The organism is Nocardia sp. JMUB6875 (assembly GCF_041154655.1).
In the GTDB taxonomy this organism is placed as follows: domain Bacteria; phylum Actinomycetota; class Actinomycetes; order Mycobacteriales; family Mycobacteriaceae; genus Nocardia.
This window is the reverse complement of sequence record NZ_BAAFGR010000041.1, coordinates 1-51,424: the sequence shown is the minus strand read 5'-3', so window position 1 is coordinate 51,424 and position 51,424 is coordinate 1. Positions and strand designations below refer to the sequence as shown.

The window sequence follows — 51,424 nt, the reverse complement described above, 5'->3', positions numbered from 1 at the left end:
ACCCCGACGGCCCCGGCCCCCAAGTGCGCGACCACACCCAACTGACCCAGCTCATCGCCCTGGGCCGAGCCTGCGCCATCATGCCCGAATCCCTCCAGGCCCACCTACGTGACGACCACGCCATCATCCCGGTCCCGGACGCTCCCCCCGTAACCACCGTCATAGCCTGGCCACCCCACAGCACCTCCAAACCCGTTGCCGCCCTGACCCGCACGGCAACCCGCCTCTAACCGCCGGCGAACCAAGGTCCTGTGCGTGAACGAGGGCTAGCGGACGCCGTCGGCCCAGTTGTCGCCGTGTTCGTGGCGGAGGTGTTCGGCGAGGATGGCGGCTTGGGAGCGGCGGGCGAGGCCCAGTTTGGACAGGAGGGCCGAGACGTAGTTGCGGACTGTCTTTTCCGACAGGTAGATCTTGCCCGCGATCTCCTTGTTGGAGAGGCCCTGGCCGATGTGGGTGAGGATCTGCTTTTCGCGTTCGGTGAGGTCGACATCGGCCAGCGGGTTCGCGGGGGCGCGCTGTTGGAGGCGTTCGGTGACCTCGGCGGCGGTGCTGGGGTCGATCAGGGATTCGCCGGCGGCTACCCGGCGGATGGCGTTGATGAGTTGAGGGCCCCGGAGTTGTTTGAGGACATAGCCTTTGGCACCGGCGAGGACGGCGCCCAGGAGGGCCTCGTCGTCGGAGAAGGACGTCAGCATGAGGACGTTGAGGTCGGGCATCTCGGACATGAGGTCGCGGCAGACGGTGACGCCGTCGCCGTCTTCGAGGCGGACGTCGAGGACGGCCACGTCGGGGCGGACGGCGGGGACGCGGCGCAGGGCTTCGGCGGCGGAGCCGGCCTCACCGGCGACCTCGATGTCGCCCTCGGCTTCCAGCAGGTCCTGCAGGCCGCGGCGCACGATCTCGTGGTCGTCCAGGAGGAAGACTCGGATCTTCTGGTCTGAGTTGTCCACGGTGATCATCCTCGCAGGTGGTCGGTTCGGATCCGGGTAACAGGGCGCGGGTGGCGGTCCGAAACCTCCGCCACCCGCCGCGTTCATTCCCCTGTTCCTTGTCCCCGACAAGGTCTTTTAGTAGGCGGTCAGGCCCGCGTCTCGGAACACGTTGCGCGCCTCTTCGACCTGCTCGGCGGTCGGTGTCGGGGTGTCGGCGAGCACGAAGCGACGGTTGAGGGCCTCCCACTTGGACTGGCCCAGCGTGTGGAACGGAAGCACATCCACCCGCTCGATATTGCCCAGGCCGCCGGCGAATCCGGCCACCGCGCCGATCTCCTCGATCGGGTCGGTGATGCCGGGGACCAGCACGTAGCGCAGCCACACCCGCTTGCCGCGCTTGGCGAGCCGCTGCGCGAAGTCGAGGGTCGGCTGCAGCTCGCGGGCGGTCAGGCGGCGGTAGGTCTCGGGCTGTCCGGCCTTGATGTCCAGCAGCACCAGGTCCGTGGCTGCCAAGAGCTCATCGGAGGCCAGGCGCCCCAGGTATCCGGACGTATCGAGGGCGGTGGACAGACCGAGACCTTGGAACCCCTGCAGCAGAGAGGTCGCGAACTGCGGTTGCTGCAACGGTTCCCCGCCGCTGATGGTTGCGCCGCCGCCGGAAGCCTTGATGAACGGCACGTATTTGGCCGCCTCCATGAGCACATCGTCGACACTCATGATGGTTCCGTTGCTGCGCAACCACGTATCGGGGTTCTGGCAGTAGTGGCAGCGGAGGGGGCAGCCGCTGAGGAAGGTGACGAACCGGGTGCCCGGCCCGTCCACTCCGGTGGAGATGTCCCACGAGTGGACGGATCCGGTGGCGGGTGCGCCGACACCGATATTCGGCTGGGGCAGAAGCGCTGTAGACATTTCCTTCAACCTTTCTCGGTGTCGGCGATACCGGTCAGAGGCTCGCGTGGAAGGTGCGGTTGATGACGTCGAGCTGCTGCTCACGGGTCAGGCGAACGAAGTTCACCGCGTAACCCGAGACGCGAATCGTCAACTGCGGGTAGTTCTCCGGGTGCTCCATGGCGTCGAGCAGAGTGTCCTGGTTGAGGACGTTGACGTTCATGTGGAACCCGTTGGTGGCGATGTAGCCGTCCAGCACGCCCACCAGGTTGGTGATGCGCTCGTCGGCGCTGCGGCCCAGACCCTGCGGCGTCACCGTGGTGGTGAGCGAAATGCCGTCCGTCGCATGCTCGTAGGGCAGCTTGGCGACCGACATGGCCGAGGCCACGATGCCGTGGGTGTCGCGGCCGTTCATCGGGTTGGCGCCCGGCGAGAACGGTTCGCCGTCGCGACGGCCGTCGGGGGTGTTGCCGGTCTTCTTGCCGTACACCACATTCGAGGTGATGGTCAGCACCGACTGGGTGTGCTCGGCATTGCGGTAGGTCGGGTACATGCGGACCTTCTGCATGAACCGCTCCACCAGCTCGGCGGCAATCGAGTCGACGCGGTCGTCATTGTTGCCGTACTTGGGGAAGTCGCCCTCGATCTTGAAGTCGATGGCCAGGCCGGTCTCGTCGCGCACCGGGGACACCTTGGCGTACTTGATGGCCGACAGCGAGTCGGCGGCCACGGCCAGACCGGCGATACCGCAGGCCATGGTGCGGCGAACGTCCAGGTCGTGCAACGCCATCTCGATGCGCTCGTAGGCGTACTTGTCGTGCATGTAGTGAATCACGTTGAGCGCGTGCACATACGTCTTGGCCAGCCAGTCCATCAGCTTGTCCATGGCGGCGTCGACCTCGGCGTAGTCGAGCACCTCGGCGGTGATGGGCTCGAAGCCCTTCGCGACGACCTTGCCCTTCTTCTCGTCGCGGCCGCCGTTGATGGCGTACAGCAGCGTCTTGGCGAGATTGACTCGCGCGCCGAAGAACTGCATCTGCTTGCCGACCTCCATGGCCGAGACACAGCAGGCGATGGCGGTGTCGTCGCCGAAGCGCGGCCGCATCAGCTCATCCGACTCGTACTGGATGGAGCTGGTGTCGATCGACACCTTGGCGCAGAAGCGCTTGAAGCCCTCGGGCAGCGCGGGCGACCAGAACACGGTCAGGTTCGGCTCGGGGGCCGGGCCCAGGTTGTAGAGGGTCTGCAGGTAGCGGAAGCTGGTGCGGGTCACCAGCGGACGGCCGTCGGAGCCGATGCCGCCGATGGACTCGGTCACCCAGGTCGGGTCGCCGGAGAACAGCTCGTCGTACTCGGGGGTGCGCAGGAAGCGCACGATGCGCAGCTTGATGACGAAGTCGTCGACCAGTTCCTGGGCGCGCTCCTCGGTGATCAGGCCCTCGGCCAGGTCACGCTCGAGGTAGATGTCCACGAAGTTGGCGGTCCGGCCCAGCGACATGGCCGCGCCGTTCTGCTCCTTCACCGCGGCCAGGTAGGCGAAGTACAGCCACTGGATGGCCTCCTGTGCATTGGATGCGGGCTTGGAGATGTCGTAGCCGTAAGAGGCGGCCATCTCCTTGAGCTCGTTCAGCGCGCGGATCTGCTCGCTGACTTCCTCACGGCGACGGATGGTTTCGTCATCGGCCCACAGATCCTCGAGCGCGAGGTGATCGGCCTTCTTGCCCTCGATGAGCTTGTCCACGCCGTAGAGCGCGACACGGCGGTAGTCGCCGATGATGCGGCCGCGGCCGTAGGCATCCGGCAGGCCGGTCACGATGCCGGCGCTGCGGGCGGCGCGAATGTCGGCGGTGTAGGCGTCGAAAACGCCGTCATTGTGGGTCTTGCGGTACTTGGTGAAGATCTCGGCGACCTTCGGATCCTCCTCCACGCCGTACGCGGCGAGGCTGGACTGCACCATGCGGTAGCCGCCGTAGGGCATGATGGCCCGCTTCAGCGGGGCATCGGTCTGCAGGCCGACGATGAGCTCGGAATCCTGATCGATGTAGCCCGGCTTGTGGGCGGTGATGGTGGAGGGGGTGTGCTGGTCCACGTCGTAGATGCCGCGCTCGCGCTCGGCCGGGAACATGGCGCTCAGCTTGTCCCAGATGCCCAGGGTGCGGGTGGTGGGGCCGGCCAGGAAGCTGCCGTCGCCCTCGTAGGGCGTGTAGTTCTGCTGAATGAAATCGCGCACGTTGATGGCGTCCCGCCACAGGCCGCCTTTGAATCCGGTCCAGGCTTCGGTGCGCGGTTCGGTTCCGATCATCGTCATTTTGTGACTCCTAAATCAGCCGAAAGGTCTGAAATCAGACTGCTCTGTCGCGACACCCCACCCCAGAGACAAATGTCCTCAGGTTGCCGCTCGGTAGCCTGTGGTTCATGTCCGAGGAGTCGTGGGGTGGCGTACCGGATGAGCTACGCGCGCTGACCGCCCCGGAGGAGCGGCTGCACGACCTGGTCGAGGCCGTGTACGCGGTGGTCTCCGACCTGGACGTGGATCTGGTGCTGCGGCAGCTGGTGACCGCGGCCTGCCGGCTGGTCGACGCCGAATACGGTGCGCTCGGATTGCTGGAACCCGGTGACGACGGCAGCGGGGAACGGCGGCTCGCGCAATTCGTGCCGGTCGGCATGGACGAGGAGACGATCCGCAGGATCGGGAACTGGCCGTGCGGGCGGGGCGTGCTCGGCGTGGTGCTCTCCGGCGAGGACCCGGTGCGGCTGGACGATCTCATGACCCATCCCGCCTTCCAGGGCTGGCCCGCCGGGCATCCGCTGATGCACAGCTTCCTCGGCGTGCCGGTGCGCTATCGCGGGCGGCTGCTGGGTGATCTCTATCTCGCCAACAAGCGCTCGGGCAGCTTCACCGACGAGGACGAGCGGATCATCGAGGCGCTCGCGGTCATCGCCGCGACGAAGATCACCAATGTCCGGATGTACGAGCAGGTCCAGCGCGACACCGTGCGGCGTCAGCAGGACTCCGCCAAGATCGCCGTGATGGAGGACCGCGACCGCATCGCCCGCGACCTCCACGATTCGGTCATCCAGCGCATCTACGCCTCCGGGCTGGCGTTGCAGGGCGCGCTGCGCATGCAGCCCGCACCGGATATCGCCGACCGCCTCGAACGCGTGGTCGCCGATCTCGACGACACCATTCAGGACATTCGCGGCACCATCTTCTCGCTGCAATCCGCGACCGGCGGACAGGGCGGATTGCGCAGCGAGATCAGCGATCTGGTCACCACCGCCGCCCGCCACCTGGGCTTCACCCCGAACCTGCGGCAGAACGGGCCCATCGACACCCTGGTCCCGCCCGACACCGCCCGCCAGGCCATCGCGGTGCTGCGGGAATCGCTGTCCAACACCGTCCGCCACGCCGACGCCACCCGCATCGACGTGGCGGTGACCGCCGCCCGCGGTGAACTCCGGATCTCGGTGGCGGACAACGGCATCGGCGTCGGCGACGCACCCCGGCGCGGCGGCCTGCGCAATATCGCCGAACGCGCCACCGAACTCGACGGCGTGGTGGAGATCGGGCTGGGCCTGGACGGCCGCGGCACCACGGTCGTCTGGCGCGTGCCGATCTCGGAGGCGTGAGCGCGGTTCGGCAGACTGCATGCCATGAGCCTCAGATTCAGCGCCGGAGTCCTGCTGTTCCGCCGCACCAATGGCCTCGAGGTGCTGCTCGGGCACATGGGCGGCCCGCTGTGGGCGAAGAAGGACGCCTCGGCGTGGTCGATCCCCAAGGGTGAATACGAGCCCACCGAGGAACATCCGGAGGTCGCCGCCCGCCGCGAATTCACCGAGGAGCTCGGCCTTCCCGTCCCCGACGGCGACTGGATTCCCCTGGGCGAGGTCCAATACGGCAGCGGCAGCAGCAAGAAGCAGGTCACCGTCTGGGCGGTCGAAGGCGACCTGGACCCGACCCAGATCGTGCCCGGCACCTTCGAAATGGAATGGCCCCCGCGCTCCGGCCGCATGGCCGAGTTCCCCGAAATCGACCGTGCCGCCTGGTTCGACCTGGACACCGCCGAGGAGAAGCTCGGAAAAGGCCAGCGCCCCTACCTCTCCCGCCTCCGCGACCACCTAGCCGCGCCCTCCAGCACCACTCCCGCCGACTAAGTCAGCAGCCCCAGTCGACATATCCGCTGAGTGGCACACCAGCGCGGTGGATTCGGACAAATCCCCTCACTGGTGTGCCACTCGGTGAAGCGGCGGGTGGCGGCAGAGCGGCCGCGCCCCTTCGCACCTACAGCCGCGGGTCGACGGGCTCCGTCTCCAGGGCGAGGACCGCGAAGACGGCTTCGTGGACGCGCCACAAGGGTTCGCGGGCCACGAAGCGGTCCAGGGCTTCCAGGCCCAGGGCGTATTCGCGGAGCGCCATGGAGCGCTTGCCGCCCAGGCCTCGGGAGCGGAGGCGGTCGAGCTGGTCGGGGCGGAGGTATTCCGGGCCGTAGATGATCCGGAGGTATTCCGGGCCACGGCATTTCACGCCCGGCTGGACCGGGCGGCCGCTGCGGTTGGTGCCGGGGACCAGGGAGCCCAGGGGCTTGACCACCATGCCCTCGCCGCCGGCTGCGGTGAGGGACGTCCACCAGGCGGTGGCATCGGCCTCGGCCTCGGGGGAGGCGAGGTCGACTACGCGGCGACCCGTCGCGGTGAAGAACTCCGGGTCGGCGGCGACCAGGCGGTCGAGGCGTTCCAGGTGCCAGTTGTGGTCGCGGACGGCGTAATTCGCGCCGGACGCGGCCAGCAGCTGGAAGGGGGCCAGGCGGACGCCCTCCAGTCCTTCGGTGGGCCAGCAGTAGCGGCCGTAGGCCGTGGTGAAGGCCTCGGCGTCGGCTCGGCGCGCGGTGGTGCGCGCGGCGAGATCGGCTACGTCCAAACCCCGTTCGGCCGCGGCCGCCAGCACGTCGGAGGCCTCGGCAAGCGACGCTCGCGCCGCCGCGCCGACCGCCGCGTACTGGTGACGCAGCAGCCCGAGCGCCTTGGCCGACCACGGCAGCAGCTCGGTGTCGAGCAGCAGCCAGTCGGTGCCCAATTCCTCGAACAGCCCGGCGGTTTCGGCCGCCGCCCGCACCCGGGACAGCAGTGTCTCGGTGGCGGCCGGGTCGTCGAAGAAGGGACGGCCGGTGCGGGTGTACACCGCGCCGGTCGAACCGTCCTCGACGCCGAACCGGTCCCGCGCCGCCTGCGCCGACCGCGAAACCACCACCACCGCACGCGAACCCATGTGCTTCTCCTCGCACACCACGGTCTCCACGCCCTCGGAGCGGTAGTACTCGAAGGCCTGGGCCGGATGCTCGAGGTAGCCGTCCAGGGTGGAGGTGGCGCACGGCGACATGGTCGGCGGCAGGTACACCAGCCAGCGCGGGTCCACGGCGAAGCGGCTCATCACCTCGAGCGCGGCGCTCGCGGCGTCCTCCCGCACGCTGACCCGGCCCAGGTGGCGGGTCTCCACCACGCGGCGGCCCAGCACGTCGTCCAGGTCGAGCACGCCCGGATCCCGCTGCACCACCGCCTCGCCGGTGGCGAAGACCCCGGCCTGCAGCGGGCGCACCGGCTCGAACCAGACCTGTTTGGCCGCAACCGAAACCGGCTCTCGTTCCGGATAGCGCAGGGCGGTCAGGCGGCCGCCGAACACCACGCCGGTGTCCAGGCACAGCGTGTTGTTGACCCACACCAGTTCGGTCATCGGGGTGTGCCCGTACAGCACCAGCGCCTTGCCGCGGTAGTCGTTGGCCCACGGGTAGCGCACCGGCAGCCCGTATTCGTCGGTCTCGCCGGTGGATTCGCCGTACATGGCGAATTCGCGCACCCGGCCCGAGGTGCGGCCCTGGTATTCCTCCTTCAGCCCCGCGTGCGCGACCACCAGCTTGCCGCCGTCGAGCACATAGTGGCTGACCAGTCCGCGCATGAATTCGTGTGCGGCCTTGCGGAATTCGGCGTCCTCGGCCTCGAACTGGGCCAGCGATTCGGCCAGCCCGTGCGCCACCGTGACCCGGCGGCCGTCGAGCGCGCGGACCAGCTTGAACTCGTGGTTTCCGGTGACGCACAGGGCGTTTCCGGAACCCACCATGCCCATGACCAGCCGCACCACACCCGGGGTGTCGGGCCCGCGGTCGACCAGGTCGCCGACGAACACGGCCGTGCGCCCCTCCGGATGCCGCGCGTCCACCGCACGACCGGCCTCGTCGCGGGCGATGACATAGCCGAGCTCACCGAGCAGCGTCTCGAGCTCGCTACGGCAGCCGTGCACGTCGCCGATCACGTCGAACGGTCCGGTGAGATCGCTCTTGTCGTTCCACAGCCGCTCGTCGCGGATCGTGGCTGCGTCGATCTCCTCGATGCCGCGCAGCACGTGCACCTTGCGGAAACCCTCGCGCTCCAGGAACTTCAGCGAGCGCCGCAGATCACGCTGGTGCCGGTTGACCACGTGCGGGCCCAGATCCGCGCGATCCACGCGCAGCGCGTTGCGCCGCACGCACTCGGCCTCGGGGACATCGAGCACGATCGCCACCGGCAGCACATCGTGGGCGCGCGCCAGCTCGACCAGCGCCTGCCGCGCCTTCGGCTGCACATTGGTGGCGTCGATGACGGTGCGCAGCCCGCGCCGCAGGCGCACGCCCGCCACGTGGTGCAGCAGCTCGAACGCCTCGTTCGTGACCGACTGGTCGGACTCGTCATCGCTGACCAGCCCGCGATAGGCATCCGAGGACAGCACCGCCGTCGACCGGAAGTGCTTGTGCGCGAACGTGGACTTGCCGGACCCGCTGCTGCCGATCAAGACGACCAGCGACAGCACCGGAACGGACAGCTCGGCCATTACGCGGCTCCTTTCTCGTCGCTGTCGTCGCTCTTGCCCTGTTTCGTGAACACAGCCATCTGTGTCGACGCCCCCACTTCCGCATCCTCGGGCCCGATCGGCGCGAATCGCACGGCGTACCCGTACGTTTCCCCGACCCGTTGTGCCCAGTCCGCGAATTCTGCCCGGCTCCATTCGAATCGGTGATCCGAATGCCGGAAAGCACCCGCCGCGAGCCCGTCGTAGCGCACGTTGAACTCGCTGTTGGGCGTGGTCACCACGACCGCGCCCGGCGCCGCCGCCCCGAACACCGACTGCTCCAAGGCCTTCAGGCGCGGTGCGTCCACATGCTCGATGACCTCCATGAGCACCGCCGCGTCGTAGCCGGTCAGCGAGGCGTCGGTATACGTGAGCGCACCCTGCCGCGCAGTCACCCGCTTCGACTGCCATTCCGGCAACCGCCGCATCCGCCGCGCCGCGATCTTCAACTCCCGCATGGACACATCGATCCCCACGATCTCGGTGAACGCCCGATCCGCCACCAGCTCCCGCAGCAGCGACCCCTGCCCGCAACCCAGATCGAGCACCCGGCTCGCCCCGACCTCGAGCAGCGCCCGGTGCACGGCGGCACGCCGCAGCACCGCCAGCGACGGTCCACGCTCGTCCTCGGTCTCGGACCCCTCGGCGGCCGCACCCGCCGTGGAATCACCCTCGGCCACCGTGTCTTCGGTGATCTCCTCGATCGCGTCGAGTTCCTCCGGCTCGGCATCGTCCAGTTCGGCCAGACGGGCCAGTGCCGTCCGGACGAGCGTGTATCGGCGCGTCAGGTAGCGCCGGGTGATCCATTCCCGTTCCGGGTGGTCGACCAGCCAGCCCTCGCCGAAGCGCAGCAGCTTGTCGATCTCGCCGCTGTCGAGCCAGTAGTGCTTGCTGCCGTCGAGGACGGGCAGCAGCACGTACAGGTGGGACAGCGCGTCGGAAAGCCGCATGGTGCCGGTGAGTTCGAGGCGCAGGTAATGCGAATCGCCCCAATCCGGGAACGCGGGATCCAGCGGCAGGGGAGTGGCCACGACCGTCCAGCCCAGCGGCGCGAACACCCGCTCGGCGTACTCCGCCCCGCCCTTGCACGGCACGGCCGGAAGTTCGATGCGCAACGGCAGCGCGGTCTCGGCCAGCTCCGGGCGCTGCTTGCACCGCCCGTGCAGCGCGGTCCCGAACACCGTCGAGATGGCGACGGACAGCAGCGACGACGCGGCGTAGGGCCGGTCGTTCACGTACTGGCCGAGGCTGAAGTCGGGCGTCCCCTTGGGCTTCCCGCGCACCAGCCGCACGGGATCGATCTCCAGCAGGAGCGCGGCCGTGCAGCGCTCCTCGCCCGCCTCGGGGTAGAAGACGTGCGCCTCGCCGTAGGACTGCTCGAAGGTCTGTATGCGCGACGGATTCTTGTGCAGCAGATAGCCGAGATCGCTGGCCGTCCATGCGGCACCGTCCGGTCGCGTACAAGAGATCGTCAACAGCATCCTGAGATGCTCCCGTAGGTGTTGGGCGGCCGCAAATACATTTCCGTCTCGAGCTGCGCCGATTCCCGGCCCGCTCGCCGCGGACTCCACCTCGATTGTTACGGACCGGTCGCGATCTCTTCGTAAACTCTTCCCGCACAGCACGATTGCGATCACACTCGAAAGGTGCGTCCGGGGGAGGATCTCGGCGGTTTCGGCGCGGTGCGGCGCGAAACCTCGGTCGGCTCACGGTAATTGGGTGATCAGGCTCCGGACCCGAGCGTTACGGGGGTGCGGGATGCGTCGATTCGATCCGGCAAGGTCACACGGTTCCGGTATCCGGCGGGGTTACGCCGAATGGCTGCCGGTCTTCTCGATCGCGGTGCTGGTGACCGCGTGCACGATCGCGGGTGCGCCGCGGCCGGTGACGGCGGCCGTGGGCAGGGTCGATCTCGGGGGCTACAGCGGGCGACCCCTGGCCGCGCCGCGCGATGCCGGGGAAACCTATGGCGGCCTGATGGAATCGGTGCGGATGGCCGACGCCGTCGTATCGCCGCGCTCGTTCGATCCGGCGCTGTCGCAGATTTCCGCGATCCCGGTGCCCACCCCGCTGGATGCCGTCGGCATCCTCGCCGACGCCACCCGCGAGACCCTCGCCGACCACGGGATGCTGGCCGGATTCAGCATCGGCGGCACCGACGATCCGAGCGGCGTACCGCGGATCGGGGTGTCGCGTTCGGTGCGGCTCACGGTCCTGCGCATGCGCGACAATATGACGGCCATCGACGCGGCCCGCCAGATCGACGCCCGCGACTTCGCCGTCAATCGCGACAACGTCCCCGTCCCCTTCGTCGATTACTTTGCGACCCACGGTCATTGGCGCACCTACGAGCCGACGCTCGCCGCCACCCTCGCCCACGGCCCGTTCGTGGTGACCGTCTACGTCACCAACCCGACCACCGATCGCGCCGCCCTGCAGTCCCTGGCCGAAACCGCCTTCGACGCGGAACTGCCGGTCCTGGACGCCTTCACGCCCACCCCGGCCGAGCAGCTGGCGACGCTGCCGCTCGACCCGGAGGGCATGCTCGGCCGCCTGCTGCCAGCGACACCCGGCCAATGGCCCTACCCCGAACTGTTCGAGGACGAGCAGGGCGTCATCGCCGGCTGGCGTGGACACCGGCGCGCTACCGGCATCGCGTACGGCCCCCTCGTCGCCGACATCTGGCTCAACCGCCCCGGCGACACCGTGCGAATCCCGGTCCAGGCCATGGCCGTAGCGGACAACGCCCGGCTGCTCCGCTTCCCCGACGCCGTCGCCGCCCGCCACGCCCTGCTCCGCCTGTCCGCGCCGACGGGGAACCAGAAGGTCGCCACCGCCCCGGGCCGCATTCCCGACGCCGCCTGCCTGCGCGACCCCGATGCGCAAACGCCCGACCAGCAATTCACCTGCCTCGTCCTGGAAGGCCGCTACCTGGCGCTGGTTTCCGGCGCGACCGAGGAATCGGTGCACCGGATGGCGGTCGCGCAGTACGCGATGCTCACCGATTCGGCCGGGCACTGAGGATCTCCCGATCGTGTAGGTTCGGCGCGGCGTCGCAAAACTCTGCGGCAATCCGGATCGGACAGGAGCGGGAATGCGCTTGGTGGGCAAGGTCGGTGCGATCGGTGCGGTCGCGGCCGCCGCGGTGCTGATGGCGGGTTGCTCGAGCAGCGGCGACGACAAGGCGGCGGCGACCTCGACGACCACCGCCGCGGCCGCCACCACCGCCGCGAGCAAGGGGCGCGAGTGCACCGCCGACGACATCAAGGTCGACGGCGGCTTCGGCCAGACCCCCAAGATCACCATTCCCGACGACTGCGATCCGCCCAAGCAGCTGATCGTCAAGGACCTGGTCGCCGGCAGCGGGCCGGGCGCGCAGGCCGGGCAGCAGCTGACCATGAACTACAGCCTGGTCACCTGGTCGAACAAGAAGGTGCTCGACAGCTCCTTCACCCGCGGCCAGACCTTCCCGCTGAATCTGGGCGCGGGCGAGGTCATCAAGGGCTGGGATCAGGGCCTGGTCGGCGTCCAGCAGGGCGCCCGCCGCCTGCTGATCATCCCGCCGGACCTGGGCTACGGCGCGGGCGGCCGCGGCATGAAGCCGTACGAGACGCTCGTCTTCGTCACCGACGCCGTCAAGGTCGGTAACTAGAAGCTCAGCCCTCCCACCAGCGCGACCGGTCGGCCGACCGGCCGTCGGCAGGTCCTGCCCGTGACCGGTTACACGGCCCGTGGGGCCGTCAACTAACCTGGTCGGGATGCGTTCGGGGGGAACCTAGACGTCAACCATGAACTACGAACAAGGAGCATGTCCGTGAAGAGCACCGTCGAGCAGCTGAGCCCGACTCGGGTCCGCATCAATGTCGAGGTGCCCTTCGAGGAGCTCAAGCCGGACTTCGACCGCGCGTACAAGGCGCTGGCGCAGCAGATCCGGATCCCCGGCTTCCGCCCGGGCAAGGCCCCGGCCAAGCTTCTCGAGGCCCGTGTCGGCCGTGGCGCGGTGCTGGAGCAGGTCGTCAACGACGTGCTGCCCAAGCGCTACAGCGAGGCCGTGATCGAGACCCAGGCCAAGGTCATCGGCCAGCCGGAGATCGAGATCACCAAGATCGAGGACGGCGAGGAGCTGGCCTTCACCGCCGAGGTCGACGTCCGCCCGGAGGTCACCCTGCCCGACTTCTCGACCATCAAGGTCGAGGTCGACCCGATCGAGATCACCGATGCCGACATCGACGAGCAGCTGCAGTCGCTGCGTGCCCGCTTCGGCACCCTGACCGCGGTCGAGCGCGCCATCGAGAACGGCGACTTCGTCTCCATCGACCTGTCCGCCACCGTCGACGGCGAGGCCGTCGAGGAGGCCTCCACCACCGGCCTGTCCCACGAGGTCGGCTCCGGCCAGCTCATCGAGGGCCTGGACGAGGCCCTGGTCGGCCTGAAGCAGGGCGAGTCCAAGGACTTCACCTCCAAGCTGGTCGCCGGCGAGCACGCGGGCAAGGAAGCCGTCATCACCGTGACCGTGCAGTCGGTCAAGGAGCGCGAGCTGCCCGAGGCCGATGACGAGTTCGCCCAGCTGGCAAGCGAATTCGACACCATCGACGAGCTGAAGGAAGACCTCAAGACCCGCGTCGAGCGCGTCAAGAAGGTCACCCAGGCCGGCGAGATCCGCGACAAGGTGCTCGAGGCCCTGCTCGAGACCGTCGAGATCCCGCTGCCCGAGGGCGTCGTCAAGGCCGAGGTCGACGCCGTCGAGCACGACGCCGTCCACGGCTTCGACCACGACGAGGCCAAGCTGGCCGAGGCCCTCGAGGCCCAGGGCTCCTCGCTGGACGAGTTCAAGAAGGACACCAAGGAAGCCGCCGAGAAGTCGGTCAAGACCCAGCTGCTGCTCGACGCCGTCGCCGAGCAGGAGAACACCCAGGTCGGCCAGGACGAGCTGTACGAGCGGATCATCTTCCAGGCCCAGCGCTACGGCATGAGCCCGGATCAGTTCATCCAGCAGATCCAGCAGGCCGGCCAGCTGGGCGCGGTCTTCGCCGACGTCCGCCGCGGCAAGGCGCTGGCCGGTGTCGTGGTCGCGGCCACCGTCACCGACACCGCCGGCAACACCGTGGACACCGCCGAGATGTTCGGCAACCCGGCCGAAGAGGCCGAAGAGGTCTCCGCCGAAGAGCTCGCGACCGTGGCCGATGCCACCGAAGCGGCCGAGGGTGACGCCAAGTAAGAGCAATGACCGCAGCGCGGTATAAGTTTGCGCTGTGAGCGAAGCAGGGCGGTACCGGGAGTTCGGTGCCGCCCTGCTTCGTTAGGGTTTGTGTCAGCGAATCAGTAGGGGCTTGTTTACGAGCCGTTGAGAGAGGGCAGGTATCCGTGACAATTCATCAGGCAGGGGTGCGCATGACATCCGCGACTGCTGGTCTGAACCTCAGTGATTCGGTGTACGAGCGCCTGCTGCGCGAGCGCATCATCTTCCTGGGCACTCAGGTCGACGACGACATCGCCAACAAGCTGTGCGCGCAGATCATCCTGCTCTCGGCCGAGGATCCGACCAAGGACATCCACCTCTACATCAACTCCCCGGGTGGTTCGGTGACCGCCGGTATGGCGATCTACGACACCATGGAATTCGCCCAGTGCGATATCGCCACCTACGGCATGGGCCTGGCCGCCTCGATGGGCCAGTTCCTGCTGGCCGCCGGCACCAAGGGCAAGCGTTTCGCCCTGCCGCACGCGCGGATCATGATGCACCAGCCGTCGGCGGGCATCGGTGGTTCGGCCGCGGACATCGCCATTCAGGCCGAGCAGTTCGCGTACACCAAGCGTGAGATGAACGAGCTGCAGTCGCAGTTCACCGGCAAGTCCGTCGAGCAGGTGACCGCCGACGCCGACCGCGACCGCTGGTTCACCGCGCAGGAAGCCCTCGAGTACGGCTTCATCGATCACGTGATCACGCACGCGAGCCAGGCGAACGGCAGCAACTAGTTCCGCAGCCTCACCCACCCAGACTTTGGAGACGTCTATGTCCAACATGATCGACCCCCGGGCCGCGGGCATCACCTTCAGCGCCGCCGGTTCCTCGCTCAACCAGATGCAGATGCCGCAGGGCCGCTACATCCTGCCGTCCTTCGTCGAGCACTCGAGCTTCGGTGTCAAGGAGTCGAACCCTTACAACAAGCTCTTCGAGGAGCGCATCATCTTCCTCGGCGCGCAGGTGGACGACACCTCCGCGAACGACATCATGGCGCAGCTGCTGGTGCTGGAGTCCCTTGATCCGGACCGCGACATCACCATGTACATCAACTCGCCCGGTGGCTCGTTCACCGCGCTGATGGCCATCTACGACACCATGCAGTACGTGCGCGCCGATGTCGCCACCGTCTGCCTGGGCCAGGCCGCCTCGGCCGCGGCCGTGCTGCTCGCCGCCGGCGCCCCCGGCAAGCGCGCCGCGCTGCCCAACGCCCGCATCCTGATCCACCAGCCCTCCACCTCGGGCGGCATCCAGGGCCAGGTCTCCGACCTGGAGATCCAGGCCGCCGAGATCGAGCGCATGCGCCGCCTCATGGAGACCACGCTGGCCCGCCACACCGGCAAGGACGCGGACGTCATCCGCAAGGACACCGACCGCGACAAGATCCTGACCGCCGAAGAGGCCAAGGATTACGGCATCGTCGACACGGTGTTCGAGTACCGCAAGCTCAGCGCCCAGAAGTGAGTTGGGCGGGTGGCGGGGTTCCGGCTGGTCCCGGGCGTCCCCGCCACCCGGGCAGGGGTGAGTCCACGCACATGTCCGGTGAGAAACGTGCCCAAGTTGTCGACCTCGGTCACGAGAAGCGGGTACGGTCACTCTAGGGACCTTTGCTCGTGGTTGTCGGCTCTGCTTTTGCATCCAACACATTTGGATACACCGCCGAAAGGCCGGATCCGCAAACTCAGGGGTCGCGGCTTACGCTCGAAGAAGGCAGCTCGCCGGCAACCGGGGACAGACGGTTGCACGCGGACAAGGAAGTAGGGACCCAGGAGATGGCGCGCATCGGTGATGGCGGCGATCTGTTGAAGTGCTCGTTCTGCGGAAAGAGCCAGAAGCAGGTCAAGAAGCTCATTGCGGGACCGGGGGTGTACATCTGCGACGAGTGCATCGACCTGTGCAACGAGATCATCGAGGAAGAGCTCGCCGAATCCAGCGAGGTCAAGCTCGACGAGTTGCCCAAGCCCGCGGAGATCAGGGATTTTCTCGAGCAGTATGTGATCGGGCAGGACGCCGCCAAGAGAACGCTAGCCGTGGCTGTGTACAACCACTACAAGCGGATTCAGGCGGGCGACAAGGGCCGTGACTCCCGGGGTGAACCGGTCGAGCTGGCCAAGTCCAATATTCTGATGCTCGGCCCGACGGGCTGTGGCAAGACCTATCTGGCGCAGACCCTCGCGAAGATGCTGAACGTCCCGTTCGCCATCGCGGACGCGACCGCGCTCACCGAGGCCGGATACGTCGGCGAGGATGTCGAGAACATCCTGCTGAAGCTCATCCAGGCCGCCGACTACGACGTCAAGCGCGCCGAGACCGGCATCATCTACATCGACGAGGTCGACAAGATCGCCCGCAAGTCGGAGAACCCGTCCATCACCCGGGACGTCTCCGGTGAGGGCGTGCAGCAGGCGCTGCTGAAGATCCTCGAGGGCACCCAGGCCTCGGTGCCGCCGCAGGGCGGCCGCAAGCATCCGCATCAGGAATTCATCCAGATCGACACCACGAACGTGCTGTTCATCGTGGCGGGCGCGTTCGCGGGCCTGGAGAAGATCGTTCAGGATCGAGTCGGCAAGCGCGGCATCGGTTTCGGCGCGGAGGTCCGCTCCAAGGCCGAGATCGACACCGCCGATCACTTCGCCGATGTGATGCCCGAGGATCTGATCAAGTTCGGTCTGATTCCCGAGTTCATCGGCCGCCTCCCCGTCGTCGCCTCGGTCACCAACCTGGACAAGGACTCCCTGGTCCGGATCCTGGCCGAGCCGAAGAACGCGTTGGTGAAGCAGTACGTGCGGCTGTTCGAAATGGACGGCGTGGACCTGGAATTCACCCAGGACGCGCTGGAAGCCGTTGCGGATCAGGCGATTCTGCGCGGCACCGGTGCGCGTGGCCTGCGCGCGATCATGGAGGAAGTGCTCCTCCCGGTCATGTACGACATCCCCAGCCGGGATGACGTCGCCAAGGTGGTCGTCAACGCCGACACCGTGAACGACAACGTGCTGCCGACGATCGTGCCGCGGAAGCGTCAGACCCCGGAGCGCCGGGAGAAGTCGGCGTAAGCCCGAAACGAGCGAAACCGGCTCTGCGAGAATCTTTCTCGCGGAGCCGGTTTTCTTGTGTCCGGCTCAGTCCTCGGCGAAGTCGCCGTAGGTCGGGGCACCCTGCTTGCGGTAGGTCGCGATGACCACGCCCTTCGGGGTGACCCGGGTTTCCGCCACCGTGAACGCGGTGGGGACGGCATTCTCCGGGAACAGTCGCTTGCCCGTGCCGAGAATGACCGGGAAGGTCAGGATGTTCAGGGTGTCGACGAGGTCGGCGGCCAGTAGCGAGCGGATGAGCGCACCCGCTGCCGTGGACCTGGAGTTCGCGGCCCGGGCGGGCCTTCAGCTCGGCGATCTCCTTGAGCGGGTCGCCGTGCAGGAGTTCGGTGCCGGACCAGTCGGCGTGGTCGAGGGTGCTGGTCGGGACGTACTTGGGGAGGTCGTTGAGCTTGTTCGCGATGGGGTGGCCCGGCAGATTGTGGTTGGGCCAGTAGCTCGCGAAGATCTCGTAGGTCTTGCGGCCGAGGAGGAAAGCGTCGACGCGGTCGAAGACCGAGACCATGAATTCGCCGAAGGCATCGTCACCGAAGGGCGCGGACCAGCCGCCGTGCGCGAACCCCCCGCTCGGATCTTCCGACGGTCCACCCGGCGCCTGATAGACACCGTCGATGGTGACGAACTGGGTGACCGACAGTTCCATGATGTTCTCCTGTGGGCTCCCGTTCCGGAAGCCTGGAGTCGGTGACGGTCGGTGGAACCGATCGCGCCCGTCGCGAGGATCGCCTTTGATCCCCCCTGGTTCGCCGTTGAACCTTTACTCCGTTACCCCGGAAATCGGTGTGGTTGGGTTACCTGTTACGACGGTGCGGGAGCGGAGAATTCATCGGCGCGGGGGCGGTTGCCGGCGAGGAAATTTCACGGTGAAGGGCGCGGGCTCCGGGACCGGGAAGCGCTCACGCGGGGAGACCAGCAGAATGGCCAGGCCCAGGGCCGGAATGGCCACGGCCGAGAGTAGTTCGAGGGTGAACGCGCCCGCGCCGAGGTCGCCGCGGTGGAAGGCGTGATAGATCAGATGCGGGACGCCGAAGACCAGCCAGCCGAAGCCGGAGACCCGGGCGATCACGCTGTCGCGGTAGTAGAGGGCGGCGCCGGAGATGGCCGCCAGGGCGAGGAAGAACGCCCCGACATCGGTGACCAGGTGATGGTTGTAGGGACCGTCCCCGCCCACCCAGTGCAGTCCGAATCCGGGGAAGCTGTCGTAGAACGAACTCGGCGCGAACAGCGCCCACAGCCCGGTGATCAGTCCGATCGCGACGAGCACCCCCAGCAGCGCGAACAGCGCGATCCAGCGCCTCCGGTTCACCTTGAGCCGGAAATTGACCCGCACCCCGTCGCCGGTGCCGCGTAACGAGATCCGCACAGGCCCTCCCGCCCTCGCCGAATCACTGTGCTGCCACCGTAATTCGGGGAGCGGGAGGGGACAAGCCCGTGGGTCAGATCTGCTCCATCTTCAGCTCCTCGGGTCCCCAGTAGGCCCGCATGCTGACGATCTTGCCCTCGTCGTTCAGCTCCATCACGTCGATGGGCGAGAGGGTCATCTTGTGGCCGTTGGAGACGGTGACCAGGGTGAAGTGCGCGGCCACCTGGTTGCCCGCCACCTTGACGGTGTGCAGCTCGGTCTCGCGGTCGAGGTTCTCGAGCGCCTTGTACAGCTCGCCGATGGCCTCGTGGCCGCGGCGTTCGGGGGTCCCGATCGGATCCTCGACCACCGCGTCCTCGGCGTAGAGGTCCACGATCGCGGAGGTGGGGCCGGTGGCGACCAGCTTCACGTACTGCTCGACGACATCCCGGGGCTGCGCTGCCATGGAAGACTCCCATCAAAATTGAAACGTGTTCTACTGCGGAGCCTAACAGCCGGGGAGCGCAAAAGGACCCCGCTGCCTCACCCGGTGGGACGATCCGCGCTCACAGCGCCAGGCGGTCCTCACCGGTGTAGACGTTCATGGTCTCGCCGCGCAGGAAACCGACCAGGGTGAGGCCGGATTCGGCGGCCAGATCCACCGCCAGCGAGCTCGGGGCCGACACCGCGCCCAGTACCGGGATGCCCGCCATGACGGCCTTCTGGACCAGCTCGAACGAGGCCCGGCCGCTCACCATGAGGATGAGATCGTGTGCGGGGAGCCGGTTTTCGCGCAGCGCCCAGCCGATCAGCTTGTCCACGGCATTGTGGCGGCCGATGTCCTCGCGCACCGCCAGCGCGACGCCGTCGGCGGTGAACAGGCCCGCGCCGTGCAGGCCGCCGGTGGCGTCGAAAACCTGCTGGCGGGACCGCAGTTCGGCGGGCAGCTTGGTCAGGGTGTGGACATCGAGACGCGGGGTGCCCGTCGGGATGGTGTGGCGGATGCGGGTGGTGACCTCGTCGAGCGCGGTCTTGCCGCAGAGTCCGCAGGAACTGTTGGTGAGGAACGGGCGCGGCGTGATCGGGACCGGGTTGCGCAGTTGCACATCCAGCACGTTGTAGGTGTTCTGCCCGTTCTCGTCGGTGCCCGCGCAGTAGCGGGCGCTGACGATGTCCTCGGCCGCGTCGATGATGCCCTCGGCGTAGAGGAACCCGTGCACCAGGTCGATGTCCGCGCCCGGCGTGCGCATGGTGACCGTCAACGACTGTCCGGCCGTGCGGATTTCGAGCGGCTCCTCCACCGCCAGGGTATCGGGCCGGGTGATGACGCCGGTGGGGGAGATACGCAGGGTACGACGGCGGGCGGTGACTCTACTCATGCGGTGTGGACGTGGCGTTCGAGGCGGATCGTGACCGCCTTGGAGACGGGCGTATTGGAGCGTTTGGCGACGTGGTCGAGGGGGATGAGCGGATTGGTCTCCGGGTAGTAGGCGGCGGCATTGCCGCGCGGGGTGGAGTAGGCGACCAGGCGGAAGGCGATGACCTTGCGTTCGGTGCCGTCCTCGAACTCCGAGATCACGTCCACGAGTTCGTCTTCGGCGAAACCGAGCGCGGCGATGTCCTCCGGATTGACCAGCACCACGCGCCGCCCGTTGTGGATGCCGCGGTAGCGGTCGTCGAGCCCGTAGATGGTGGTGTTGTACTGGTCGTGGCTGCGCAGGGTCTGCAGGATGAGCCGGCCCTCGGGGACCGGCAGCCAGTGCAGGTCGTTGACGGCGAAGTTGGCCTTGCCGGTGGCGGTGCGGAATTCGCGGGCGTCGCGCGGCGGGTGCGGGAGCTGGAAGCCGTTGCGGCCCCGGACCTTCGCGTTGTAATCCGTGCAGCCGGGCACCACTTTGGCGATGGCGTCGCGGATCTTGTCGTAGTCGCGCTGGAACTCCGCCCACGGCACGGAGTGGTCCGGGCCGAACAGCCGCTGGGCGAGCTCGCACACGATGGCGACCTCACTGTGCAGCTGATCGCTGACCGGGGTCAGGCGGCCGGTGGACAGGTGCACCATCGACATCGAGTCCTCGACCGAAACCTGTTGGCGCACACCGTTCTGCATGTCCTCATCGGTGCGGCCCAGGGTCGGCAGGATGAGCGCGGTCCGCCCGTGCACGACGTGGCTGCGGTTGAGTTTGGTCGAAACCTGCACGGTGAGTTCGCAATTGCGCAGCGCCGCCTCGGTGACCGCGGTGTCGGGGGTCGCGGAGACGAAGTTGCCGCCCATGCCGAAGAACACCTTGCCCTTGCCGTCGCGCATGGCGCGAATGGCGTTCACGGTGTCGAAGCCGTGCTCGCGCGGGCTGGTGATGCCGAATTCGCGGTCCAGGGCGGCCAGGAAGGTCTCGGGCATCTTCTCCCAGATGCCCATGGTGCGATCGCCCTGCACATTCGAATGCCCGCGCACCGGGCACACGCCCGCGCCGGGCTTGCCGATCATGCCGCGCAGCAACAGCAGATTGGTGGCCTCCTCGATGGTGGCCACGCCGTGCACCTGCTGGGTCAGGCCCATGGCCCAGCAGATGATGGTGGACTTCGATTCGGCCAGCAGCTTCGCGGTGCGGTCGAGATCCGCGCGGGTCAGGCCGGTGGCCTGCTCGACGATCCCGAGATCGACCGCGCGCATCTGCTTCTCGTATTCGGCGAAGCCCGCGGTGTGCGCGTCCACGAAGGCGCGGTCCACCACGGTGCCGGGCGCGCGGTCCTCGGCCTCGAACAGCAGCTTGGCCAGGCCCTGGAACAGCGCCATATCGCCGCCGAGGCGGATCTGCAGGAAGTCGTCGGCAATGGTGACGCCGCCGGTGAGGCCCTTCACCGTCTGCGGGTCCTTGAAACCGATGAGCCCGGTCTCGGGCAGCGGGTTGACGGCAATGACCTTGGCGCCGTGCGTCTTCGCCTCACCCAGCGCCGAGAGCATGCGCGGATGGTTGGTGCCCGGGTTCTGCCCGGCCACGATGATCAGATCGGCCTTCGAGAAGTCGTCGATGGTGACCGAGCCCTTGCCGATGCCGATCGAGCTGGTCAGCGCGGTGCCCGAGGACTCGTGGCACATGTTCGAGCAGTCGGGCAGGTTATTGGTGCCGAAGCTGCGGACCAGCAACTGGTACAGGAACGCCGTCTCGTTGGCGGTGCGGCCGGAGGTGTAGAAGACGGCCTCGTCGGGGGAGTCCAGGCCGTTGAGCTGATCGGCGATCAGGCGGTAGGCGTCGTCCCAGGCGATGGGGGAGTATTGGGTGTCGCCCTCGCGCAGCACCATCGGATGGGTGAGGCGGCCCTGCTGGCCGAGCCAGTAACCGGACTTCTCGGCGAGGTCGTCGATGGAGTGCTCGGCGAAGAATTCGGGGGTGACGGTGCGCAGGGTCGCCTCCTCGGCGACGGCCTTGGCGCCGTTCTCGCAGAACTCCGCCGGACGACGGCGACCGGTCGGTTCGGGCCAGGCGCAGCCGGGGCAGTCGAAGCCGTGGCGCTGATTCACCCGGGCCAGCGTGCGCGCGGTGCGCACCACGCCCATCTCCTCGACCGCGCGCTCGAGCGCGACCGTGACCGCCTTGACACCCGCGGCCTCGGTCTTCGGCGCGGTGACGGTCAGGGCGGACTCGTCGATGTCACTCTTCGGCGCGGCACGGTGCATGGTCCCGATTGTCCTCTCGTCGTCTGCCGACGCGAACGCGCGTCCCAGTCGGTCACCGCATCGTAGGACGCGAAACATCAGGTTCGCCGTACTGGTCGGTCTTCTGTGTGAACGGGCGTGATCATCACCGCGATAGACAAGGCGGCGGGGGCGTTGATGGCCTTACCATCTAACAAGCGAGGTCACGCCGATGAAGAAAACTGCCCACTCTGGTCGGCGTGCCGGTGGGGACCGGCATGCGAAACTGGCCCGCGCGGTGAGACTTTCACCCCGGACCTTACATCTGTTCCTGATGCTCGCGGCAGTAGCCGCGCTCATCGTGCCCGCAGCTACCGGGTGGGCGAATCCGGGTGTCACCCAACCCGTTCCGATCACCACCGTATCCATTCCCGCGGCAGCGCTGCCCGTACCGGCGAAAGTGCCGACCACGACGGCGAATCCGCCGCAGAACAAGAGCTGCGGCGCCGACTGCACCGGCACCCACGACGGCGTGCCCGGTCAGAGCAACCACTGCGACGATCCGACCAAGTGCGACGGCTCCGGCACCAGCGACGGCAAATGCACCGGTGAAGGCTGCCTGAAACCCCAGTACTGCCCGGATGGTTCGGTCAAGCCGTCGAGCGGAACGTGCCCGACGACGCCGAAGACCGAGTACTGCCCCGACGGATCGGTCAAGCCCTCCGGCGGGACCTGCCCCACGCCGAAGGTGGAGTACTGCCCGGACGGATCCGTGAAACCGTCGAGCGGGACCTGTCCGACGCCGAAGGTCGAGTATTGCCCGGATGGTTCGGTGAAGCCGTCCAGTGGGGTCTGTCCGACGACGCCGAAGGTCGAGTATTGCCCGGATGGTTCGGTGAAGCCGTCGAGCGGGGTGTGCCCGACGACGCCGAAGACCGAGTACTGCCCGGACGGGTCGGTGAAACCATCGAGTGGCATCTGCCCCACCAAGGATCAGGGTGGCGTCAAACCGCCGACTCCGAATCAGCCACAGCCGCAGCCCAATCCGGTGATACCCACTACGCCGGTGGTGACCACGCCGCCGCCGACCACCGATGTCGTGCCGCCCAGCGCGGAACCCAAGCCCCCGGTCACGACCACGCCGGTTCCGGCGCAGACCTCCGGCCTGTCGCTGAACCCGCCCGCGGTGCCGCCCGGCGCGCAGGTGACGGCCACCGGCAGCGGGTGCGAGCCCGGCTCCGATGTCCGTCTCTCGATCGGTGGTGCCAAGGCCGGTGACACCAAGGCTCGTTCCGATGGCGGGTTCGAGGCCACCCTCACCACGGGTGACACCGAGATCGGCCAGCACGAGGTGACCGCCGAGTGCGGTAAGAAACTGGCCGCCGACCTGGACATCGTGCTGGTCAGCCAGGTCGGTGGCGGCGCGGCCACGATGACCGTCCTGCTGTTCTTCCTGCTGATCGGCGGCTGGTTCTACGGCCACCGCCTGGTCACCCATCTCCCGGCTCGGAGGCCCCGATGATCGATCGCACCCCCCGCCGAACGGTGATCGCGGCGCTGCTCTTCCTGATCTCGGCGGTGGTACTCGGCGCCGGGCCCGCGGCCGCGGACGGCGGCGTGAGCGCGAAGGCGACCGTCGACGGCCGCGCGATCGCAGGTGCGAACGCCGGCAATCCGGTGCGCCTGGATCCCAAGAAGGTGGTGCTGGTCGTCGTCGAGGTGACCAATGGCACCGCGAATCCGGTCTCGGTTCGACGGGTGGATCTGGCCGGGCATGTGCTCGGGCTGAACTTCTACTCCTATTCCACGACGGTCGAAATGAATGTCGCGGCGGGCAAGACCGAGAAGCTGACCTATCGGTTGGATCCGGCCGGGCTCGACGGTCAGGCCACCGGGCTCATCGGCTCCGATCTCACGCTGATCGGCGGTGACGGGAAGCCGCTGACCTCCGTGCACACGGTGGTGGATGTGCGCGGCTCGCTGCTGTCGGTGTACGGCCTGTTCGGCATCATCCTCGCGGTGCTGACCGCGCTGGCCATCGCCGACGCGGCCCTGACCGTTGCGCGCCACCGGCTTTCGGCCAATCGCTGGCAGCGCGGCCTGCGCCTGCTGGCGCCCGGCATCGGGATCGGGTTGATGACCGGGTTCACCGCCTCGGTGGCGCGCTGGTGGGTGCCGGGCACCGCTCTCTGGCTGTCGCTGGCCGGGGCCACCGCCGCCGTCTTCTTCCTGGCCGGGTATCTCTCCCCGACCCCGGGACAGTCCGACGACCTGGGGCTGGATCCCGAAGATCTCGCCGCCGCAAAGGAACTCGACGCACTGGGCTTCCCGGCAGGCACACCCGCAGGCCCGGTCAGTCCACCCGTCGGCTTCCCCGCCAGCCCGCCAGCCGGATTCGGTCCGGCACCCAATTCCGGTCCAATCGGCCCGAATCCGCCCTATGGCGGGACCTTCCCCGACCTGGCCCCGGTCGGGCAGCCCGGCGGAACGTTCCGCGACCTCCCGGTGCCGGGTCAACCCGGAACGGAGGGCGAGACGCAGAAGATCAATACCGGCGGCCGATATCCGGGCAACGGTCCGCTGGCCTCGGCCATGGGACCGAACTCGGGCGGGATGCCGACGGTGAGTCACCCGGCCGGTCCGACCCCGCCGGGTGTGGTGCGGCCGCGTGGACCCGGTGGGTTCGGTGAGACCACCATCGGGCGGGGTGTGGACCTGGGCAAGGGCGCGCCGGTGCCGATCGAGCTGGGTGAGGACGAGCCGACGATACGGAGTGCTCCTGAGGGGCAGGGCTTTTCGGCCGGGGGCTCGGGTCGATGAGCGTGGCGAATCTGACCGACGCCGATCTGGCGCGGGTGCGGGCGGCGCTGCCGGGGTACGAGGTCGGCGGGCAGATCGGGCGCGGCGGCTGCGGGGTGGTGCTGGCCGGGATCCATCGCGGGCTGAACCGCCGGGTCGCGATCAAGCAGATTCCGCCGCAGTTCGCCGACGATATGCAGGTGCGGCGGCGGTTCGTGGACGAGGCGCGGGTCATGGCCGCGCTCGATCACCCGCATGTGGTGCCGGTGTACGACTACGTCGAGACCGACGACATGTGCCTGCTGGTGCTGGAGTATCTGCCCGGCGGGACGGTCGAGAACCGTTTCATCTCAGCGGGATTCGAGGCTACCGCCGCGCTGGCGGTGGCGCTGTCCTGCGCGGCCGGACTGGACGCGGCGCACCGCGGCGGCGTGCTGCACCGGGACGTGAAGCCGTCCAATCTCATGTTCGCCGCCAACGGCCAGCTCAAGCTCACCGACTTCGGCATCGCCAAGATCGTCGGCGGCGAGGACACCCTGGTCACCCGCGCCGGGGAGATCATCGGCACCCCGTCCTACATCGCGCCCGAACAGGTTCGCGGCCAGCAGCTTTCGCCCGCCACCGACGTCTACGCCCTGGCGACCATGCTCTACCAGTTGCTCTCGGGCGTGCTCCCGTTCCCGCCCGGCCCCGACGCCCTGGCCCTGCTCTTCGCCCACGCCTACGGCGAACCGGTCCCGCTCACCGAGGTCGCCCCCTTCGTCCCGCAGCCCATCGCCGAGGCCGTCATGCGCGGCCTGGCCCCCGACCCGTCCGACCGCTTCGAGACCGCCGAAACCTTCGGCGTCGCCCTGGCCGAACCCGCCGCCCACTTCTGGGGCACGAATTGGCTGACCCCCGTGGGTATTCCGGTGATCGGCGCGGACACCATCGTCGCGGCCGCCACCGGCAGCTCCCGCGGCCCGCGCGTTATCGGCCCCTTCGGCCCGCAGACTCCGCCCCCGATGGGCGGCCAGGACCCCTACACACCGCCACCGATGCGCGGACCACGCAACCCGAACTCCACCACCGCGGACTCGCTGCCGCGCGCACCGCAGCCGATGAACCGCACCGGTCCACAGGCCGGACGCCCGGGACCGCCTCTCGGTCGCGGGCCCCAACCCCAGCGTGCCCCGGCGGGATTCGGGCCTCGGCCGGGTCCGCCGGGCCGCCCGGTCGCGGGCCCGACCGTGCCGCTGGAAAGGATGCGACCCAAGGAGCCGATTCAGCGCGGCGGGGCGCGGCTGGCGGAGGTAGAGCGGGCGGATCTGGTGCCGGTGCAACGGGTGGTCACGCTGCCGTCGCCGCGGGTGCCGTTCCTGGCGGCGGGGGTGCTGGCGGCGGTGACCGTGGGGGCCGCGCTGCTCGGTGTCGGGACGGCGGATCGGGATGTGCCGCCCGCCGGGATGATTCGGATCGGTGGTGTCGATCCCGCCGCGCAGACGGTCGACCTGGATCTGTCCAAGCCGATCCCCATCACGGTTTCCGGGGCGGATGCGGATGGCGCGAAGCTGTCGGTGGATGTGCTGGGCGTGCGCGCGGGCGGGCAGAGCGCGGCGCTGCAGGGCGGGTCCGGGGAGCTGTCGCCGCCGGTGAATCGGTATGTGCTGGGCGGGGCGATGACCGCGGATCTATCGTTGACGCGCAATGGGTCCGAGACCTCGCACTATCGATTCGCGGCCAAGGCCAAGCAACCGGCGACCACCACGGCGACGGCGGTCGGCGTACTGCTGCTCCTGCTGTTCGCGGGTGCCTATGCCGAATCCAACGCGCGAACCCTGCGCCGGGGCAGTGCGCGTTTCGCGTCGACGGTCGGGCTGACGATCAGTATGGGACTGCTCGGTGTGGCGCTGGTCGGTGCGTCCTGGGTGCTGCTGGGTCGTGAACCCACGCTGCTCGGTGTGATCGTCTGTGCGGCAGGCGGTGTCGCGGCGGGGCTGGCCCTCGCGACCGGGTGCCGCCGGGTCGGCAAGCGATATCGCTATGTGCGGATCCAACGGCTGCGTGAGCGCGCCTGACGAGTTGGCGGCAATGGGTAATGGCGGGCCTGTTCTCAGGCGATATACGCACGAGCGCACCACGATCGGCGGTCGCGGGGAGACAGGGGTGGGACCATGGCCGGGCGGCCGGTAATCGAGATCCGGGAATGGGGGCGGCCCACGCGGCGGCAGATGCTGGACGGGCCGCTCGTCTTCGGGCGCGACGGCAGCAATGTCGTGCTGGCCGACAGCGGGGTGTCCCGGCAGCATCTGCGGCTGGTGCCAACGCCGACCGCGCTGTCGGTGGTGGACCTGGGCAGCCGCAACGGCACCACCGTCAACGGGGTGGCGCTGACCGGGCGGCGCGAGCTCGTCACCGGTGATGTGGTGCGGCTGGGCCGCAGCGAGATCCTGGTGCTGCACACGCCCACCGCCGACGTCACCGAGCATGAGCATTCCGATACGGTGCTCGGTCCTTCGGGGCCGCTGCCCCGCCCGCCCGGCGCGGAGGCGGCCCCGCCGCGGTGGGTGGCTCTTGCCAACCGGGTCCTCGGCATCGATCCGAGCGGGGAGCGAAATCTGTTCCCCGCCTTCACCGAATTGCCGAGCCGGATTCCGCTGCCGGTCTGGCGTGGGGTGCGGTTCCTGAGCATCGGGATCTATCTGGCGTTGATCGTCACCCTGTTCGTGCGGCCCGCGGCCGGGCTGTTCTGGTTCTTCAAGGTGGTCGTCCCGATCCTGCCCGGGCTGTTCCTGATCGCACCGGGCTTGTGGCGCAACACCTGTCCGCTGGCCGCCACCAACCAGTTGCCGCGACTGTTCCGGTTCACGCGTGCGGCGACGCCGCCGGTGTGGATGCAGCGGCGCGGGTATCTGATCGCCGTCGCCTTGTTCTTCGGTATCGCCGGATCGCGGGTCGCGGGTCTGGACCGCAATGGAATCGCCACGGGCATAGTGCTTTCCGCCGTCCTGCTGGCCGCCTTCACCGGCGGTGTCGCGTTCAAGGGCAAGTCCGGCTGGTGCAGCAGCATCTGCCCGCTGTTCCCGCTGCAGCGCGCCTACGGGCAGACGCCGTTCGTCACCATCGCCAACAATCACTGCCAGCCGTGCGTCGGCTGCGCCAAGAACTGCTTCGACTTCAAACCGCGCGCCGCCTACCAGGCCGATATGGCCGATCCAGAGCGTGGGTGGAGCGCGCCGCGCAAGCTGTTCGCGGCCGCGCTGCCCGGATTCGTGCTCGGCTTCATGGTGCTGGCCGGATACGCGAATCTGCCGGTGCTGAACCGGTATCTGGTGCTGGCGGTGTTCATGCTGGCCGCCATCGGCGTCTTCTTCGCGGTCGAGGCGCTGACCGGGGTGAGCGCGGCCGTGCTGGCGGCGGTGTACGCGGTGGTGGCGTTGAACGTCTTCTACTGGTTCGCTGGGCCGGTGCTGCTGAGCTCGTTCGACACGCTCACCGGGGTGAACGTGGCGTGGCTGCGGTGGCTGATCAGCCTTTTCGTGCTGGCGGCCACAGTCCTGTTCCTGGCTCGGACGCGGGTCAGCGAGTTGCAGTACGCACTGACCACCGGGGCCCGCGCCGAACCGGTGCTGTTGCCTTTCCCGCGGCCGCGCGCCGATACCGAAAAGCCCGCCGCGGCAGGTCCTTCGGTGATCATGGACGGCACCACCGTCGCGGCCGAGACCGGCGCCAGCCTGCTCGAGCTCGCCGAGCGGGCGGGCCTGCCGCTGGAATCGGGCTGCCGCATGGGCGTGTGCGGCGCGGACCCCGTCGCCATCCTCGAAGGCGCGGGCCAGCTCTGCGAACCCACCGGGGACGAGCAGAACACGCTGCGGCGACTGGGATTCGCCGACAACACCCGCATGGCCTGCTGCGCCCGGGTCAACGGCGGCGGCGTCCGGGTCGCTCTCACCCCCGAGCCCGGCCACGGAATCGGCACGCGCCCGGCCAGTTTCGACCGCTCCCTCGTGAGCCTGGTCGTCCTCGGCAACGGCATCGCGGGCGTCACCGCCGCCGACTTCCTGCGCCGCGGCCACCCCGACTGCGAAATCCACCTGGTCGGCCGCGAATCCCACGACTTCTACAACCGCATGGGCATCTCCCGCTTGATACCGGGCCGCTCCGCCATGCAGGGCCTGCACCTGCTGCCCGAGCAGTGGTACGAGGAGCACCGCATCCACCCGTGGCTCAATACCCTTGCCACCCACCTGGATCCGCGCACCCAGCGCGTCCACCTCGGCACCGGCGACGTGCTGCCCTACGACCGGCTCATCATCGCCACGGGAGCCGCGGCGGCGCTGCCGGAGATCGACGGACTGCACCGGCCCGGCAGCTTCGTGCTGCGCGAAGCGGGCGACGCCCTCCAGATCCGCGCCTACGCCCAGCAGCACCGGTGCACCCGCGCGGTGGTCGCGGGCGGCGGCCTGCTCGGGCTGGAAGCGGCATACGCGCTGCACCAGTTGGGATTACGCGTCACCGTGCTGGAGCGTGGCGAGCGCCTGCTGAGCAAGCAACTCGACCGTCGCGCCTCCGCGATCGTGCTGGACCACTTCACCCGCGCCGGAATCGAAGTGCGGCATCGCGCCGAAACCGCAGCGCTGGTGGGGAATCCTGACGGTTCGAGCCCGGTCGCCGCCGCGATTCTGAAGGACGGCACCGCTGTTCCCTGTGAGGTCTTCCTGGCCTCCATCGGCATCCGCCCCAATATGGATCTCGCGCAGCGCGCCGGAATCCCGGTCCGGCGTGGCATTCTCGTCGACGACCGCATGCGCACCGCCGCACCGAACGTCTACGCGGCCGGGGACGTCGCCGAACATCGCGACCGCGTGCTCGGACTGTGGCCCATCGCGGCCGAGCAGGCGCAGGCCGCGGCCGTCAACGCCCTCGGCGGCGACCAGGTGCTGACCGCGGAGACGCCCGCGACCATCCTCAAGGGCGTCGGCCTGGAACTGTTCAGCATCGGCCAGGTCGAGCCCGGCCAGCGCGATGAGGTCATAGTCGTCGACCGCGCCTTCCAGAAGTCCTACCGCCGCCTGATCCTCTCTCAGGGCCGGGCCGTCGGCGCGATCGTCCTCGGCCACCACCCCACCGACGTGGCCGCCGCCCAACAGGCCGTGCGCGCCCGCAAGGAGATCAACCCGTTCTCCCGCAACGACTTACAGCGAGGGGACTGGTCGTCGCTACAGGGCTGAGGCCTCAGTTGGTGCGGTAGGTGAGAATCCGCTCGCCGATCCGCAGACTCCAGCCGACCTTCAACTCCATCGGGCGCTGGCCGACCCGAACCCAGTCCGCCGCGCCGGGAGCGGCCACGAATGTGCCGCCCGGCGTACCCGCATCGCGCACGTACACCAGGCCGTTCTCGATGAATACGCGTGCGTGCACCCGCGATACGTGGCGGTCGCGGGCAATGACGATGGGGGAGGCCACCGCTCGGCGCACCGCCTCGTCGATCATCGGGTCGCGGCCGATCACGTAAGGCCGATCCAGCGGATACACCGCGCCCTCGGTGCTCGTCAGCGCACCGCCCGCCGCGGCCATGGTCGAGGTGGTGGGCGGTGGCGGACCGGACGCCCCGCGCGGCTGGGGCTCCTCCTCGACCTCCGCGACATAGGCGGCGGTCGGCGGCTGATCCTCCGGGTCCGGACGATTGTCGCGTCGACTCGGTTTGCTCGAAGCGGGAACGGGCGCAGCGGCTTTCGCGGGTGATTTCGTGAGGTCAGGTCCGCCGTCGCCCGCCAACCGGGATCCGGGAGCGGGGGTGGTGGCGACGACGCGCGGGTTCTCCGGCTCCGGCGCGGGTTCGGGAGGCGTCGTAACCGGTTGGCCACGACCGGATTCGGGTGCCGGGCTGGGAGTCTGGGCGGCCGCGGAACTCTCCGCGGCCGCGGGCGCGGGTTCGCTGGTGCGCGGGGCACTCAAACCCGAGACCGGGGCATGCAGGACGAATCCGCCGCCGACCACGATTCCGGAGCGGAGGTCGGTGTGGGCGACTTCGCGGGCCGCGCCGTCGGCGGCGACGGTGAGGCGGCGCACCGGGTCACGCACGATCTCATCGGCCCAGGTCATGGCGCGTTCCCCGGACATCCGGTACGCGCCTTCCGGCCCGTCCACCGCGGCCGTCACCGCGCCGCGCAGCAGAACCAGGATCCCGCCCGCGGTCGGCGCGACTACTCCGAAGGCCGGTGGCTGCGCGGAACCGCTGCTGAACACGGTCGCCGCCAGGCGCTGCGCGAGCGCGGCACCGGGATCGGCGGCCGTGGCCGCGGTCTCGGCGGCGCCGATAATCCGTTCCGTGGAAGGGCTTTCGCCGACCAGGAAGATGACCACATTCCCGAAGCGGGCCACCAGCCCCGCCCCCGGTATCAACCCGACCGTCGTCGGAATCCGACCCATCCGCGCCTCCCTCTCCCGGCGCTCACAACATCGCAGCCAAGCATAGGGCCGTTCCACACCGTCCCGCAGCGACACTTGGCCGGCCCGAGCGACACGGATCCCGCCAGATTGCCGCAATGCCGCCCATAGCCGGAAGCTACGGGTGAGGATCGAGGCACGTGCCGGTGCTACCGGGCCCGGCATCACCGATGAGGACCGAACCATGATGGGCACGATCACCAGGACCACCACCGCGGCCGCGGTCGGTTGCGCCGCGCTCGCGACCGTCGCCGGACTGGCCGCACCCGCCGGGGCAACCGCCACCCGGATCGGCATCGACCCGGGCATCAGCTTCGGCATGGCCAGCAACTACGGCACCGGATGCAGCTACAACCTCGACGGATACGTGGACGACCCCAGTACTCCGGTCGTCTTCTACGACAACAGCGTCCCGATCGGCGTCGTGAGGCCGTCGGGCACACTGGCCCAGATCCGCTGGACACCCACCACCACCGGGCAGCACCGCCTCCAGATCTGGCAGTACCACCCCAACTCCGAGGACGTGTTCCCCTACGTCGACATCCACGTGGGCACCGGCATCTCCACCGGCTCCGGCTGCAACGTCTTCGGCTGACTTCGGTCAGTCGAGTGCGGCGAGCGCGGCCGGTTCGGCGGCCTTGCGGTCCTCGGCGACGAGGCCGATGCGGGTGCGGCGGTCGAGGAGGTCCGACTCGTCCAGCGCGGCCTCGTGGGTGACCGCGAAGGCGAATTCGGCGGCGGTGACATCCATTCCGGGGGCGACCTCGGCGGCCAGCGACGGGTGCTGCTCGGCCAGGGCGAGGACCGTCGTGGCCTCGCTACCGTAGCGCTCGACCAGACGCGGCGAGGCCTGGATGGCGTCGCGGGCCGCGCCGGAGACCGCGCCGACCAGGGGCAGCTGGCGGGTGCGGCAAGGGGTCGCGGCCAGGTGTGCGTGGGCGACCGCGGCATCGACGGCGTCCTCGGCCATCTTGCGGTAGGTGGTGAGCTTGCCGCCGACCACGGTGATCACGCCGGTAGGGGAGGTGAGGACCGCGTGCTCGCGGGAGATGTCGGCGGTGGAGTTGTCGCCGGTGCGCAGCAGTGGGCGCAGGCCCGCGAAGGTGCCGCGAATATCACTGCGGCTCAGCGGCTCTCGGAGCACCGTGTTGACGGTGTCGAGCAGGAAGTCGATCTCGCCGTCTGTGGCGTGCGGGACGTCCGGCACCTGGCCGGGTGCTTCTTCGTCGGTGAGGCCCAGGTAGACCCGGTTGTGCGCGGCCGGGAACGCGAAGATGAAACGGCTGGTGCTGCCCGGGATCGGCACGGTCAGGGAGGCGGTGAGGCCGCCGAAGGCCGCCGCGTCGAACACCAGGTGGGTGCCGCGTGAAGGACGTAGCTCGATGCTCGGATCCACCTGATCGGCCCACACGCCCGCGGCATTCACCACCGAACGCGCTGTCACGTCCAGGGTTTCGCCGGTGAGCACGTCCCGCAGCGTGGCCGAGGTGCCGGTGACATTTACGGCCTCGACCCGGGTCAGCACCGCCGCGCCCTCGCGCGCGGCCGTGCGGGCAATGGCCACCACGAGTCGCGCGTCATCCACCAATTGCCCGTCCCACGCGAGCAATCCGCCGCGCAGTCCGGCCCGCCGCACGGTCGGGGCGAATCGCAGCGCCTCCGCCGCGGCCACCCGACGCGAGCGCGGCAGCACCGAGGCCGGGGTGCCCGCCGCCCGACGGAGCACATCGCCCGCGAGGAAACCGGTGCGCACCAACAGCTTCTGCGCCGTGCCGATGCTCGGCAGCAGCGGAACCACCTGCGGCAGCGCCCGGGTCAGATGCGGTGCGGTGCGGGTCAGCAGGATGTCGCGCTCGACCGCGCTCTCGTGCGCGATCCCCACCCCGCCGCTGGCCAGATACCGCAGCCCGCCGTGCACCAGCTTGGAACTCCACCGGCTGGTCCCGAACGCGAAGTCGTGCTTCTCGACGAGCACCGTCCGCAATCCGCGCGCGGCCGCGTCCAAAGCCACACCGGCACCGGTGATTCCGCCGCCGATCACCAGCACATCGATGTCACCGCCGTCCCCGAGCTGCCGCAACTCCCGCTGCCGCCGCTCCGCGTTGAGCGCCGAGTCGCCCCGAGTCGTATTGGTAGCCATAGTCAGACCTTTCGAGTGCAGCAGCCGTGGATCGGCGGATCTAGCCGGGGATGAGATAGCCGTGGAGGGCCCGGGTGAGTTCGATGTCGAGGTGGTCGGAGTCGAGGACCGGGGCGAAGGTGCTCGCCGACTGGACCGCGGACTGGGCGATGAGCAGCAGCATGGCGGCCAGCTGGTCCGGATCGCCCGCGCGAATCGACTTGTCGGCCTGGCCTTCTCGAATGGTCACCGCGAACAGCTCGATCAGGGCGCGCTGATTGCGGCCCAGGCGCTCGAAGACGTAGGTGAGCATGATGTCGGTGTCGGCGCGGAAGATCTTGGCGAACAGCGGATTCCGGCGGATGGCCGCGCCGCCGCCGACGATCGCGCCGACCAGGCGTTCGCGCGCGCTGCCGGTCGGCGGCGCGGTATCGGCGATGATCTCGCGCAGTTCCCGCACCAGCAGGTCCGCCACCAGCGACCCGGTGTCGGGCCAGCGCCGGTACACGGTCGGCCGGCTGACGCCGGCGCGCCGGGCCACCTCGGTGAGGGTGGTGCGCCGCACGCCGAATTCGGCCACGCAGGCGCGGGCCGCGTCGAGGATGGCTCGATCGACGGCGGAGGATGGTTCGGTCGAACTCATGGATGCCACCACCGGAGAGTAGTTGTCGTTACTGCTTGACATTCTATGTCAGACTGTAACGCATGGTCGACGCACAAGCAGCCTCCACATCCACGGGCAGTGGCCTTGCAGAAAACCCGGGCGAGCCGCAGGTCCGCGCGAGTATGGTGTGGGACGCCTGGGGCTCCCCAGCCGGACACAAGCCATTGTCCGAGCAGATTCGGGGACTGCTCGCGCAGGTATTCGGGGTGTCCGGCGAGCCGGTGACCCGTCGCGATGAGGGCGACGTGCCGCTGCGCGCCTCGGCGCTCACGCCGGAACAGCACGCCGGGCTCGTCGCGGTGGTCGGAGCCGAGAATCTGTCCATCGACCACCGCGACCGCCTGCTCCGCGCGGGCGGCAAGTCCACGCCCGACTTGCTGCGCCGCCGCGCCGAGGGTGAGCAGGACGCCCCCGACGCCGTCGCCTTCCCCGCCGATCACGCCGAAGTCCTCACGCTGCTGAAGTACTGCTCCGCCAAGGGAATCGCGGTCGTCCCGTTCGGCGGCGGCACCAGCGTCGTCGGCGGACTCGATCCCGCGCGCGGCCGCTTCCCGGCCGTCATCGCCATCGATCTGGGCCGCCTCGACACCCTCACCGACGTCGACCCGGTCAGCGGCACCGCCACCCTGGGCGCGGGCCTGTCCGGTCCGCAGGCCGAGGAACTGCTTGCCCGCCACGGCCTTTCGCTGGGCCACTTCCCGCAGAGCTTCGAATTCGCCACCATCGGCGGCTTCGCGGCCACCCGCTCCTCGGGCCAGGCCTCGGCCGGCTACGGGCGCTTCGACGACATGATCCAGCGCCTCCGGATCGCCACCCCCGCGGGCGAACTCGACCTGGGCCGCGCCCCCGCCTCGGCCGCCGGGCCCGACCTGCGCGAGCTGTTCTCCGGCTCGGAGGGCACCCTCGGCATCATCACCGCGGTCACCCTGCGCGTGCACCCGATCCCGGAGACCACCGGCTACCAGGCCTGGTCGTTCCCGGACTTCGCCACCGGCGCGGCCGCCCTGCGCACCGTCATCCAGGCCGGGGCCGCCCCGACCGTCATGCGGCTGTCCGACGAGGCCGAGACCGGGCTGAACCTGGCCCGCGCCGGGGACATCGGCGGCGCGGCCGTCGGCGGCTGCCTGGCCGTCACCACCTTCGAGGGCACCGCCGCGCATGTGGCCGCCCGTCAGGCCGAGGCGAGCGAACTGCTCACCGCCGCCGGCGGCACCGCCCTCGGTGAGGGTCCGGCCCAGGAGTGGGAGCACGGCCGCTTCGCCGCCCCCTACCTACGCGACGCGCTGCTCGATGTCGGCGTGCTGTGCGAGACCCTCGAAACCGCCACCAGCTGGGCCAATCTCGCCAATCTCAAGGCGAAAGTGACCGCCGCGCTGACCGATACGCTCACCGCCCAGGGCACCCCGGCGCTGGTCATGTGCCATATCTCGCACACCTACCCGACCGGCGCGTCGCTGTACTTCACCGTGGTCGGCAAGCAGGCCGAGGACCCGATCACGCAGTGGGCCAAGGCCAAACAGGCCGCGGGCGACGCCATCGTGGCTGCGGGCGGCACCATCACCCACCACCACGCCATCGGCGCCGACCACAAGCCGTGGATGACCGACGAGATCGGCGACCTCGGCGTCCAGGTGCTGCGCGCGGTGAAGAACGCGGTCGACCCGTCCGGAATCCTCAACCCTGGGAAGCTGATTCCGTGACCACCATTCGCTCCATCGCCCTGGTGACCAACCCGCTCTCCGGTCACGGCAAGGGCGCGCTGGTCGCCGTCGAGGCCGCCAACCTGTTCGCCGGGCACGACGTCCAGGTCACCACGATCCAGGGCGACTCGGCCGCCGACACCGAACGGCTGGTCCGCAAGGCCCTCGCCGACCCGGACAACCGGCCCGACGCCGTCGTGGCCGCGGGCGGTGACGGCCTGACCTGCGTGGTGTTGCAGGCCCTCGTCGGCACCGGCGTCCCGCTGGGCCTGGTCCCCGGCGGCACCGGCAACGACCTCGCCCGCGAACTCGGCATCCCCGACGACACCGCGGCGGCGGTGGCCACGGTGCTGGGCGGCAAGACCCGCGCCATCGACCTCGGCACCGTCGAGACCGAGGAGTCCGGCCGCGCCGTCTGGTTCGCCACCGTCACCGGCACCGGCCTCGACGCGCGAGTCACCCTGCGCGCCAACGCCTTGCGCTGGCCCAACGGCCCGCTGCGCTACACCCTCGCCGCCTTGATCGAGCTCGTCGGCAAGCTGGCCGTGCCGTACCGCATCGAACTCACCGGCTCACCGGACCACCCGGACGGCACGGTGATCGAGACGAACGCGGTCATGGTCGCCGTCGGCAACACCCGCACCTACGGCGGCGGCATGCTCGTCGCCCCCGACGCGATCATCGACGACGGCCTGCTCGACCTGACCGTCGTGGGGGCCATGTCCCGGCTGGAAATGATCCGCCTGCTCCCGGCCCTGTCCTCCGGCAAGCGCGTCGACCACCCGGCCATGGTCCAGTACAAGGCCCGCGAATTCCGCCTCACCGCCCCCGGCGCACCCGCCACCGCCGACGGCGACCCGGTGGGCTTGCTCCCGGCCCTGTTCCAGGCCCACCCGGGAGCATTGGACGTGCTCGTCCCCTGACGATCGCGCTCGACGGGATCCGACACAGCAGTGCGCCCCACACCGAAAAGGTGTGGGGCGCACTGTTTATGGGCTCTCGGGCCGTCACCAGACCTGGACGACAGCCAATCCCTCGGAGTCGACGACCAGATCCACCGAACCGTTCGGATGCGCGGCGGCCTCCCCGACGATCGACGGCATATCCGCGTAGATGTAGTCCTCGTCCTGCGGCAGCTTCGAATCCGGTTCCAGGGCGACGGTCACGGCTCCGGGCGGCGCGAATCGGTCCACCAAGGCCGGAGCCGGGCTGTTCGCCAGGGACTGGGTCTCGCCGGGAGAAAGCTCCACACCGGCCGCGCCGATCTGCGGGATGACGAACGGGGTTGCGGCGGAGGCGGTTCCGCTGACGGCCAATCCGGCAATGGCGAAGCCGGTCAGCAGGGCGGCGGATGCGGCAAGGGTTCGAACTCGCATGGTGACTCGCTTTCCAGCGGGGGGACCGTGTCCCTCGGGGGAGCTGTCTCGGTACTGCGATGAACTGGAGACGACTGGCGCCAGCCGGATAGCCAGAACACATCACCGCAGGTAGCCGTGGCAATAGCTAAGCGAGCCACCTCACTAGAACCGAGAAGAGTGGCCTTCGACACGTGCCCTGGCCGGGCAAATAGGGCAGGCTGCTACGCGGGGCGGCCGATCAGCAGATGGCCCGGGATCGGCTTGTTCGGGAGATTCTGGTGGTCGACGGTCAGCCCGGCGCGCTTCAGAGCGTCGGCGACCTCGGCGACCGGGCGGAGCGTGAAACCGTATGGGGTGAACGGCATTCTGGCCATCGCGTCGGGATCGCCGATGCCGATCACCAAGCGGCCGCCGGGCTTCAGAACACGGGCCATCTCCGCGCACGCCCGGTCCAACTCCGGCACGAAATAGATGGTGTTGCAGGTGATTACGGCGTCGAGGGAGTCATCGGGGAGGGGTAGTTCGGTCAGCGAGCCCTCGGTCAGCTTGAGGCGGCCCTCGGCGAGATCGGTGGCGAAGGACGAGCGGGCCCTGGCCAGCATGTCCTGGGACAGCTCCACACCGGTCACCGTGCCGGTCGCGCCGACGCGCTCGAGCAGCAAGGTCAGGCCGATACCGCCGCCGAAACCGAGATCCGCGGCAGCATCGACGGCGCTGACCTGCGCCGCGGCGACCGCGGCCTCGATCATGGGCCGATTGCCGCGGTTGAGGAACTGGGCCACGACCTTGCCCAGCGGGCCGTGGGGATTGCCCAGCTGGCCCGCGACGGTCGACATCAGCCGCGCGACAATCGGATTCATGATCCACAGGCTACCCGCGGGTCGTCCCGCAATGGCGCTATTGCGACGCGGAAACGATGCGGCGGACGCAACGTAGATGCAACGAATCCTGGTCTACCCTGGCCGATTTGGGCCAGAACCTGAGAACTTCCTTTGGATCCGGGAGCCGGGCCCCAAACGGCGGTAGTCTGGCCAATGAGGGCGAGGCTTCCAGCGTCCCTCATCCGCCGGAAGCCTCGCCCTTCGGCTTGCCTGCACCAGGTCATCGGCTCGCCCATGGCAGCCCACTCGGAACCCGCCCCGGCCCCGCGAATTGGGCCTACTAAAAACCCGGTCGTTGGGTGATAATCCCTGCCCTTAGAATCGACCGGTGACCAGCGCAGCCTCTGAGAACCCGCGTAATCGTGCCGATGCCCTCCCCAAGAGCTGGAACCCCAGCGATGTCGAGGCCGACCTGTACGAGCGCTGGGTAGCCGCCGGTTACTTCACCGCCGACCCGAGCAGCGCCAAGCCCGCCTACTCGATCGTGCTGCCCCCGCCGAACGTCACCGGCACCCTGCACATGGGCCACGCCCTCGACCACACCCTCATGGACCTGCTCACCCGCCGCAAGCGCATGCAGGGCTTCGAGGTGCTGTGGCTGCCGGGCATGGACCACGCGGGCATCGCCACGCAGACCGTGGTGGAGAAGCAGCTCGCCGTCGACGGCAAGACCAAGGAAGACTTCGGCCGCGAACTGTTCGTGGACAAGGTCTGGGACTGGAAGCGCGAGTCCGGCGGCCAGATCCAGGGCCAGATGCGCCGCCTCGGCGACGGCGTGGACTGGAGCCGCGACCGCTTCACCATGGACGACGGCCTGTCCCGCGCCGTGCAGACCATCTTCAAGCGCCTCTTCGACGCGGGCCTCATCTACCGCGCCGAGCGCCTGGTGAACTGGTCGCCGGTGCTGCAGACCGGCATCTCCGACCTCGAGGTGGACCACAAGGAGGTCGAGGGCGAGCTCGTCTCGCTGCGCTACGGCTCCCTGAACGACGATGAGCCGCACGTGATCGTGGCCACCACCCGCGTGGAGACCATGCTCGGTGACACCGCCGTGGCCGTGCATCCGGACGACGAGCGCTACAAGCACCTGGTCGGCACCACGCTCTACCACCCGATCACCGGCCGCCAGATCCCGATCGTCGCCGACGACTACGTGGACCCCGAATTCGGTTCCGGCGCGGTCAAGATCACCCCCGCGCACGACCCCAACGACTTCGAGCTCGGCCTGCGCCACAACCTGCCCATGCCGACGATCATGGACAAGACCGGCAAGATCGCCGACAGCGGAACCGAATTCGACGGCATGGACCGCTTCGAGGCCCGCCTCAAGATCCGCGAGCGGCTCGAGGCCGAGGGTCGCGTGGTCGGCCGCAAGTACCCCTACCTGCATCAGGTCGGCCACTCCGAGCGCTCCGGCGAGCCCATCGAACCCCGCCTGTCCATGCAGTGGTGGGTGAAGGTCGAGGGCATCGCCAAGGCCGCCGGTGACGCGGTCCGCAACGGCGACGTCAAGATCCACCCGGCCAGCCAGGAGCCGCGCTGGTTCGAGTGGGTCGACAACATGCACGACTGGAACATCTCGCGCCAGCTGTGGTGGGGCCACCGCATCCCGATCTGGTACGGCCCCGAGGGCGAGATCGTCTGCGTCGGCCCGGACGAGCAGGCCCCCGAGGGCTACGTCCAGGACCCGGACGTGCTCGACACCTGGTTCTCCTCGGGCCTGTGGCCGTTCTCGACCATGGGCTGGCCCGACGCCACCGACGAGCTGGCCAAGTTCTATCCGACCAGCGTGCTGGTGACCGGCTACGACATCCTCTTCTTCTGGGTCGCCCGGATGATGATGTTCGGCATGTTCGTCTCCGACGACCCGGCGCTCACCGCGGGCAAGGACGCGAACCAGAAGCAGGTCCCGTTCCAGGATGTGTTCCTGCACGGCCTGATTCGCGACGAGTTCGGCAAGAAGATGTCCAAGTCGCGCGGCAACGGCATCGACCCGCTGGACTGGATCAACGAATACGGCGCCGACGCCACCCGATTCACCCTCGCGCGCGGCGCCCAGCCCGGCGGCGACCTCTCGGTCGGCACCCCGCACGTGACGGCCTCGCGCAGCTTCATCACCAAGCTGTTCAACGCCACCAAGTTCGCGCTCATGAACGGCGCGCAGCCCGGTGAGCTGCCCGCCCGCGACAGCCTCACCGATACCGACCGCTGGATCCTGGACCGGCTCGACGAGGTCATCGCCGAGGTCGACGCCGCCCTGGACCGCTACGAGTTCAGCAAGGCCCTCGAGGGCCTGTACCACTTCGCGTGGGACGAATTCTGCAGCTGGTACCTGGAATTGGCGAAGGTCCAGTTCGCCGAGTCCGAGGAGCGCGCCGCGAGCACCCGCATCGTGCTGGGCAATGTCCTCGACTCGGTGCTGCGCCTGCTGCACCCGGCCGTCCCGTTCGTCACCGAAACCCTGTGGCAGGCACTGACCGAGGGCGCGGCGGGCGAGTCCATCGTGGTCTCGGCCTGGCCGACCGTCTCCGGCGCCGCCGCCGATGCGGTTGCGGCCCGCCGCATCTCGGACACCCAGAAGCTGATCACCGAGATCCGCCGCTTCCGCGCCGACCAGGGCCTGGCCGACAGCCAGAAGGTGGCCGCCAAGCTGGTCGGCATCGACGCCGCCGACCTGCCCGGCCAGGAGCCGAGCATCGCCAACCTGGCCCGGCTCACCGCGGCGGGCGACGACTTCGCCGTCACCGCCGCGCTCGAGGTGCGTTTGACCAATGCCACGGTGACCGTCGAGATCGACACCTCCGGCACGGTCGACCTCGACGCCGAGCGCCGCCGCCTGGAGAAGGACCTCGCCGCCGCGCAGAAGGAGCTCGCGGGCACCAACGGCAAGCTCGGCAACGAGGCCTTCCTGGCCAAGGCCCCCGACGCGGTGGTCGAGAAGATCAAGGCGCGCAAGGAGATCGCCGAGGGCGACGTCGAGCGCATCACCGCCCGCCTGGCCGAGATCACCAAGCTGGCCGCCAAGTGAACGACGAACCGGAGCGTCAGTACGCGGAGGGCTCGCTGAGCCCGATGGGCACCTCGCCGGTGGATCTCGCCGAAATGGCGCTGGTCGAGGCCGAACTCGACCAGCGCTGGCCGGAGACCAAGATCGAGCCGTCGCTGGTTCGCATCTCCACCCTGATGGATCTGCTGGGCTCGCCCCAGCAGTCCTACCCGGCCATCCACATCGCGGGCACCAACGGCAAGACCTCGGTCACCCGCATGATCGACGCGCTGCTCACCGCGCTGCACCGGCGCACCGGGCGCATCACCAGCCCGCACCTGCAGCTGGCCACCGAGCGCATCGCCGTCGACAACGCGCCCATCACGCCGGGCCGCTACGTCGAGGTGTACCGGGAGCTGCTGCCCTATATCGAATTGGTGGACAAGCAGTCCCAGGCCGCGGGCGGCCCGGCCATGTCGAAATTCGAAGTGCTCACCGGCATGGCCTACGCGGCCTTCGCCGAGGCTCCCGTCGATGTGGCCGTGGTCGAGACCGGCATGGGCGGGCGCTGGGACGCCACCAATGTGATCGACGGCCAGGTCGCGGTCATCACCCCGATCGGGTTGGACCACACCGACTATCTGGGCCCCGACCTCACCTCCATCGCGGGGGAGAAGGCCGGAATCATCAAGCGGGCACCGGAAGACGAACTGTCGCCGCGCGACACCGTCGCCATCATCGCCCAGCAGGAACCCGAGGTCATGGACGTCCTGCTGCGCCGCGCGGTCGAGGTCGACGCGGCCGTCGCGCGCGAAGGCTCGGAGTTCCAGGTGGTTTCGCGCCGCGTCGCCATCGGCGGCCAGATGCTCGAGCTCCAGGGCCTCGGCGGCGTCTACGACGACATCTTCCTGCCCATGCACGGTGAGCATCAGGCCCGCAACGCGGTGCTGGCGCTGGCCGCGGTCGAGGCGTTCTTCGGCGCGGGCGCGTCCCGGCAGCTCGACATCGACGCTGTCCGAGCCGGTTTCGCCAATGCCGTCAGCCCCGGCCGGATGGAGCGCATGCGCAGCGCGCCCACCATCTTCATCGACGCCGCGCACAACCCGCACGGCGCACAGGCTCTAGCGGCCACGCTGACAAGCGAATTCGATTTCCGCAAACTGGTAGGCGTGATCGCGGTACTGGGAGACAAGGACGCCGGCGGCATCCTCGACGCCCTGGAGCCCATCTTCGACGAGATCGTCGTCACCGAGAACGGTTCCCCGCGCGCCCTGCCCGTCGAGGATCTGGCCAACCTGGCCGTGCAGCGCTTCGGCGACGAACGCGTGGCCGTGGCCCACGATCTGGCCGACGCCATCGAAACCGCCATCGCCCTCGCCGAGGGCGGGGAGGACGGCGAATTGGTCTCGGGCGCGGGCATAGTCATCACCGGCTCGGTGGTCACCGCCGGGTCCGCGCGCAGCCTGTTCGGAAAGGATCCCGCATGACCGAGGACGCCAAGGCCCAGGTTCCGGAGGGCAGCGGTGAGGTGCCGCCGCCCGCCACCGATCCGTGGAAGGGCCTGCGCGGCGTCATGGCCGGGACCCTGGTCCTGGAGGCCATCACCGTGCTGCTCGCGCTGCCGGTGATCAGCGCGGTCGGCGGCGGCCTGCGCTGGTGGTCGATCCTCTACGTCGTCGGCCTGGCCGTGATCATGTTCCTGGGCGCGGGCGTGCAGCGCCGCCCCTGGGCCATCCCGTTCAATCTCGCCCTGCAGGTGGCATTGCTGCTGGGCGGCTTCATCCACCTGTCGATCCTGATCATCGGCGTGGTCTTCGTCGCGGTCTGGGCCTTCGTCCTGTTCCTGCGCGCCGATGTGAAGAAGCGCATGGAGGCGGGCCAACTGCCCAGCCAGCGCATGTCCCAGGCCTGATCGACTCCGTATATTCAGGGCAGACCGGGCCAGCCGCCCGGTCTGCGTTTTTCCTGGTGAGCAACCGCCGGTTACAGTTGCCGCGTGACTGAGCAGACGTTGGTACTCATCAAGCCCGACGGCGTGGCCCGCGGCCTCGTTGGCGAGATCATCACTCGCATCGAGCGCAAGGGCCTCAAGATCGCGGCCCTGAAGCAGGTGAACGTCTCCGAGGAGATCGCGGTCCAGCACTACGCCGAGCACCGCGAGCGCCCGTTCTTCGGCTCCCTGATCGAATTCATCACCTCCGGCCCGGTCATCGCGATCGTGCTCGAGGGTGAGCGCGCCGTCCCCGCCTTCCGCCAGATCGCCGGCGGCACCGACCCGGTCGAGAAGGCCGTCCCCGGCTCCATCCGCGGCGACTACGCGCTCGAGACCCAGTACAACCTCGTGCACGGCTCCGACTCGCCCGAGTCCGCCAAGCGCGAGATCGATATCTGGTTCCCCGGCTTCGCACACTGATCTTCGGGGGCGGTTTGCCCCCACTCTCTCCATGGATAGGTCCGGGGGCCCACCCCCGGACCCCGGAATCAGCGGCCGCCCGCGAGACTCGCGAGGCCCGCTCCGGGCCGCGTGGGCACGACGCCCCGACGTGGTGTGGGATACTGGCTCTGGAAGTGACCGACGCGGGCCGTTTGCGGCGCGCGTCAGCCACCTTCGAATTGACACCGCGGAGCGACGGACGATCATCGCTGCCGCCGACGGCTACCAAGACTCGGCCGCCGGCAGGCACGCTGGATGAACGCTCGTGACACGGAGTTGAGCCAACCAACCAGGCGCCACGTGACCAGTTAGCCCGAACGACGAGATACCGGTGATAACGGGCCACACGGCGCGAAGACTTACGATCTCATGCCCGCGGGCGTGAGGCCGACAAGACAGCGCCCCCGCGACGGCCGCGTCACTCCTGAGAGGAGCGCGCCCGGGGGCCCCGAGGAGATTTCGTGGCCGATCAAGAGCCGCTGGAAGCATCGCAGAGCAATGGCGAAGGGGAGGGCGCTTCGATCACCCCGGCCGCCGAACAGTTGCCGGAACGGATCCGAGTGCACGCACTGGCGAAGCTGCTGGGCACCACCAGCAAACGAATCCTGGCCCACCTGACCGAGATGGGCGCGCAGGCGCGAAGCCCGCAATCGAGTCTGGACCGCACCGTCGCCGAAACCGTGCGCGACGCCTTCGGCCCGCGTGACGTCGAGGCCGATCCCGCGCCCGCCGGGCCGGAACCGATCGCCGAGACCACCGTCGACGCGGCCATCGCCGCAGGCGACGACCGGGCCGCCGACGAGATCGCGGCCGAGGAGGTCGAGGCCGCCGAGGCTGCTGCCGCCGCCACCCCCGCGACCAAGCAGACCACCCTGTTCGCCAGCCCGTTCCAGAGCACCCCGCAGGTCGAGGAGCCGGTGCAGTACCAGGCACCGGCCGCCCCGGTCTTCGCGGCGCCGCTGTTCCAGGCGCCGGACGCCGCGGCCGCCGAGGAGGCCCGCCGCCAGCGCCGCACCGAGCGCGCCGAGCGCAAGGCCGCCCGCGAGGAGCAGGCCGCCGAGAAGCCGGTCGAGGCGAAGCTGGCCGAGGCCAAGCCGACCAAGACCGTGACCGCCAAGGCCGTCACCGACGAGACCGCGTCCGAGGACACCGAGGACGAGGCCGACTGGGACGGCGAGGACCGCGAGCAGCGCGGTGAGGGCACCTCGCGGCGTCGCCGCCGGGGCCGCCGCGGCCGCGGCCGTGGTCGCGGAGAACAGCACGGCGAGAACGACACCGACGATCTCGACGGTGACGAGCAGCCCGAGGCCGAGGACGAGTCGGCCGAATCCGCCGACGTCGAGACCGACGACGAGGACGATTCGGCACCGCTGCCCGAGGGTTCGAGCAGCCGTCGCCGCCGTCGTCGCCGTCGCCGCAAGGGCGGCGAGGACAACGAGCCCGAGGCCGCCGACGACGATCCGCCGAACACCGTCGTGCACGAGCGCGAGCCGCGCAGCAAGCGCCGCGCCGCCGCCAAGGACGTCGACGAGGTGCAGGGCATCAGCGGTTCCACCCGCCTGGAGGCCAAGCGCCAGCGCCGCCGCGACGGTCGCGAGGCCGGGCGTCGCCGCCCGCCGATCCTGACCGAGTCGGAGTTCCTGGCCCGCCGCGAGGCGGTGGACCGGGTGATGGTGGTGCGCGAGAAGCACTTCCCGGATCACCCGACCTCCACCACCCAGGTCGCGGTGCTCGAGGACAACATCCTGGTCGAGCACTTCGTGACCTCGACCGGTTCCGCGTCCATGGTCGGCAATGTGTACCTGGGCAAGGTGCAGAACGTGCTGCCCTCGATGGAGGCGGCGTTCGTCGACATCGGCCGCGGCCGCAACGGCGTGCTGTACGCGGGCGAGGTGAACTGGGAGGCCGCCGGTCTGGGCGGCAAGGAGCGCAAGATCGAGCAGGCGCTCAAGCCCGGCGACACCGTGCTGGTGCAGGTTTCGAAGGATCCGGTGGGCCACAAGGGCGCCCGCCTGACCACGCAGATCAGCCTGGCCGGTCGCTTCCTGGTGTACGTGCCCGGCGGCACCTCCACCGGTATCTCCCGCAAGCTGCCCGACACCGAGCGCAAGCGGCTCAAGGAGATCCTGCGCGACATCGTGCCGCAGGACGCGGGCGTCATCATCCGCACCGCGTCGGAGGGCGTCTCCGAGCCGGAGTTGGCCCGCGATGTCGAACGGCTGCAGGCGACCTGGCGCACCATCGAGGATCAGTCCAAGCAGGGTTCGGGCGCGCCCAAGACCCTGTACGAGGAGCCTGACCTCCTGGTCAAGGTCGTGCGTGACCTGTTCAACGAGGATTTCTCCAAGCTGATCATCGAGGGCGAGCGCGCCTGGACGACGGTCGAGAACTACGTCCGCACGGTCGCCCCCGACATGCTGGCCCGCGTCGAGCGCTACGAGAACAACGGCGTCGACGTGTTCGGTTCGCTGCGCATCGACGAGCAGCTGGCCAAGGCGCTCGACCGCAAGGTGTGGCTGCCCTCGGGCGGCACCCTGGTGATCGACCGCACCGAGGCCATGACCGTCATCGACGTCAACACCGGCAAGTTCACCGGGTCGGGCGGGTCCAATCTCGAAGAGACCGTGACCCGCAACAACCTGGAGGCGGCCGAGGAGATCGTGCGCCAGATGCGGCTGCGCGATATCGGCGGCATGATCGTCGTCGACTTCATCGACATGGTGCTCGAGTCCAACCGGGATCTGGTGCTGCGCCGCCTGACCGAGGCGTTGGGCCGCGACCGCACCCGCCACCAGGTCTCCGAGGTCACCTCGCTGGGCCTGGTCCAGATGACCCGCAAGAAGCTGGGCACCGGCCTGGTCGAGGCGTTCTCCACCACCTGTGAGACCTGCCACGGCCGCGGCATTCTCGTGCACAACTACCCCGTCGAGTCGTCGGCCCCGGCCGGGGACAGCGGTGAGGGCGTGGGCCGTCGCGAGGGTTCGCGCCGCCGCCGCAAGGACCGCAATGCCGCCGTCGAGGCCCCGGCCGTCGAGCCGGTGGCCGAGGAGAAGGCCGACAAGCACGAGAACCACGAGCAGCAGGCGGAGAAGGCCGCTGCCAAGCGGGCCCACCCGGTCGCCATGGCCATGGCCGCGCATGCCTCGGAGGAGGCCGCGCACGCGGCCGAGGAGGACGCCGTCGCCGCGGCCGACGCCGCGAATACGGTGCTGGCCGAGGGTGAGTCGGCGAGCGTGGCCGAGGTCGCGGCCGCCGAGTCCACCATCGTGCGGGAGGCCGAGAACGCCGCCGCCGAGGCCGCCATCGCGGACGATGCGGTGACGAAGATCGAGGCGGCCACCGAGGACGCCGTGGAAACCGCTGCGCCGCAGGGTGCCCCGCACACCAACGGCACCTCGCAGCCGAGCGCCGCCGCGTCGGCGGCCGCCGACGAACTGGCCGCGACCGATGCCCTGGCCGCCGGTGCCGAGGCCGCCGTGGTGGTGGAGGAGGCACAGGCTGCCTCCGGTGTGCAGACGGCGGGTCGTCGTCCGGCTCGCCGCCGGGTGGCGCGCACGGTGACCGCTCCGGCCGCGGACAGCTCCAGCGCTGTGTTCGTGCTCTCCAGCTCGGACCAGGCGCAGAAGCCGGCCTTCAATCTCGACGACCTGGCCCCGGCCGCGGTCCCGCCGCGGTCGCGTCCGCGCCGCCGGGCCGCCGGTCGCCCGGCCGGTGCGCCGGAGGGTGAGAACTAGCCCGCTCGCGTGAGACGACTGTGGCCCCGCCGGATTCCGGTGGGGCCACAGGTCTTTTCGGGTAGGTCAGGGCAGTTCGTAGTCGAACCGGATGCGGTGCGTGCCGTCGGCGTCGATGGTCAGGTCACCCGTGCCGGTGATGCCCGCCAGCTCGCCGGTGCCGCTGCCCGCGACGATCGAGAAGAAGACGTCGGTGCGGTCGGTCCCGTCGGTGGCGGCCGAGTGCACGAAGTTGAACGCGCCCGCGCGGCCGTTGAGCGCGCCCTCGAACGATTCCATGGCCACATAGGTCCCGACCCCCGAGCCCTGGTCGAAGGCGGAGGTGAACAGGGTCGCCGAGCGGCCGGTGATCTCACCCTCGTACTGCTTCTCCAGCTTCGCCAGCCCGACCGGGAGTCCGGTGGTGATGGCCGGTTCGGGGGTGACCTCGGTGGGGATGAAAGACTTGACGTCGAAGGTTCCGGTCGCACGCATGGCTCTATCGTGCGGCACGCGTTTCCGGAGTTCTTGTAAGAACGCGACAGCTCGAGGTGAGAGCTGGGCAACCCGGTTTGGAGGGGGTCGCGCATGTCCTGTAGTCTTGGTCAGTCGCTGCCCCCTGCGACGGCACTCTGTTGTGACTAGTGCTGTGAGTGGGCCGGTTCGGTTCCCCAGAGCCAATGGCCCGAGGCGGCGGTGAAACCACCAGACCAGTCTGCGGCGGTTTCCGGTGCGAGCCGGATGCCAGCCGTGTGAGCAGAGTGCCGAGCACTTCGAGCACTTGTACAGAAAGAAGGGCAGCCGACCGATGGCAACGTACGCGATCGTCAAGACCGGCGGAAAGCAGTACAAGGTCGCGGTCGGTGACCTGGTGAAGGTCGAGAAGATCGAGGGTGAGCCGGGCACTTCGGTGTCGCTGTCGCCGGTGCTGGTCGTTGACGGCGCCGAGCTGACCACCGATGCTGACAAGCTGGCGAAGGTCTCCGTGTCCGCCGAGGTCGTCGAACAGACCAAGGGCCCGAAGATCCGCATCCACAAGTTCAAGAACAAGACCGGCTACCACAAGCGTCAGGGCCACCGTCAGAAGCTGACGGTCCTGAAGGTCACCGGCATCAAGTAATCCGACTTGGGGTTCGTCACCCCGGCACGAGGAGTTCTGAAATGGCACATAAGAAGGGTGCATCCAGCTCGCGCAATGGTCGCGATTCGAATGCCCAGCGGCTCGGCGTGAAGCGCTTCGGCGGCCAGACCGTCAAGGCCGGCGAGATCCTGGTTCGCCAGCGCGGCACGCACTTCCACCCCGGCGTCAACGTCGGCCGTGGCGGCGACGACACGCTGTTCGCCCTCGAGGCGGGCGCGGTGCAGTTCGGCACCAAGCGTGGTCGCAAGACCGTCAACATCGTGGTGCCGGAGCCGGTGAACGCCTGACCGGCGCACCGGAGTTCACGCTCCACTAGCTTTCGAGCGGGTCAGGGTACTGAATGCCCTGGCCCGCTTTGCTGTTTTCAACACGAAGACGTGCAACATCAACGACTGAGTCCTGAAGGAGGATGATCACCGATATGTCCAAATTCATCGACCGTGTTGTTTTGCACGTTCGTGCGGGCAAGGGTGGGCACGGCTGTGCCTCGGTGCGCCGCGAGAAGTTCATGCCGTTGGGCGGCCCTGACGGCGGTAACGGCGGCAATGGCGGGGACGTGATCCTCGAGGTCGACCCGAACGTCCACACCCTGCTGGACTTCCACTTCCACCCGCATGCCAAGGGCGGCAACGGCAAGCCCGGCGAGGGCGGCAATCGCAATGGCAAGCAGGGCGAGAGCCTGCTGCTGAAGGTGCCGTCCGGCACCGTGGTCATGAGCACCGAGGGCGAGATCCTGGCCGATCTGGTCGGGGCGGGCTCGACCTTCGTGGCGGCCCAGGGCGGCCGCGGCGGCCTGGGCAATGCCGCGCTGGTGTCCAAGGCGCGCAAGGCCCCCGGTTTCGCGCTGGTCGGTGTGGACGGCGAAGAGCGCGATCTGGTGCTCGAACTGAAGTCGGTGGCGGATGTGGGCCTGGTGGGCTTCCCGTCGGCCGGCAAGTCCTCGCTCGTTTCGGTGCTCTCGGCGGCCAAGCCGAAGATCGCCGACTACCCGTTCACCACGCTGGTGCCGAATCTCGGTGTGGTGCAAGCGGGTGATACGACTTTCACCGTGGCCGATGTGCCCGGTCTGATTCCGGGCGCGAGCGAGGGCCGCGGCCTGGGCCTGGACTTCCTTCGGCATATCGAGCGGTGCGCGGTGCTCGCCCACGTGGTCGACTGCGCCACGCTGGAGCCCGGGCGTGACCCGATCTCCGATGTGGACGCGCTCGAGGCCGAACTGGCCGCGTACCAGCCCGCGCTGGCCGGCGACGCCGGTCTGGGTGATCTGGCGGATCGGCCGCGCGTGGTCGTGCTCAACAAGGCCGATATCCCCGATGCCGACGAGCTGGCCGAGTTCGTGCTGCCCGAGTTCGAGAAGCGCGGCTGGCCGGTCTTCAAGATCTCGGCGGTGAGCCGGGAAGGCTTGCGGCCGTTGACCTTCGCGCTCGCCGAGATGGTCGAGCAGTACCGCAAGGCGCATCCCGAGCCGGAGCCGAAGCGGCAGATCATCCGCCCGGTCGCCAAGGGCGACAGCGGATTCCGGGTGCTGCCCGATCCCGAGGTGGAGGGCGGCTTCATCGTCGTCGGCGAGCGGCCCGAGCGCTGGGTCAAGCAGACGCAGTTCGACAACGACGAGGCCGTGGGTTACCTGGCCGACCGCCTGGCCCGCCTCGGTGTCGAGGAGGAGCTGGTCAAGCTGGGCGCCGAGCCGGGCTGCTCGGTGACCATCGCGGACTACTGCTTCGATTGGGAGCCTTCGATTTCCGCCGGTGTGGAAACGCTGATGACCCGTCGCGGTGTGGACCCGCGCCTGGATCAGACCGAGCGCATCGGCGCGGCCGAGCGCAAGCACGCCTCGCGCGTGCGCCGCGGTCTGGTGACCGAGGACGGCGAGTAAACAGGATTCGGGTGCGACGGCGCTGCGGCGCCGCGGGCGAATTGAGGTGTGGTGCAAGTGAGTTCGGGTGGCACTCGGGTGACGGAGCTCGAAACCGGTTCCGGTTCCGGTGAACTGAGCGCGGCGCGGCAGGCGATCGCGTCGGCGCGCAGCGTCGTCGTGAAGATCGGCTCGTCGGCGCTGACCAGCCTGGAGGGTGGACTCGACACGGGTCGGCTGGACAAGCTGGCCGACGCGGTCGAGGCCCGCATGCGCGCGGGTTCGGATCTGGTCGTGGTGTCCTCCGGCGCCATCGGCGCGGGTATGGCTCCGCTCGGATTGTCCAAGCGGCCAAAGGATCTCGCGACCAAGCAGGCCGCCGCGAGCGTGGGGCAGCTGGCCCTGGCGCACGCCTGGGGCACCTCCTTCGCCCGCTACGACCGGGTCGTCGGCCAGGTGCTGTTGAGCGCCGGGGATTTCGGCCGCCGCGAACCGCACCGCAATGCCCAGCGCACCCTGGACCGCCTGCGGTCGCTGCACGCGATCGCGGTGGTGAACGAAAACGACACGGTCGCAACGGAAGAGATCCGTTTCGGCGACAACGACCGGCTCGCCGCGCTGGTCGCGCACCTGGTCGGCGCGGACGCGCTGATCCTGCTGTCGGATGTCGACGGTCTCTACGACGGCGACCCGCGCAAGGGTGACGCCAACTTCATTCCCGAGGTCCGCGGCAGCGCCGATCTGGACGGTGTGATCGCCGGCTCCGGTGGTGCGCTCGGCACCGGCGGGATGGCCTCCAAGCTCTCCGCCGCCCGCCTGGCCGCCGACGCCGGCGTGCCGGTGCTGCTGGCGGCGGCTTCCGATGCGGCCGCGGCCCTTTCGGGCGCGACGGTCGGCACCGCCTTCGCGGCCCGCCCGGTGCGGCTGTCGGCCCGCAAGTTCTGGGTCCGTCACGCCGCGGACTCCCGGGGCGCGGTGCATCTGGACGCTGGCGCGGTGGCCGCGGTGGCCGAGCGTCGCCATTCGCTGCTGGCCGCCGGGATCACCGAGGTGGTGGGTCACTTCTTCGGCGGTGACGTGATCGATCTGTTCGCGCCCGACGGCCGCCTGGTGGCCCGCGGGGTGGCCGCGTACGACAGTGACGAGCTGGAAACCATGAAGGGCCGCTCCACCTCCGACCTTCCGGACAGCATGCAGCGACCGGTGGTGCACGCCGACGATCTGGTCAAGGTGTAGCGCGGGCGAGCAGTCGGTTACGGCTGAATTGCGTTGGGGGAGAGGCGGAGTAACGGGGGAAACTGGGCGGTTTGGTTGAACCCGCGAGGGGCAGTCGGAGGG

Annotated in this window: 40 protein-coding genes and 3 pseudogenes; 25 read left to right on the top strand and 18 right to left on the bottom strand. The window is 69.1% G+C overall.

The genetic code is table 11. From position 1 onward, the window contains the following. Positions 1–230, top strand: a pseudogene (locus ACAM49_RS13220) (LysR family transcriptional regulator); the annotation flags it as partial. Between the two features lie 36 nt (positions 231–266). Here ACAM49_RS13220 and ACAM49_RS13215 read toward each other — a convergent pair. From ACAM49_RS13215 to pflB, 3 genes are all read right to left on the bottom strand, one after another. Then, complete coding sequence (locus ACAM49_RS13215) at positions 267–950, bottom strand: response regulator (protein ID WP_369635762.1); 684 nt, start codon at positions 948–950, stop codon at positions 267–269. Positions 951–1,067: 117 nt separating this feature from the next. Continuing rightward, positions 1,068–1,841 (bottom strand): pyruvate formate-lyase-activating protein, encoded by a 774-nt coding sequence (gene pflA / locus ACAM49_RS13210; RefSeq protein ID WP_369635761.1) that lies wholly within the window; start codon positions 1,839–1,841, stop codon positions 1,068–1,070. A 34-nt stretch (positions 1,842–1,875) separates the two neighbouring features. Next, positions 1,876–4,128, bottom strand: a complete 2,253-nt coding sequence (gene pflB, locus ACAM49_RS13205; RefSeq protein ID WP_369635760.1) for a formate C-acetyltransferase — start codon at positions 4,126–4,128, stop codon at positions 1,876–1,878. 107 nt (positions 4,129–4,235) lie between these two features. Between pflB and ACAM49_RS13200 the strand changes: the two genes are divergently transcribed. Beyond that, the gene (locus ACAM49_RS13200) at positions 4,236–5,450 is read left to right on the top strand and encodes a GAF domain-containing protein (protein WP_369635759.1); all 1,215 of its coding nucleotides are present in this window, start codon (positions 4,236–4,238) and stop codon (positions 5,448–5,450) included. A 24-nt stretch (positions 5,451–5,474) separates the two neighbouring features. Further along, entirely contained in the window at positions 5,475–5,975 is a 501-nt protein-coding gene (locus ACAM49_RS13195; RefSeq protein ID WP_369635758.1) for an NUDIX domain-containing protein, read from the top strand. 127 nt (positions 5,976–6,102) lie between these two features. Here the strand turns inward: ACAM49_RS13195 and ACAM49_RS13190 are convergent, their stop codons facing one another. Next, positions 6,103–8,679, bottom strand: coding sequence for a polynucleotide kinase-phosphatase (locus tag ACAM49_RS13190; protein ID WP_369635757.1), 2,577 nt, complete (start codon positions 8,677–8,679; stop codon positions 6,103–6,105). After that, positions 8,679–10,178, bottom strand: coding sequence for a 3' terminal RNA ribose 2'-O-methyltransferase Hen1 (locus ACAM49_RS13185; RefSeq protein ID WP_369635756.1), 1,500 nt, complete (start codon positions 10,176–10,178; stop codon positions 8,679–8,681). Before ACAM49_RS13185 ends, ACAM49_RS13190 begins: the two co-directional genes overlap by 1 nt. A gap of 277 nt (positions 10,179–10,455) precedes the next feature. On the opposite strand from ACAM49_RS13185, the gene ACAM49_RS13180 reads away from it, so the two are divergent. The 6 genes from ACAM49_RS13180 (at position 10,456) to clpX (ending at position 16,992) form a co-directional block, all read left to right on the top strand. Further along, positions 10,456–11,718 carry a hypothetical protein gene (locus ACAM49_RS13180; protein ID WP_369635755.1) on the top strand — a complete coding sequence of 421 codons (1,263 nt, stop codon included), beginning with the start codon at positions 10,456–10,458 and terminating at the stop codon, positions 11,716–11,718. A gap of 73 nt (positions 11,719–11,791) precedes the next feature. Next, on the top strand, positions 11,792–12,349 hold the full coding sequence (locus ACAM49_RS13175; protein WP_369635754.1) for an FKBP-type peptidyl-prolyl cis-trans isomerase: 558 nt from the start codon (positions 11,792–11,794) through the stop codon (positions 12,347–12,349). A gap of 162 nt (positions 12,350–12,511) precedes the next feature. Continuing rightward, entirely contained in the window at positions 12,512–13,915 is a 1,404-nt protein-coding gene (tig, locus tag ACAM49_RS13170) for a trigger factor (protein WP_369635753.1), read from the top strand. Positions 13,916–14,088: 173 nt separating this feature from the next. Beyond that, on the top strand, positions 14,089–14,673 hold the full coding sequence (locus ACAM49_RS13165; protein WP_040806110.1) for an ATP-dependent Clp protease proteolytic subunit: 585 nt from the start codon (positions 14,089–14,091) through the stop codon (positions 14,671–14,673). A 106-nt stretch (positions 14,674–14,779) separates the two neighbouring features. Further along, positions 14,780–15,403, top strand: coding sequence for an ATP-dependent Clp protease proteolytic subunit (locus ACAM49_RS13160; protein ID WP_369635767.1), 624 nt, complete (start codon positions 14,780–14,782; stop codon positions 15,401–15,403). A gap of 308 nt (positions 15,404–15,711) precedes the next feature. After that, positions 15,712–16,992, top strand: coding sequence for an ATP-dependent Clp protease ATP-binding subunit ClpX (gene clpX, locus ACAM49_RS13155; protein WP_354834781.1), 1,281 nt, complete (start codon positions 15,712–15,714; stop codon positions 16,990–16,992). 183 nt (positions 16,993–17,175) lie between these two features. On the opposite strand, the pseudogene ACAM49_RS13150 reads toward clpX, so the two are convergent. The 7 genes and pseudogenes from ACAM49_RS13150 to ACAM49_RS13120 form a co-directional block, all read right to left on the bottom strand. Continuing rightward, a pseudogene (locus tag ACAM49_RS13150) lies at positions 17,176–17,223 on the bottom strand (hypothetical protein); the annotation flags it as partial. A gap of 115 nt (positions 17,224–17,338) precedes the next feature. Beyond that, a pseudogene (locus ACAM49_RS13145) lies at positions 17,339–17,674 on the bottom strand (dihydrofolate reductase family protein); the annotation flags it as partial. Positions 17,675–17,854: 180 nt separating this feature from the next. Next, on the bottom strand, positions 17,855–18,394 hold the full coding sequence (locus tag ACAM49_RS13140) for a hypothetical protein (protein ID WP_369635752.1): 540 nt from the start codon (positions 18,392–18,394) through the stop codon (positions 17,855–17,857). Between the two features lie 73 nt (positions 18,395–18,467). After that, on the bottom strand, positions 18,468–18,839 hold the full coding sequence (locus ACAM49_RS13135) for a nuclear transport factor 2 family protein (protein ID WP_369635751.1): 372 nt from the start codon (positions 18,837–18,839) through the stop codon (positions 18,468–18,470). Between the two features lie 100 nt (positions 18,840–18,939). Then, complete coding sequence (gene fdhD, locus ACAM49_RS13130; protein WP_369635750.1) at positions 18,940–19,752, bottom strand: formate dehydrogenase accessory sulfurtransferase FdhD; 813 nt, start codon at positions 19,750–19,752, stop codon at positions 18,940–18,942. After that, positions 19,749–22,049, bottom strand: a complete 2,301-nt coding sequence (locus ACAM49_RS13125) for an FdhF/YdeP family oxidoreductase (RefSeq protein WP_369635749.1) — start codon at positions 22,047–22,049, stop codon at positions 19,749–19,751. The genes fdhD and ACAM49_RS13125 overlap by 4 nt, the downstream gene beginning before the upstream one ends. Before the next feature lie 498 nt (positions 22,050–22,547). Then, the gene (locus ACAM49_RS13120; protein ID WP_369635748.1) at positions 22,548–22,985 is read right to left on the bottom strand and encodes a hypothetical protein; all 438 of its coding nucleotides are present in this window, start codon (positions 22,983–22,985) and stop codon (positions 22,548–22,550) included. Here ACAM49_RS13120 and ACAM49_RS13115 point away from each other — a divergent pair. The 4 genes from ACAM49_RS13115 to ACAM49_RS13100 all read left to right on the top strand — a co-directional run bounded on the left by ACAM49_RS13115 (position 22,966) and on the right by ACAM49_RS13100 (position 30,016). After that, on the top strand, positions 22,966–23,529 hold the full coding sequence (locus ACAM49_RS13115; protein WP_369635747.1) for a hypothetical protein: 564 nt from the start codon (positions 22,966–22,968) through the stop codon (positions 23,527–23,529). The two genes, ACAM49_RS13120 and ACAM49_RS13115, sit on opposite strands and share 20 nt — an antisense overlap. After that, positions 23,526–24,827, top strand: a complete 1,302-nt coding sequence (locus tag ACAM49_RS13110; protein WP_369635746.1) for a hypothetical protein — start codon at positions 23,526–23,528, stop codon at positions 24,825–24,827. Before ACAM49_RS13115 ends, ACAM49_RS13110 begins: the two co-directional genes overlap by 4 nt. After that, positions 24,824–26,863 (top strand): protein kinase, encoded by a 2,040-nt coding sequence (locus ACAM49_RS13105; RefSeq protein WP_369635745.1) that lies wholly within the window; start codon positions 24,824–24,826, stop codon positions 26,861–26,863. The genes ACAM49_RS13110 and ACAM49_RS13105 overlap by 4 nt, the downstream gene beginning before the upstream one ends. A gap of 96 nt (positions 26,864–26,959) precedes the next feature. After that, positions 26,960–30,016 (top strand): FAD-dependent oxidoreductase, encoded by a 3,057-nt coding sequence (locus ACAM49_RS13100; protein WP_369635744.1) that lies wholly within the window; start codon positions 26,960–26,962, stop codon positions 30,014–30,016. Positions 30,017–30,020: 4 nt separating this feature from the next. Here the strand turns inward: ACAM49_RS13100 and ACAM49_RS13095 are convergent, their stop codons facing one another. Continuing rightward, positions 30,021–31,217 (bottom strand): FHA domain-containing protein, encoded by a 1,197-nt coding sequence (locus tag ACAM49_RS13095; RefSeq protein ID WP_369635743.1) that lies wholly within the window; start codon positions 31,215–31,217, stop codon positions 30,021–30,023. Positions 31,218–31,359: 142 nt separating this feature from the next. Between ACAM49_RS13095 and ACAM49_RS13090 the strand changes: the two genes are divergently transcribed. Beyond that, a complete protein-coding gene (locus tag ACAM49_RS13090) occupies positions 31,360–31,830 on the top strand; it encodes a hypothetical protein (protein ID WP_369635742.1) in 471 nt (156 codons plus the stop codon). 6 nt (positions 31,831–31,836) lie between these two features. Here the strand turns inward: ACAM49_RS13090 and ACAM49_RS13085 are convergent, their stop codons facing one another. Together ACAM49_RS13085 and ACAM49_RS13080 are read right to left on the bottom strand one after the other, a co-directional pair. Then, positions 31,837–33,375, bottom strand: coding sequence for an FAD-dependent oxidoreductase (locus ACAM49_RS13085; protein ID WP_369635741.1), 1,539 nt, complete (start codon positions 33,373–33,375; stop codon positions 31,837–31,839). Positions 33,376–33,415: 40 nt separating this feature from the next. Next, the gene (locus ACAM49_RS13080; protein ID WP_369635740.1) at positions 33,416–33,997 is read right to left on the bottom strand and encodes a TetR/AcrR family transcriptional regulator; all 582 of its coding nucleotides are present in this window, start codon (positions 33,995–33,997) and stop codon (positions 33,416–33,418) included. A gap of 143 nt (positions 33,998–34,140) precedes the next feature. On the opposite strand from ACAM49_RS13080, the gene ACAM49_RS13075 reads away from it, so the two are divergent. Together ACAM49_RS13075 and ACAM49_RS13070 are read left to right on the top strand one after the other, a co-directional pair. Further along, a complete protein-coding gene (locus ACAM49_RS13075) occupies positions 34,141–35,718 on the top strand; it encodes an FAD-binding oxidoreductase (protein ID WP_369635766.1) in 1,578 nt (525 codons plus the stop codon). After that, positions 35,715–36,641, top strand: a complete 927-nt coding sequence (locus ACAM49_RS13070; protein ID WP_369635739.1) for a diacylglycerol kinase family protein — start codon at positions 35,715–35,717, stop codon at positions 36,639–36,641. Before ACAM49_RS13075 ends, ACAM49_RS13070 begins: the two co-directional genes overlap by 4 nt. Positions 36,642–36,725: 84 nt before the next feature. Here ACAM49_RS13070 and ACAM49_RS13065 read toward each other — a convergent pair whose 3' ends face one another. Together ACAM49_RS13065 and ACAM49_RS13060 are read right to left on the bottom strand one after the other, a co-directional pair. Next, complete coding sequence (locus tag ACAM49_RS13065) at positions 36,726–37,094, bottom strand: hypothetical protein (RefSeq protein WP_369635738.1); 369 nt, start codon at positions 37,092–37,094, stop codon at positions 36,726–36,728. Between the two features lie 203 nt (positions 37,095–37,297). Further along, a complete protein-coding gene (locus ACAM49_RS13060; RefSeq protein WP_369635737.1) occupies positions 37,298–37,936 on the bottom strand; it encodes a class I SAM-dependent methyltransferase in 639 nt (212 codons plus the stop codon). A 349-nt stretch (positions 37,937–38,285) separates the two neighbouring features. On the opposite strand from ACAM49_RS13060, the gene ACAM49_RS13055 reads away from it, so the two are divergent. From ACAM49_RS13055 to ACAM49_RS13035, 5 genes are all read left to right on the top strand, one after another. Next, a complete protein-coding gene (locus ACAM49_RS13055; protein WP_369635736.1) occupies positions 38,286–40,985 on the top strand; it encodes a valine--tRNA ligase in 2,700 nt (899 codons plus the stop codon). Between the two features lie 44 nt (positions 40,986–41,029). Continuing rightward, a complete protein-coding gene (locus tag ACAM49_RS13050; RefSeq protein WP_369635765.1) occupies positions 41,030–42,430 on the top strand; it encodes a folylpolyglutamate synthase/dihydrofolate synthase family protein in 1,401 nt (466 codons plus the stop codon). After that, positions 42,427–42,855 (top strand): DUF4233 domain-containing protein, encoded by a 429-nt coding sequence (locus ACAM49_RS13045; RefSeq protein WP_369635735.1) that lies wholly within the window; start codon positions 42,427–42,429, stop codon positions 42,853–42,855. The genes ACAM49_RS13050 and ACAM49_RS13045 overlap by 4 nt, the downstream gene beginning before the upstream one ends. A gap of 84 nt (positions 42,856–42,939) precedes the next feature. Beyond that, complete coding sequence (gene ndk, locus ACAM49_RS13040) at positions 42,940–43,356, top strand: nucleoside-diphosphate kinase (protein ID WP_040806188.1); 417 nt, start codon at positions 42,940–42,942, stop codon at positions 43,354–43,356. 563 nt (positions 43,357–43,919) lie between these two features. Next, positions 43,920–47,111: a translation initiation factor IF-2 N-terminal domain-containing protein gene (locus ACAM49_RS13035; protein ID WP_369635764.1), complete on the top strand. Its 3,192-nt coding sequence runs from the start codon at positions 43,920–43,922 to the stop codon at positions 47,109–47,111. A gap of 66 nt (positions 47,112–47,177) precedes the next feature. Here ACAM49_RS13035 and ACAM49_RS13030 read toward each other — a convergent pair whose 3' ends face one another. Next, a complete protein-coding gene (locus ACAM49_RS13030; RefSeq protein ID WP_369635734.1) occupies positions 47,178–47,585 on the bottom strand; it encodes a DUF3224 domain-containing protein in 408 nt (135 codons plus the stop codon). Positions 47,586–47,898: 313 nt separating this feature from the next. Between ACAM49_RS13030 and rplU the strand changes: the two genes are divergently transcribed. From rplU to proB, 4 genes are all read left to right on the top strand, one after another. Further along, positions 47,899–48,210, top strand: coding sequence for a 50S ribosomal protein L21 (gene rplU / locus ACAM49_RS13025; protein WP_036547931.1), 312 nt, complete (start codon positions 47,899–47,901; stop codon positions 48,208–48,210). A 41-nt stretch (positions 48,211–48,251) separates the two neighbouring features. Further along, complete coding sequence (gene rpmA, locus ACAM49_RS13020) at positions 48,252–48,518, top strand: 50S ribosomal protein L27 (RefSeq protein ID WP_040806195.1); 267 nt, start codon at positions 48,252–48,254, stop codon at positions 48,516–48,518. 134 nt (positions 48,519–48,652) lie between these two features. After that, a complete protein-coding gene (obgE, locus tag ACAM49_RS13015; protein ID WP_369635733.1) occupies positions 48,653–50,107 on the top strand; it encodes a GTPase ObgE in 1,455 nt (484 codons plus the stop codon). 114 nt (positions 50,108–50,221) lie between these two features. Beyond that, positions 50,222–51,322: a glutamate 5-kinase gene (gene proB, locus ACAM49_RS13010; protein WP_369635763.1), complete on the top strand. Its 1,101-nt coding sequence runs from the start codon at positions 50,222–50,224 to the stop codon at positions 51,320–51,322. The last annotated feature ends 102 nt before the right edge of the window (positions 51,323–51,424 follow it).

Bases quoted from the DNA above. Each gene is read 5' to 3' on its own strand.
- ACAM49_RS13060 (WP_369635737.1), bottom strand. From the start codon at position 37,936: ATGAATCCGATTGTCGCGCGGCTGATGTCGACCGTCGCGGGCCAGCTG.
- ACAM49_RS13100 (WP_369635744.1), top strand. From the start codon at position 26,960: ATGGCCGGGCGGCCGGTAATCGAGATCCGGGAATGGGGGCGGCCCACG.
- ACAM49_RS13185 (WP_369635756.1), bottom strand. From the start codon at position 10,178: ATGCTGTTGACGATCTCTTGTACGCGACCGGACGGTGCCGCATGGACG.
- ACAM49_RS13105 (WP_369635745.1), top strand. From the start codon at position 24,824: ATGAGCGTGGCGAATCTGACCGACGCCGATCTGGCGCGGGTGCGGGCG.
- fdhD (WP_369635750.1), bottom strand. From the start codon at position 19,752: ATGAGTAGAGTCACCGCCCGCCGTCGTACCCTGCGTATCTCCCCCACC.
- ACAM49_RS13200 (WP_369635759.1), top strand. From the start codon at position 4,236: ATGTCCGAGGAGTCGTGGGGTGGCGTACCGGATGAGCTACGCGCGCTG.
- obgE (WP_369635733.1), top strand. From the start codon at position 48,653: ATGTCCAAATTCATCGACCGTGTTGTTTTGCACGTTCGTGCGGGCAAG.
- ACAM49_RS13175 (WP_369635754.1), top strand. From the start codon at position 11,792: ATGCGCTTGGTGGGCAAGGTCGGTGCGATCGGTGCGGTCGCGGCCGCC.
- ACAM49_RS13160 (WP_369635767.1), top strand. From the start codon at position 14,780: ATGCAGATGCCGCAGGGCCGCTACATCCTGCCGTCCTTCGTCGAGCAC.
- ACAM49_RS13165 (WP_040806110.1), top strand. From the start codon at position 14,089: ATGACATCCGCGACTGCTGGTCTGAACCTCAGTGATTCGGTGTACGAG.
- rplU (WP_036547931.1), top strand. From the start codon at position 47,899: ATGGCAACGTACGCGATCGTCAAGACCGGCGGAAAGCAGTACAAGGTC.
- rpmA (WP_040806195.1), top strand. From the start codon at position 48,252: ATGGCACATAAGAAGGGTGCATCCAGCTCGCGCAATGGTCGCGATTCG.
- ACAM49_RS13190 (WP_369635757.1), bottom strand. From the start codon at position 8,679: ATGGCCGAGCTGTCCGTTCCGGTGCTGTCGCTGGTCGTCTTGATCGGC.
- ACAM49_RS13110 (WP_369635746.1), top strand. From the start codon at position 23,526: ATGATCGATCGCACCCCCCGCCGAACGGTGATCGCGGCGCTGCTCTTC.
- ACAM49_RS13180 (WP_369635755.1), top strand. From the start codon at position 10,456: ATGCGTCGATTCGATCCGGCAAGGTCACACGGTTCCGGTATCCGGCGG.
- ACAM49_RS13080 (WP_369635740.1), bottom strand. From the start codon at position 33,997: ATGAGTTCGACCGAACCATCCTCCGCCGTCGATCGAGCCATCCTCGAC.
- ACAM49_RS13075 (WP_369635766.1), top strand. From the start codon at position 34,141: ATGGTGTGGGACGCCTGGGGCTCCCCAGCCGGACACAAGCCATTGTCC.
- ACAM49_RS13195 (WP_369635758.1), top strand. From the start codon at position 5,475: ATGAGCCTCAGATTCAGCGCCGGAGTCCTGCTGTTCCGCCGCACCAAT.
- pflA (WP_369635761.1), bottom strand. From the start codon at position 1,841: ATGTCTACAGCGCTTCTGCCCCAGCCGAATATCGGTGTCGGCGCACCC.
- pflB (WP_369635760.1), bottom strand. From the start codon at position 4,128: ATGACGATGATCGGAACCGAACCGCGCACCGAAGCCTGGACCGGATTC.
- ACAM49_RS13065 (WP_369635738.1), bottom strand. From the start codon at position 37,094: ATGCGAGTTCGAACCCTTGCCGCATCCGCCGCCCTGCTGACCGGCTTC.
- ACAM49_RS13125 (WP_369635749.1), bottom strand. From the start codon at position 22,049: ATGCACCGTGCCGCGCCGAAGAGTGACATCGACGAGTCCGCCCTGACC.
- ACAM49_RS13045 (WP_369635735.1), top strand. From the start codon at position 42,427: ATGACCGAGGACGCCAAGGCCCAGGTTCCGGAGGGCAGCGGTGAGGTG.
- ACAM49_RS13030 (WP_369635734.1), bottom strand. From the start codon at position 47,585: ATGCGTGCGACCGGAACCTTCGACGTCAAGTCTTTCATCCCCACCGAG.
- ACAM49_RS13095 (WP_369635743.1), bottom strand. From the start codon at position 31,217: ATGGGTCGGATTCCGACGACGGTCGGGTTGATACCGGGGGCGGGGCTG.
- ACAM49_RS13135 (WP_369635751.1), bottom strand. From the start codon at position 18,839: ATGGCAGCGCAGCCCCGGGATGTCGTCGAGCAGTACGTGAAGCTGGTC.
- ACAM49_RS13120 (WP_369635748.1), bottom strand. From the start codon at position 22,985: ATGCCACTCGATGGTTTCACCGACCCGTCCGGGCAGTACTCGGTCTTC.
- ACAM49_RS13085 (WP_369635741.1), bottom strand. From the start codon at position 33,375: ATGGCTACCAATACGACTCGGGGCGACTCGGCGCTCAACGCGGAGCGG.
- ACAM49_RS13050 (WP_369635765.1), top strand. From the start codon at position 41,030: ATGGGCACCTCGCCGGTGGATCTCGCCGAAATGGCGCTGGTCGAGGCC.
- clpX (WP_354834781.1), top strand. From the start codon at position 15,712: ATGGCGCGCATCGGTGATGGCGGCGATCTGTTGAAGTGCTCGTTCTGC.